Source organism: Pseudomonas sp. DrBHI1 (assembly GCF_002205115.1).
GTDB lineage: Bacteria > Pseudomonadota > Gammaproteobacteria > Pseudomonadales > Pseudomonadaceae > Aquipseudomonas > Aquipseudomonas mosselii.
The window spans coordinates 52,462-104,163 of sequence record NZ_NIBE01000054.1; the positions used below are offsets into that span (position 1 = coordinate 52,462).

General features: G+C 64.1%; 46 protein-coding genes, 2 tRNA genes and 1 pseudogene. 34 read left to right on the top strand and 15 right to left on the bottom strand.

All coding sequences use genetic code 11. The features are described 5' to 3' along the window. Positions 1–495: 495 nt before the first annotated feature. Positions 496–1,560: a tRNA epoxyqueuosine(34) reductase QueG gene (queG, locus tag CC207_RS10165; protein WP_062360844.1), complete on the bottom strand. Its 1,065-nt coding sequence runs from the start codon at positions 1,558–1,560 to the stop codon at positions 496–498. A 65-nt stretch (positions 1,561–1,625) separates the two neighbouring features. On the opposite strand from queG, the gene CC207_RS10170 reads away from it, so the two are divergent. From CC207_RS10170 to CC207_RS28275, 13 genes and pseudogenes are all read left to right on the top strand, one after another. Next, positions 1,626–2,477 (top strand): NAD(P)H-hydrate dehydratase, encoded by an 852-nt coding sequence (locus CC207_RS10170; RefSeq protein WP_088852044.1) that lies wholly within the window; start codon positions 1,626–1,628, stop codon positions 2,475–2,477. An 8-nt stretch (positions 2,478–2,485) separates the two neighbouring features. Continuing rightward, positions 2,486–2,938: a tRNA (adenosine(37)-N6)-threonylcarbamoyltransferase complex ATPase subunit type 1 TsaE gene (gene tsaE, locus CC207_RS10175; protein WP_371349750.1), complete on the top strand. Its 453-nt coding sequence runs from the start codon at positions 2,486–2,488 to the stop codon at positions 2,936–2,938. A gap of 12 nt (positions 2,939–2,950) precedes the next feature. Then, entirely contained in the window at positions 2,951–4,381 is a 1,431-nt protein-coding gene (locus CC207_RS10180) for an N-acetylmuramoyl-L-alanine amidase (RefSeq protein ID WP_028688264.1), read from the top strand. Then, positions 4,378–6,285, top strand: a complete 1,908-nt coding sequence (gene mutL / locus CC207_RS10185) for a DNA mismatch repair endonuclease MutL (protein ID WP_088852045.1) — start codon at positions 4,378–4,380, stop codon at positions 6,283–6,285. Before CC207_RS10180 ends, mutL begins: the two co-directional genes overlap by 4 nt. Before the next feature lies 1 nt (position 6,286). Continuing rightward, entirely contained in the window at positions 6,287–7,258 is a 972-nt protein-coding gene (miaA, locus tag CC207_RS10190) for a tRNA (adenosine(37)-N6)-dimethylallyltransferase MiaA (protein ID WP_088852046.1), read from the top strand. 94 nt (positions 7,259–7,352) lie between these two features. Next, complete coding sequence (gene hfq, locus CC207_RS10195) at positions 7,353–7,613, top strand: RNA chaperone Hfq (protein ID WP_028688261.1); 261 nt, start codon at positions 7,353–7,355, stop codon at positions 7,611–7,613. An 18-nt stretch (positions 7,614–7,631) separates the two neighbouring features. Continuing rightward, positions 7,632–8,933, top strand: a complete 1,302-nt coding sequence (gene hflX, locus CC207_RS10200; protein ID WP_028688260.1) for a ribosome rescue GTPase HflX — start codon at positions 7,632–7,634, stop codon at positions 8,931–8,933. 96 nt (positions 8,934–9,029) lie between these two features. Further along, positions 9,030–10,214, top strand: coding sequence for an FtsH protease activity modulator HflK (gene hflK, locus CC207_RS10205; RefSeq protein WP_028688259.1), 1,185 nt, complete (start codon positions 9,030–9,032; stop codon positions 10,212–10,214). Continuing rightward, entirely contained in the window at positions 10,214–11,083 is an 870-nt protein-coding gene (gene hflC / locus CC207_RS10210) for a protease modulator HflC (protein WP_028688258.1), read from the top strand. Before hflK ends, hflC begins: the two co-directional genes overlap by 1 nt. A gap of 292 nt (positions 11,084–11,375) precedes the next feature. Next, a complete protein-coding gene (locus tag CC207_RS10215; RefSeq protein ID WP_028688257.1) occupies positions 11,376–12,563 on the top strand; it encodes an ATP phosphoribosyltransferase regulatory subunit in 1,188 nt (395 codons plus the stop codon). A 55-nt stretch (positions 12,564–12,618) separates the two neighbouring features. After that, positions 12,619–13,911, top strand: a complete 1,293-nt coding sequence (locus CC207_RS10220; RefSeq protein ID WP_028688256.1) for an adenylosuccinate synthase — start codon at positions 12,619–12,621, stop codon at positions 13,909–13,911. A 1,022-nt stretch (positions 13,912–14,933) separates the two neighbouring features. Continuing rightward, positions 14,934–15,146 (top strand): annotated as a pseudogene (locus CC207_RS28270) (methyl-accepting chemotaxis protein); the annotation flags it as partial. A gap of 201 nt (positions 15,147–15,347) precedes the next feature. Then, entirely contained in the window at positions 15,348–16,052 is a 705-nt protein-coding gene (locus tag CC207_RS28275) for a methyl-accepting chemotaxis protein (RefSeq protein ID WP_371349751.1), read from the top strand. A gap of 124 nt (positions 16,053–16,176) precedes the next feature. Here CC207_RS28275 and CC207_RS10230 read toward each other — a convergent pair whose 3' ends face one another. The 4 genes from CC207_RS10230 to CC207_RS10245 all read right to left on the bottom strand — a co-directional run bounded on the left by CC207_RS10230 (position 16,177) and on the right by CC207_RS10245 (position 19,190). Further along, on the bottom strand, positions 16,177–17,742 hold the full coding sequence (locus tag CC207_RS10230) for an iron ABC transporter permease (protein WP_028688254.1): 1,566 nt from the start codon (positions 17,740–17,742) through the stop codon (positions 16,177–16,179). Next, complete coding sequence (locus CC207_RS10235) at positions 17,742–18,755, bottom strand: extracellular solute-binding protein (RefSeq protein ID WP_028688253.1); 1,014 nt, start codon at positions 18,753–18,755, stop codon at positions 17,742–17,744. Before CC207_RS10235 ends, CC207_RS10230 begins: the two co-directional genes overlap by 1 nt. Before the next feature lie 174 nt (positions 18,756–18,929). Then, a tRNA-Leu gene (locus CC207_RS10240) sits at positions 18,930–19,016 on the bottom strand. Between the two features lie 87 nt (positions 19,017–19,103). Further along, positions 19,104–19,190, bottom strand: a tRNA-Leu gene (locus tag CC207_RS10245). Positions 19,191–19,461: 271 nt separating this feature from the next. Between CC207_RS10245 and rnr the strand changes: the two genes are divergently transcribed. The 8 genes from rnr (at position 19,462) to CC207_RS10285 (ending at position 28,999) form a co-directional block, all read left to right on the top strand. Beyond that, a complete protein-coding gene (rnr, locus tag CC207_RS10250) occupies positions 19,462–22,035 on the top strand; it encodes a ribonuclease R (protein ID WP_088852047.1) in 2,574 nt (857 codons plus the stop codon). Next, positions 22,032–22,778 carry a 23S rRNA (guanosine(2251)-2'-O)-methyltransferase RlmB gene (rlmB, locus tag CC207_RS10255; RefSeq protein ID WP_088852048.1) on the top strand — a complete coding sequence of 249 codons (747 nt, stop codon included), beginning with the start codon at positions 22,032–22,034 and terminating at the stop codon, positions 22,776–22,778. The genes rnr and rlmB overlap by 4 nt, the downstream gene beginning before the upstream one ends. Positions 22,779–23,024: 246 nt before the next feature. Then, positions 23,025–23,450 carry a 30S ribosomal protein S6 gene (gene rpsF / locus CC207_RS10260; RefSeq protein ID WP_011535936.1) on the top strand — a complete coding sequence of 142 codons (426 nt, stop codon included), beginning with the start codon at positions 23,025–23,027 and terminating at the stop codon, positions 23,448–23,450. 28 nt (positions 23,451–23,478) lie between these two features. Next, positions 23,479–23,709 carry a 30S ribosomal protein S18 gene (rpsR, locus tag CC207_RS10265; RefSeq protein WP_003249563.1) on the top strand — a complete coding sequence of 77 codons (231 nt, stop codon included), beginning with the start codon at positions 23,479–23,481 and terminating at the stop codon, positions 23,707–23,709. Between the two features lie 34 nt (positions 23,710–23,743). After that, the gene (locus tag CC207_RS10270; RefSeq protein ID WP_028688250.1) at positions 23,744–24,610 is read left to right on the top strand and encodes a membrane protein; all 867 of its coding nucleotides are present in this window, start codon (positions 23,744–23,746) and stop codon (positions 24,608–24,610) included. Positions 24,611–24,630: 20 nt separating this feature from the next. Continuing rightward, positions 24,631–25,077 carry a 50S ribosomal protein L9 gene (gene rplI, locus CC207_RS10275; RefSeq protein ID WP_028688249.1) on the top strand — a complete coding sequence of 149 codons (447 nt, stop codon included), beginning with the start codon at positions 24,631–24,633 and terminating at the stop codon, positions 25,075–25,077. A 113-nt stretch (positions 25,078–25,190) separates the two neighbouring features. Then, positions 25,191–26,588 (top strand): replicative DNA helicase, encoded by a 1,398-nt coding sequence (dnaB, locus tag CC207_RS10280; RefSeq protein ID WP_023629368.1) that lies wholly within the window; start codon positions 25,191–25,193, stop codon positions 26,586–26,588. A 113-nt stretch (positions 26,589–26,701) separates the two neighbouring features. After that, positions 26,702–28,999: a YgiQ family radical SAM protein gene (locus tag CC207_RS10285; protein WP_069016482.1), complete on the top strand. Its 2,298-nt coding sequence runs from the start codon at positions 26,702–26,704 to the stop codon at positions 28,997–28,999. Positions 29,000–29,134: 135 nt separating this feature from the next. On the opposite strand, the gene CC207_RS10290 is transcribed toward CC207_RS10285, so the two are convergent. After that, entirely contained in the window at positions 29,135–29,722 is a 588-nt protein-coding gene (locus CC207_RS10290) for a TIGR00730 family Rossman fold protein (RefSeq protein ID WP_028688247.1), read from the bottom strand. A 346-nt stretch (positions 29,723–30,068) separates the two neighbouring features. On the opposite strand from CC207_RS10290, the gene azu reads away from it, so the two are divergent. Continuing rightward, positions 30,069–30,521, top strand: a complete 453-nt coding sequence (azu, locus tag CC207_RS10295) for an azurin (RefSeq protein WP_028688246.1) — start codon at positions 30,069–30,071, stop codon at positions 30,519–30,521. Positions 30,522–30,587: 66 nt separating this feature from the next. Here azu and nadE read toward each other — a convergent pair whose 3' ends face one another. Together nadE and pncB are read right to left on the bottom strand one after the other, a co-directional pair. Then, positions 30,588–31,415 (bottom strand): ammonia-dependent NAD(+) synthetase, encoded by an 828-nt coding sequence (nadE, locus tag CC207_RS10300; protein ID WP_028688245.1) that lies wholly within the window; start codon positions 31,413–31,415, stop codon positions 30,588–30,590. 3 nt (positions 31,416–31,418) lie between these two features. Further along, a complete protein-coding gene (pncB, locus tag CC207_RS10305) occupies positions 31,419–32,624 on the bottom strand; it encodes a nicotinate phosphoribosyltransferase (RefSeq protein WP_028688244.1) in 1,206 nt (401 codons plus the stop codon). 441 nt (positions 32,625–33,065) lie between these two features. Between pncB and CC207_RS10310 the strand changes: the two genes are divergently transcribed. The 6 genes from CC207_RS10310 to CC207_RS10335 all read left to right on the top strand — a co-directional run bounded on the left by CC207_RS10310 (position 33,066) and on the right by CC207_RS10335 (position 39,581). Beyond that, complete coding sequence (locus CC207_RS10310; protein ID WP_088852049.1) at positions 33,066–34,202, top strand: branched-chain amino acid ABC transporter substrate-binding protein; 1,137 nt, start codon at positions 33,066–33,068, stop codon at positions 34,200–34,202. Between the two features lie 156 nt (positions 34,203–34,358). Then, complete coding sequence (locus CC207_RS10315; protein WP_028688242.1) at positions 34,359–35,273, top strand: branched-chain amino acid ABC transporter permease; 915 nt, start codon at positions 34,359–34,361, stop codon at positions 35,271–35,273. A 2-nt stretch (positions 35,274–35,275) separates the two neighbouring features. Further along, positions 35,276–36,577, top strand: coding sequence for a high-affinity branched-chain amino acid ABC transporter permease LivM (gene livM, locus CC207_RS10320; protein WP_028688241.1), 1,302 nt, complete (start codon positions 35,276–35,278; stop codon positions 36,575–36,577). Next, positions 36,574–37,449 (top strand): ATP-binding cassette domain-containing protein, encoded by an 876-nt coding sequence (locus CC207_RS10325; RefSeq protein ID WP_050707124.1) that lies wholly within the window; start codon positions 36,574–36,576, stop codon positions 37,447–37,449. Before livM ends, CC207_RS10325 begins: the two co-directional genes overlap by 4 nt. Beyond that, entirely contained in the window at positions 37,446–38,162 is a 717-nt protein-coding gene (locus CC207_RS10330; protein ID WP_028688239.1) for an ABC transporter ATP-binding protein, read from the top strand. Before CC207_RS10325 ends, CC207_RS10330 begins: the two co-directional genes overlap by 4 nt. Before the next feature lie 651 nt (positions 38,163–38,813). Beyond that, complete coding sequence (locus tag CC207_RS10335; RefSeq protein ID WP_023629361.1) at positions 38,814–39,581, top strand: SDR family oxidoreductase; 768 nt, start codon at positions 38,814–38,816, stop codon at positions 39,579–39,581. A gap of 68 nt (positions 39,582–39,649) precedes the next feature. On the opposite strand, the gene CC207_RS10340 is transcribed toward CC207_RS10335, so the two are convergent. The 3 genes from CC207_RS10340 to CC207_RS10350 all read right to left on the bottom strand — a co-directional run bounded on the left by CC207_RS10340 (position 39,650) and on the right by CC207_RS10350 (position 41,970). After that, a complete protein-coding gene (locus tag CC207_RS10340; protein WP_028688238.1) occupies positions 39,650–40,738 on the bottom strand; it encodes an AGE family epimerase/isomerase in 1,089 nt (362 codons plus the stop codon). A gap of 66 nt (positions 40,739–40,804) precedes the next feature. After that, entirely contained in the window at positions 40,805–41,437 is a 633-nt protein-coding gene (locus CC207_RS10345) for a TetR family transcriptional regulator (protein ID WP_028688237.1), read from the bottom strand. A 122-nt stretch (positions 41,438–41,559) separates the two neighbouring features. Continuing rightward, positions 41,560–41,970 (bottom strand): phage infection protein, encoded by a 411-nt coding sequence (locus CC207_RS10350; RefSeq protein WP_088852050.1) that lies wholly within the window; start codon positions 41,968–41,970, stop codon positions 41,560–41,562. Between the two features lie 316 nt (positions 41,971–42,286). Here CC207_RS10350 and CC207_RS10355 point away from each other — a divergent pair, with 316 nt between their 5' ends. Further along, positions 42,287–44,353, top strand: a complete 2,067-nt coding sequence (locus CC207_RS10355; RefSeq protein WP_088852051.1) for an AsmA family protein — start codon at positions 42,287–42,289, stop codon at positions 44,351–44,353. Between the two features lie 120 nt (positions 44,354–44,473). Here the strand turns inward: CC207_RS10355 and CC207_RS10360 are convergent, their stop codons facing one another. Continuing rightward, positions 44,474–45,001: a ferritin-like domain-containing protein gene (locus CC207_RS10360; RefSeq protein ID WP_036985638.1), complete on the bottom strand. Its 528-nt coding sequence runs from the start codon at positions 44,999–45,001 to the stop codon at positions 44,474–44,476. A 36-nt stretch (positions 45,002–45,037) separates the two neighbouring features. Continuing rightward, a complete protein-coding gene (osmE, locus tag CC207_RS10365) occupies positions 45,038–45,379 on the bottom strand; it encodes an osmotically-inducible lipoprotein OsmE (RefSeq protein WP_028688233.1) in 342 nt (113 codons plus the stop codon). A 124-nt stretch (positions 45,380–45,503) separates the two neighbouring features. On the opposite strand from osmE, the gene CC207_RS10370 reads away from it, so the two are divergent. Next, positions 45,504–46,394 (top strand): triacylglycerol lipase, encoded by an 891-nt coding sequence (locus tag CC207_RS10370; RefSeq protein ID WP_088852052.1) that lies wholly within the window; start codon positions 45,504–45,506, stop codon positions 46,392–46,394. A gap of 114 nt (positions 46,395–46,508) precedes the next feature. Here the strand turns inward: CC207_RS10370 and CC207_RS10375 are convergent, their stop codons facing one another. Further along, positions 46,509–47,381, bottom strand: a complete 873-nt coding sequence (locus CC207_RS10375; protein WP_062360873.1) for a DMT family transporter — start codon at positions 47,379–47,381, stop codon at positions 46,509–46,511. A 188-nt stretch (positions 47,382–47,569) separates the two neighbouring features. On the opposite strand from CC207_RS10375, the gene CC207_RS10380 reads away from it, so the two are divergent. The 3 genes from CC207_RS10380 (at position 47,570) to CC207_RS10390 (ending at position 49,794) form a co-directional block, all read left to right on the top strand. Continuing rightward, positions 47,570–48,358, top strand: coding sequence for a helix-turn-helix transcriptional regulator (locus tag CC207_RS10380; RefSeq protein WP_028688230.1), 789 nt, complete (start codon positions 47,570–47,572; stop codon positions 48,356–48,358). Positions 48,359–48,422: 64 nt separating this feature from the next. Beyond that, positions 48,423–48,716 carry a PsiF family protein gene (locus tag CC207_RS10385; protein ID WP_062360875.1) on the top strand — a complete coding sequence of 98 codons (294 nt, stop codon included), beginning with the start codon at positions 48,423–48,425 and terminating at the stop codon, positions 48,714–48,716. A gap of 70 nt (positions 48,717–48,786) precedes the next feature. Further along, positions 48,787–49,794: an AI-2E family transporter gene (locus tag CC207_RS10390; protein ID WP_062360876.1), complete on the top strand. Its 1,008-nt coding sequence runs from the start codon at positions 48,787–48,789 to the stop codon at positions 49,792–49,794. A 36-nt stretch (positions 49,795–49,830) separates the two neighbouring features. On the opposite strand, the gene CC207_RS10395 is transcribed toward CC207_RS10390, so the two are convergent. Continuing rightward, complete coding sequence (locus tag CC207_RS10395; RefSeq protein WP_062360878.1) at positions 49,831–51,102, bottom strand: Hsp70 family protein; 1,272 nt, start codon at positions 51,100–51,102, stop codon at positions 49,831–49,833. 163 nt (positions 51,103–51,265) lie between these two features. Between CC207_RS10395 and CC207_RS27505 the strand changes: the two genes are divergently transcribed. Then, on the top strand, positions 51,266–51,702 hold a 437-nt coding region (locus CC207_RS27505), incomplete at its 3' end, for a DnaJ domain-containing protein (RefSeq protein ID WP_256582063.1).

The following is a 51,702-nucleotide window of genomic DNA, read 5'->3' on the forward strand; positions in this document are numbered from 1 at the left end:
CGCGTCACCATCGCGAATGAATGCGCATATAGCTTTCAAAACACATGCTCTAAAAGTCAAAGTCAAAGTCAAAGTCAAAGTCAAAGTCAAAGTCAAAGTCAAAGTCAAAGTCAAAGTCAAAGTCAAAGTCGGTCGGCGCTGGTTTTAATGGTTGTAAGTGCATTCGTTTGCGATGTCGACGCATAGTCACCTTTTCGCCCTTACGGCGAGTTCCTTTTTGAAGGATCAAAAAGGAACCAAAAAATCCTCGCTCCATTCATCCGGCCCTCCGCTTCGCTCCGGGTTCCCTCACTCCGGCCTTGCTCCCGGGAGGACCGCGCTGTACGCCCCATCCTGGGGCGCAGCGCTTGACGGGCATCCATGCCCGTCACCTCCCTCCGCAAGACCTCCGTTCGGCCTCCTGAAGTCGCGAAGTTACGGGCGGCGCCTGGACTGGCGCAGCTGTCGCTAGTGGGCTGCAGGGGTTAATCTTCTGATCGCCAAAGCCGGCAGGCGTCAAAGGGCGTCGTGGCGAGCCAGCGCCCACTCCACGTGCTCGCGTACCAGCTCCGAAGGATCATCCCGCCGCGCGTTGAGCGCCTCCAGCACGGGAATGGTCGATGGCGCATTCCCCAGTCCCACCGCTAGGTTACGCAAAAACCGCTCATACCCCGCCCGCCGCAAGGGCGAGCCCTCGGTGCAACCGAGAAAACGCTTTTCATCCCACAGGAACAGCTCGGCCAGCTCGATATTGTCCAGCCCCCGGCGGGGCATGAAGTCGTCTTCGGTAGTGGTCTTGGCGAAACGGTTCCAAGGGCAGACGATCTGGCAATCGTCGCAGCCGAACACCCGGTTACCGATCAATGGGCGCAGTTCCAGTGGAATGGCACCGCGCAATTCGATGGTCAGATAGGAGATGCAGCGTCGGGCATCAAGCTGGTAGGCCCCGACGAATGCCTGGGTCGGGCAGATGTCCAGGCACGCCTGGCAGCGCCCGCAATGATCGCTGCCCTGCACGCCGTCGATCGGCAGCGGGAGGTCGACGAACAGCTCGGCCAGGAAGAAATAGCTGCCAGCCTTGCGGTTCAGCAGCAGGGTGTTCTTGCCGATCCAGCCCAGGCCGGCTTCCTGCGCCAGGGCCTTTTCCAGTACCGGGGCGCTGTCGACGAAGGCACGGTAGCCAAAGGGACCGATGGCCGCCTGGATGCGGTCGGCGAAGTGCTGCACGCGCTTGCGCACCAGCTTGTGATAATCGCGGCCCAAGGCGTAGCGCGAGATATAGGCCTTTTCCGGCTCCGCCAGGCGCTTGGCCATCTGCGTGTCGCCGGGCAGGTAGTCCATGCGCAGCGAAATCACCCGTAGCGTGCCGGGGATCAGCTCGGCCGGGCGCGAGCGCTTGTGGCCATGGTCGCCCATGTACTCCATCTCGCCGTTGTAGCCAGCGGCCAGCCAGCGCTGCAGGTGCTGTTCGTGCTCGCCAAGATCGACGCCGGCGATGCCGACATGGGCAAAACCGAGTTCGCGGCCCCAATCCTTGATCGATTGGGCCAGTGTGGCGATGTCTGGAGTCGTGGCGGGCATGGATGGATAAGGCATTACAGGCACAGGTGCGTATAATTCTGCCAGACATCGGAGCCTTTGATCCCATGCCTCAGACCAAACACCCCCCATTGTTGCTGAGCAGCCTGACCTTGGCCGGGCTGCCACCCCGTGCCGCCGATGCCCACAAGGGCGATTTCGGCCATGTGCTGGTGATCGGCGGTGACCTGGGCACCGGCGGCGCGGTCTTGCTCAGCAGCGAGGCGGCGCTGCGTTGCGGCGCCGGCCTGGTCAGCGTGGCGACCCGTGCCGAGCACGTCGCCGCCGGGCTGGCACGCCTGCCGGAGGTGATGTGGCTGGGCGTGAGCTCGGCCAACCAGTTGCTCGGCCCGCTCGCACGGGCCACGGTGCTGGTGGTCGGCCCCGGGCTGGGCCAGGCGGCCTGGGGCCGCAGCCTGCTGTCGGCGGTGACCCATGCGCATCTGCCGCAGGTATGGGACGCCGATGCTCTCAACCTGCTGGCCGCTGCGCCACTGGCGTTGCCCAGCGGCAGCATCCTCACCCCGCACCCGGGCGAGGCTGCGCGGCTGCTGGGCATCTCCACCGAGGCGGTGCAGGCCGACCGGCCGGGCGCCGCGCGCAAGCTGGCGCGGCGTTACGCCAGCGTCTGCGTGCTCAAGGGCGCGGGCACGCTGGTGGCCGATCCGGCGGGGCAGTTGGCGCAGTGCGGGCGAGGGCATCCGGCCATGGCCGGTGCCGGGCTGGGCGACGTGCTTACCGGCGTGTTGGCGGCGTTGTTGGCCCAGGGGCTGGACGCCTGGCAGGCCGCGTGCCTGGGGGTATGGTTGCATGCCTGCGCGGGCGAGCGCCTGGGTGTCAAAGGTAGAGGGCTGGCGGCCAGCGATCTGGTCCCGGTCATTAGAGCGTTATTGGAGGAGCATTCAGCGTGTCAGGTTTAACCCTGTTTCTGGCCGACGAGCCAGCCACCGTCGCCTTTGGCGCCAAGCTGGCCGAAGTGACCAAAGGTCATGGTGTGATCTTTCTCGAAGGTGACCTGGGCGCCGGCAAGACCACGCTGTCCCGTGGCCTGATCCGTGGCCTGGGTCATGAAGGTCCGGTGAAAAGTCCGACATTCACCGTGGTCGAACCCTACGAAATCGGCGACATTCGCGCCTTCCATTTCGACCTCTATCGCCTGGTCGATCCGGAGGAACTGGAGTTCATGGGCATTCGCGACTATTTCGAGGGCGATGCGCTGTGCCTGTTCGAATGGCCCGACAAAGGCGCGGGCGTTTTGCCAAAGCCCGACCTGACCATTACCATAAGCCCGCAAGCGGGCGGACGTTCGCTGAACCTGTCGCCGCAGGGGGCACGCGGCGAAGCCTGGTGTGCCGTTCTGGCCAAAGAATTCAAACAGTAAGTGGGGAAAGGTATGCGCATACGCGCACTGGTCGCCGTCGTTGGGCTGCTGCTGACCGCGGTGACCGTTGACGCGCTGGCCGTCACTCAAGTCAAGAGCATGCGCCTGTGGCGCGCTCCGGACAACACGCGGCTGGTCTTCGACCTGTCCGGGCCTGTGCAGCACAGCGTCTTCACCCTGACCGCACCTGATCGCCTGGTGATCGACATCAACGGCGCCACCCTGGGTGCGCCGCTGAATGTCTCCACCTCGAATACGCCGATCACCAGCGTGCGCTCGGCCCAGCGCACGCCCACCGACCTGCGGGTGGTGGTCGACCTGAAAAAGGCCGTCTCCCCCAAGAGCTTCACCCTGGCGCCAAACGCCCAGTACGGCAACCGCCTGGTGGTCGACCTGTACGATCAGGAGGCCGATGCCATCGCCGCCAGCAACCCGACCCCGCCACCGACGCCGCAGCCCCCGGCCACGACGCCAGCGGTGCCGGTCACCCCGGCGCAACCGGCGATCAAGCTGCCGCCAGCTCCGAGCGGCAAGCGTGACATCGTGGTCGCCATCGACGCCGGTCACGGTGGCGAAGACCCTGGCGCGTCCGGCTCGCGCGGCCAACACGAGAAAGACATCGTGCTGGATATCGCCAAGGAGCTGCAGCGTCAGATCAACGCCGAGAAGGGCTACCGCGCCGAGCTGACCCGTACCGGCGACTACTTCATCCCGTTGCGCAAGCGCACCGAGATCGCCCGCAAGAAGGGCGCCGACCTGTTCGTTTCGATTCACGCCGACGCCGCGCCGTCGAAGGCCGCGTTTGGCGCCTCGGTGTTCGCCCTGTCCGACCGTGGCGCCACCTCCGAGACCGCCCGTTGGCTGGCCGACACGGAAAACCGTTCCGACCTGATCGGCGGTGCCGGCAACGTCAGCCTCGACGACAAGGACCGCATGCTGGCCGGCGTGCTGCTCGACCTGTCGATGACCGCCACCCTCAGCTCCAGCCTCAACGTTGGGCAGAAGGTGCTGGGCAACATGGGACGGGTCACGCCGCTGCACAAGCAGCGTGTGGAGCAGGCCGGGTTCATGGTGCTGAAATCGCCGGACATTCCGTCGATCCTGGTCGAGACCGGGTTCATCTCCAACGCCAACGAGGCCGCCAAGCTGGCGACCCGCAGCCACCAGCAGGCGCTGGCGCGCTCGATCCACACCGGCGTGCGCCAGTTCTTCCAGCAGAACCCGCCACCGGGCACCTACATCGCCTGGCTGCGTGACAGCGGCAAGATCGCCCAGGGGCCGCGTGAGCACACCGTGCGCCCCGGCGAGACACTGGCGATGATCGCGGTGCGCTACCAGGTCAGCGTTGCCAGCCTGCGCAGCAGCAACAGCCTGAAGACCGACGAGCTGAAGGTCGGCCAGCACCTGGACATCCCCACCACCGCCTTGGCGTCCCAGCAATGAGTGGCGGCTCGCGCATCCAGCTGCTCAGCCCGCGGCTGGCCAACCAGATCGCCGCCGGCGAGGTGGTCGAGCGCCCCGCGTCGGTGGCCAAGGAACTGCTGGAAAACAGCCTCGACTCCGGTGCCCGGCGCATCGAGGTCGAGGTCGAGCAGGGTGGCGTGAAGCTGCTGCGGGTGCGCGACAACGGCAGCGGCATCGCCCCGGATGACCTGCCGCTGGCCCTGGCGCGTCACGCCACCAGCAAGATCCGCGAACTGGAGGACCTCGAAGGCGTACTCAGCCTCGGCTTTCGCGGAGAAGCCCTGGCCTCGATCAGTTCGGTGGCACGCCTGACCCTGACCTCGCGCACCGTCGACGCCAGCGAAGCCTGGCAGGTGGAAACCGAAGGGCGCGAGATGACGCCTCGGGTGCAGCCCGCCGCGCATCCGGTCGGCACCTCGGTCGAAGTGCGCGACCTATTCTTCAATACCCCGGCCCGGCGCAAGTTCCTCAAGGCCGAGAAGACCGAGTTCGATCACCTGCAGGAAGTGATCCGGCGCCTGGCACTGGCGCGCTTCGACGTCGGCTTCCACCTGCGCCATAACGGCAAGACCATCTTCAGCCTGCACGAAGCCGCCGACGAGATGGCCCGGGCGCGGCGCGTGGGCGCCATCTGCGGCCCGGGCTTCCTCGAGCAGGCGCTGCCGATCGATGTCGAGCGCAATGGCCTGCGCCTGTGGGGCTGGGTCGGCTTGCCGACCTTCTCGCGCAGCCAGGCCGACCTGCAGTACTTCTTCGTCAATGGCCGCGCCGTGCGCGACAAGCTGGTCGCCCACGCGGTGCGCCAGGCCTATCGCGACGTGCTGTTCAATGGCCGCCACCCGACCTTCGTGCTGTTCCTCGAGTGCGACCCGACCGGAGTGGACGTCAACGTGCACCCGACCAAGCACGAAGTGCGCTTCCGCGAAGGGCGCATGGTCCACGACTTCCTTTATGGCACCTTGCACCGCGCCCTGGCCGACGTGCGCCCGGAAGACCAGCTCGCCGCGCCTGCCGCGACCAGCGAGATGCTTCGCCCGAGTGGTCTGCAGGCCGGCGAGTTCGGCCCGCAGGGCGAGATGCGCCTGGCCTCGCCGGTGCTCGAGCAGCCCCAGGGCGAGGCGCGCCCTGCCTTCTCCTCCGGCGGTTCTGGCGCTGGCTATCAGTATCAGTATCAGTACACCCCGCGCCCCGCGCAGCCGGTCAACGTCGGCGAGGCCCAGGCGGTCTACCGTGAGTTCTACGCGCCGCTGGACAACACCGCCGCCACGTCGAGCGCGCTGCCGGAAAGCCAGGGCGACATTCCGCCGTTGGGCTACGCCCTGGCACAGCTCAAGGGTATCTATATCCTCGCCGAAAACGCTGTCGGCCTGGTGCTGGTGGACATGCACGCCGCCCATGAGCGGATCATGTACGAGCGTCTGAAGGTGGCCATGGCCAGCGAAGGCCTGAGCGGCCAACCGCTGCTGGTGCCCGAGTCGCTGGCGCTGAGCCAGCGCGAGGCCGATTGTGCCGAGGAACACGCTCAGTGGTTCCAGCGTCTGGGCTTCGAGCTGCAGCGCCTGGGCCCGGAAACCCTGGCGATCCGCCAGATCCCGGCGTTGCTCAAGCAGGCCGAGGCCAACCGTCTGGTGCAGGATGTGCTTGCCGACCTTATGGAGTACGGCACCAGCGACCGGATCCAGGCGCACCTGAACGAACTGCTCGGAACCATGGCCTGCCACGGCGCGGTGCGCGCCAACCGACGCCTGGCCATCCCGGAGATGAACGCGCTGCTGCGCGACATGGAAAACACTGAGCGCAGCGGCCAGTGCAACCATGGCCGGCCGACCTGGACCCAGATGGGCCTGGACGACCTGGACAAGCTGTTCCTGCGGGGCCGATGAGATGAGTGCGAAACCCCCGGCGATCTTCCTCATGGGACCGACTGCAGCCGGCAAGACCGATCTTGCCATCGAGCTGACCAAGGTGCTGCCCTGCGAGCTGATCAGCGTCGATTCGGCGCTGGTCTATCGCGGCATGGACATCGGCACCGCGAAGCCCTCCAAGGAGGTGCTGGCCGCCCACCCGCACCGCTTGATCGACATCCTCGATCCCGCCGAAAGCTACTCGGCCAAGCGGTTCTGCACCGATGCCCTCGAGTCCATGGCCGAGATCACCGCGCGCGGCAAGATCCCGCTGCTGGTCGGCGGCACCATGCTCTATTACAAGGCACTGATCGAGGGCCTGGCCGACATGCCGGAGGCTGACCCGGCGGTGCGCGCCGAACTCGAGGCCCAGGCCGCCACGCTGGGCCTGGGCGAGCTGCACCGGCAACTGGCCGAGGTGGATCCCGAATCGGCGGGGCGCATCCATCCGAATGACCCGCAGCGGTTGATCCGTGCGCTCGAAGTGTATCGGGTCAGCGGTCAGACCATGACCGCCCACCGCCAGCGTCAATTCGCGGAAAGTAGCGCTGCAGACGCAGGCGCGGGCGGGCATTTGCCCTATACTGTCGCGAGTTTGGCGATTGCTCCTACAGATCGTCACATTTTGCATCAGCGAATTGCGTTACGATTTTCACAGATGCTGGAACAGGGCTTCGTCGACGAGGTCCGAACGCTGCGAGCCAGAAGTGACTTGCACGCGGAACTGCCGTCTATACGGGCAGTGGGCTATCGACAGGTCTGGGATCATCTCGACGGCAAGCTGACTGAGAATGAGATGCGTGAACGCGGTATCATCGCCACACGCCAGCTGGCCAAGCGGCAGTTCACCTGGTTGCGCGGTTGGGAAGGCGTGCACTGGCTGGATAGCCTGGCCTGCGACAATCTGTCCCGCACCTTGAAATACCTGGGGACCGTCTCCATATTGAGCTGAGTCCCTGCCAAATGCCGTCTATCCTTGCGGACGGGCGTCATAATTTATCGATTTTCTTGATTTTCTACTATTGATCCTTACAGGAGTGCGGCATATGTCAAAAGGGCATTCGCTACAAGACCCTTACTTGAACACCTTGAGAAAAGAAAAAGTCCCGGTTTCGATCTATCTGGTCAACGGGATCAAGCTGCAGGGCCAGATCGAATCCTTCGACCAGTTTGTTGTGCTGCTGAAGAACACTGTCAGCCAGATGGTCTACAAGCACGCCATTTCGACTGTCGTACCTGCCCGTCCGGTTCGCCTGCCAAGCCCGTCCGATGCCGATCACGGCGACAGCGAGCAAGGCAACGCTTGAAAAAAGTAGGAGCCTGCATTGTTCTTTGAGCGCCACGGTGGTGGTGAGCGAGCGCTGCTCGTTCACTTGGAAGGTCAGAACCCTGAGGCGCGCGAAGACCCGCAGGAGTTTCAGGAGCTGGCGCTGTCGGCCGGCGCCGATATCGTCTCGCTGGTAACAGTGGCGCGGCATCAGCCCACCGCCAAGTTTCTGATCGGCAGCGGCAAGGTCGACGAATTGCGCGACCTGGTCCAATCAGCCGAAGCCGACCTGGTGATTTTCAATCACACCCTTACGCCCAGCCAGGAACGCAACCTCGAGCGCGTCTTCGAGTGTCGCGTGCTGGACCGCACCGGGCTGATTCTCGACATCTTCGCCCAGCGGGCGCGCACTCATGAAGGCAAGCTGCAGGTCGAACTGGCCCAGCTTGAGCACATGAGCACGCGGCTGGTGCGCGGCTGGACCCACCTTGAGCGGCAGAAAGGCGGTATCGGCCTGCGCGGCCCGGGCGAGACCCAGCTGGAAACCGACCGCCGCCTGCTGCGGGTGCGCCTGCGTCAGATCAAGGCACGCCTGGAGAAGGTGCGCAGTCAGCGCGAGCAGGCCCGTCGCGGGCGCAAGCGCGCGGACATCCCGTCGGTGTCGCTGGTGGGCTACACCAACGCCGGCAAGTCGACCTTGTTCAACGCCCTGACGCAATCCGAGGTGTATGCCGCGGACCAGTTGTTCGCCACCCTCGACCCGACCTTGCGCCGGCTCGAACTGGCCGACCTGGGGCCGATCGTGCTGGCCGACACCGTGGGCTTTATCCGCCACCTGCCGCACAAGCTGGTCGAGGCATTTCGGGCTACGCTCGAAGAGTCGAGCAACTCCGACCTGCTGCTGCACGTGATCGACGCCCATGAGCCCGAGCGCATGGAGCAGATCGAACAGGTGCTGGCGGTGCTGGGCGAGATCGGGGCCGAGAGCTTGCCGATCCTCGAGGTCTATAACAAACTCGACCTGCTTGAAGATGTCGAGCCGCAGATCCAACGCGATGCCGATGGCAAGCCGCAGCGGGTCTGGGTATCGGCACGTGATGGACGCGGCCTGGAGCTGGTTGGCCAGGCGATTGCCGAGCTGCTGGGGGACGATCTGTACGTCGGAACCCTGTGCCTGGAGCAACGGTTTGCCCGCCTGCGCGCGCAATTCTTTGCCCTGGGTGCCGTGCAGAGTGAAGAGCATGATGAAGAAGGGCGCAGCCTGCTGAGCGTGCGACTGCCCAGGGTCGAGTTGAATCGCCTGGTCAGCCGCGAAGGCATGGAGCCGCAAGTGTTTGTCGAGCAACACACTTTGCAATAAATGCCCGTCGAGGTCGGCGGGCAGCGGTGACAGGCATTCTGTAGCATTGGACGGCGCGCCGTGGGCGCGTCTTTGCTTTATCAGATGGAGAGCGCTATGGCTTGGAACGAGCCGGGTGGCAACTCGAACAATCAGGATCCCTGGGGCGGTCGCCGTAACGGCGGTGGCGGTGGTGGCGACAAGAAAGGTCCACCGGATCTCGACGAGGCCTTCCGCAAGCTGCAGGACAGCCTGAACGGCATGTTCGGCAGTGGCAAGAAACGCGGTGGCAGTGGCGACCGCAATATCGGCAAGGGTGGCGGCTATGGGCTGCTGGGCATTGGCCTGGCGGTGCTGGCTGCCATCTGGCTGTACAACGCCGTGTACGTGGTGGACGAGCAGGAGCAGGCCGTGGTGCTGCGCTTCGGCAAGTACTACGAGACCGTCGGTCCCGGCCTGAACATCTACTTCCCGCCGATCGACCGCAAGTACATGGAAAACGTGACTCGCGAGCGGGCCTACACCAAGCAGGGCCAGATGCTCACCGAAGACGAGAACATCGTCGAGGTGCCGCTGACCGTGCAGTACCGCATCAGCAACCTGCAGGACTTCGTGCTCAACGTCGACCAGCCGGAAGTCAGCCTGCAGCATGCCACCGACAGCGCCCTGCGCCACGTGGTGGGTTCCACCTCGATGGACCAGGTGCTGACCGAAGGCCGCGAGCAGATGGCCGTGGATATCCGCGAGCGTCTGCAGCGTTTCCTCGACACCTACCGCACCGGTATCACCGTCACCCAGGTCAACGTGCAGAGCGCGGCAGCCCCGCGTGAAGTGCAGGAAGCCTTCGACGACGTGATCCGCGCCCGGGAAGACGAGCAGCGTGCGCGCAACCAGGCCGAGTCCTACGCCAATGGCGTGGTGCCCGAGGCACGTGGCCAGGCGCAGCGTATCATCGAGGACGCCAATGGCTACCGCGATGAAGTCATTGCCCGCGCCAAGGGTGAGGCCGACCGCTTCAGCAAGATGGTCGTCGAGTACCGCAAGGCGCCGGAGGTCACTCGCCAGCGTCTGTACATCGATACCATGCAGGAGGTGTACAGCAACTCCAGCAAGGTCATGGTGGCCACCAAGGACGGGCAGAGCAACCTGCTCTACCTGCCACTGGACAAGATGGTCGAAGGCAGCCGCAACAGCGCGTCGGCGCCGGTCAGCAGCGTTTCGCCGTCGGTCAACGACGCCGCCGCGCGCGCCGCGCAGGACCTGCAACAACAACCGCCGCTGCGTTCCAGGGAGAGCCGCTGATGAGCAATAAATCGCTGTTCGCCCTGATTGGTGCCGTGGTCGTGGCGATCGCCGCCTGGAACTGCTTCTACATCGTCTCGCAGACCGAGCGCGCGGTATTGCTGCAGTTCGGTCGCGTGGTCAAGGCTGATGTCCAGCCCGGCCTGCACGTGAAGGTGCCGTACGTGAACCAGGTGCGCAAGTTCGACGCCCGCCTGATGACCCTCGACGCCCCGACCCAGCGTTTCCTGACGCTGGAGAAGAAAGCGGTGATGGTCGATGCCTACGCCAAGTGGCGGGTCAAGGATGCCGAGCGCTTCTACACCGCGACCTCGGGCATGAAGCAGATCGCCGACGAGCGCCTGTCGCGGCGTCTGGAAAGCGGCCTGCGTGACCAGTTCGGTAAACGCACCCTGCACGAAGTGGTGTCCGGTGAGCGTGATGCGCTGATGGCCGACATCACCGCCTCGCTGAACCGCATGGCCAGCAAGGAACTGGGTATCGAAGTGGTCGACGTTCGCGTCAAGGCCATCGACCTGCCGAAGGAAGTCAACCGCAGCGTGTTCGACCGCATGAGCACCGAGCGTGAGCGTGAGGCCCGCGAGCACCGCGCCAAGGGTAACGAGCTGGCCGAAGGTATTCGTGCCGACGCCGACCGTCAGCGCCGCGTGCTGCTGGCCGAGGCGTATCGTGAAGCTGAAGAGACCCGTGGTGATGGTGACGCCCAGGCGGCGGCCATCTATGCCAAGGCCTACACCCAGGACGCCGATTTCTACGCGTTCTACCGTAGCCTGCAGGCCTACCGCGAGAGCTTCTCCAGCAAGAGCGACGTAATGGTCCTGGATCCGAAGAACGAGTTCTTCCGCTACCTGGACAAGAGCAAGCCCTGAGGTTGCTCTCATGACGGGGCACCCCGTCTGGCAGCTAAAATGCCAGGCGGGGTGCATCCTGAATGAAAAGGGGTGTATGATGCGGCAGCCGGGAAATTCCCGGCTTTTTTGCGTCTGCAAGGTTGATCGGCCCATGGCTTGTTGACGGTTTGGTCAGGACGCAAGGCAATTCGAGGGTATTGGGTACGGTGGTTGCGCTGGGATCAGTGCTGCCCGCTATTGTGCGCCAATGCCTGCTTCACTCACGGCTCGCCTGCGGGCAGGCCGCCCGGACCAGAGGGGAAATGGCGTAATGGCAACGGTAGACCGCTGGCTGCTGCCAGATGGCATCGAGGAAGTACTGCCACCTGAGGCGGCGCGCATCGAGATCGCGCGGCGTCAGGTGTTGGACCTGTTCCAGAGTTGGGGTTACGAACTGGTCGTCACGCCGCATATCGAGTACCTGGAGTCGCTGCTCACCGGCGCCGGCCAGGACCTGGACCAGCGCACCTTCAAGGTCGTCGACCCGCAGTCCGGCCGCCTGATGGGCTTCCGTGCCGATTTCACCCCGCAGGTGGCGCGCATCGACGCCCACACCCTGCGCCGTGAGGGCCCGAGCCGCCTGTGCTACGCCGGCAGCGTGCTGCACGCGCAACCGCGTGCCCTGTCCACCTCGCGCAGCCCGATCCAGCTGGGCGCCGAGCTGTACGGCGATGCCAGCCCTACCAGCGATGTCGAGGTCATCAGCCTGATGCTCGCCACGCTGCAGCTGACCGATGTGCCGGATGTGCACATGGACCTTGGCCATGTCGGTATCTACCGCGGCCTGGCCCGTGCCGCCAACCTGTCCGGTGATGTGGAGCAGCAGCTGTTCGACGCCCTGCAGCGCAAGGCGGTCGACGAAGTGCAGGCGCTCACCGCCGACCTGCCGAAGGACCTGGGCAACATGCTGCGTGCCCTGGTCGAGCTGTGCGGCGGCCGTGAAGTGCTGGCCGAAGCCCGCGTGCGCCTGGGCCGTGCCCCGGCCAGCGTGCTGGCGGCGCTGGACGACCTGCTGGCGATCGCTGATCGCCTGGCGGCACGTTACCCGGATTTGCCGCTGTACTTCGACCTTGGCGAGCTGCGCGGCTACAACTATCACACCGGCGTGGTGTTCGCGGTGTTCGTGCCGGGCGAAGGTCAGTCGATCGCTCAGGGCGGTCGCTACGACGACATCGGCGCCGATTTCGGCCGGGCGCGCCCGGCCACCGGATTCTCCACGGATTTGAAGACCCTGGTCACACTGGGGCGAGCGGAGGTCGTATTGCCTGCTGGTGGCATCTGGATGCCCGACAGCAGCGATGCGGCCCTCTGGCAGCAAGTCTGCCAGTTGCGCAACGAAGGCCAGCGTGTGGTCCAGGCCCTGCCTGGCCAGCCGTTGAGTGCTGCCTTCGAAGCGGATTGTGATCGGCAATTGATTCAGCAAGACGGGCGCTGGCAGGTTCTGCCGCTGACCCATTGAGATTCTTCGCCGGCAGTGGGCCGGCAACCAAGTTGCGTGAATGAGGACAAGTGTTATGGGTAAGAATGTCGTCGTCCTGGGCACCCAGTGGGGTGATGAGGGCAAAGGCAAGATCGTCGATCTGCTGACCGAACATGCTGCCGCCGTAGTGCGCTACCAAGGTGGCCACAACGCGGGCCACACCCTGGTGATCAACGGTGAGAAGACCGTTCTGCACCTGATTCCCTCGGGCATCCTGCGTGAAGGCGTGCAGTGCCTGATCGGCAACGGCGTGGTCGTTGCTCCCGACGCCCTGATGCGTGAAATCACCAAGCTGGAAGAGAAGGGCGTGCCAGTGCGCGAGCGCCTGCGCATCAGCCCGGCCGCCCCGCTGATCCTGTCCTACCACGTGGCCCTCGACCAGGCCCGTGAGAAGGCCCGTGGCGAAGCCAAGATCGGCACCACCGGTCGCGGCATTGGCCCAGCCTACGAAGACAAGGTGGCCCGTCGCGGCCTGCGCGTGGGCGACCTGTTCCACCGCGAGCGTTTCGCCGCCAAGCTCGGTGAGCTGCTGGACTACCACAACTTCCAGCTGGTGAACTACTACAAAGAACCGGCCATCGACTTCCAGCAGACCCTGGACGAGTGCATGGCCTACGCCGAGCAGCTCAAGCCGATGATGCTCGACGTCACCGCCGAACTGCACAACCTGCGCCGCGCCGGCAAGGACATCATGTTCGAAGGCGCCCAGGGCTCGCTGCTGGACATCGACCACGGTACCTACCCGTACGTCACCAGCTCCAACACCACTGCCGGCGGCATCTCCACCGGTTCCGGCGTTGGCCCGATGTACCTGGACTACATCCTGGGCATCACCAAGGCCTACACCACTCGCGTCGGTTCCGGTCCGTTCCCGACCGAACTGTTCGATGAGACCGGTGCCACCCTGGCCAAGCGTGGCCACGAGTTCGGCTCGACCACCGGCCGTGCCCGTCGTTGCGGCTGGTTCGATGCCGTCATCCTGCGTCGTGCCATCGACGTCAACAGCATCTCGGGCATCTGCCTGACCAAGCTGGACGTGCTGGACGGCCTGGAAACCATCAACATCTGCGTTGGCTACAAGAACGAGAACGGTGCCGTTATCGACGCGCCGTCCGATGCCGACAGTTACATCGGCCTGGAGCCGGTGTACGAAGAGATGCCGGGCTGGAGCGAGTCGACCTTGGGCGTGAAAACCCTGGAAGAGCTGCCGCAAGCCGCGCGCAACTACATCAAGCGCATCGAGGAACTGGTCGGCGCGCCGATCGACATCATCTCGACTGGCCCGGACCGCAACGAGACCATCGTGCTGCGTCATCCGTTCGCCTGATCGGCCACTTCGGTAGCTGCTTGAATGCCGCGCTCTCGCAAGGGAGCGCGGCGTTTTCATTTGCGAGCAAGGGTGGCTTTGCACAAATGCCTTACCCCCTTCTACTCATTGGCGTTTATACCTGCTGCCTCAGGCACAACCCTTGCTGTAAGAAGTTTCTGTAGATGCCATCAAAGTAATGGCGCCAGAAACACGAGGGTTACAACGTGTCTGCCATCCTTTCACTGTTACGAAGCCGCCTCTTGCGGCCTGTGTTTGTTGCGCTTGGTATCGCTCTTCTGGTGCAGGTGCTGGTCGCCGTTGCACTGACACGGAGCACGGTCACCGCCCTGGAGGCCGATTTGGGCGCGCGCCTGGGTAACGACAGCCAGAAGCTGGCCGCCGAACTGGAGCAGGCCGGACAGGATGTCCGCGCCGGGCTCGACAGCCTGTCGGCCAGTACCCGCCAGCGCCTCAGCGCCGGCCTCTCCGAGCGTCTGCAGGGCGAACAGCAGCAGCTGCGCGCCACCCTGGAGAAGAATCTCAAGGACTCGGCCAATGACATGGCCGAGCTGCTGGCCTCGGTCGCGCCGCGGGCGATCTGGGACAACGACGTGCCGACGCTGTCGGACTTCGCCCGTCGTGCCCAGCGCAACCCCAATGTGCTGTTCGTGATCTATGACGACGCCCAGGGCCAGCACCTGACCCGCTACCTCAACCGACAGAACCCGATCAACCAGGCGTTGATGGACAAGGGGCAGGGTGAGCGTGCGCTGGACAAGGTACTGGACGCCGCGCGCAAGGATCCGTCGGTGTACTACGTCGAGGCCTCGATCAACCCCAACGGTGCCGAGATCGGCAAGGTGCTGATGGGGGTCTCCACCGTGGGCGTCGACCAGGAGCTCAAGGCCCTCGACCAGCGCTTCGCCGCCCTGATCGCCAGCGGCGAACAACTGGTCGGCGACAGCCTGGTGGCCGCCGCTGCCGACAGCGGCAAGGCCCTGCGCGCGCGGTTGGAAACGGCGCAGAACAGCGCCACGGCGATGCAGGCCAACACCGCGCAGACCGTGCGCGACGCGGCCGCCGAGCTGCGCTGGCGCATCGGCCTGGGCCTGGTGCTGGTGGGCCTGGGCGTGCTGTTGGTGGTGGCCGTGGTGCTCGGGCGTCGGGTGCTTAGCAAGCTCGGCCTGCTGATCGCCGCGCTGAACGACCTGGCCGCGGGCGAGGGGGACCTGACCAAGCGGGTCAAGCTCGATAGTCGTGACGAGATCGGCGACATGGCCTCGGCGGTCAACCGCTTCGTCGACAAGCTCCAGCCCATCGTCCGCGAAGCGGGCGAGGTGGCGCAGCGCACCGGTGTCGAGATCGACAGCATGGCCCAGCGCAACGCGGGGGCCGATGCCGCCGCCGCGCTACAGCGTGATGAGGTGGCGGCCAGCCTGCGCGACCTGTCGAGCATGGCCGACGAGGCCCAGGCAGAGAGCCATGCGATGCAGGCGGCGTTGCAGCAGGTGGTGGACATTCGTCAGGCCACCGACGAGAACAGCCGCGCCTCCACCCAGCTGGCACGGTTGATCGAGAACCTGGCCGGCGAGGTGCAGACCGGCTCCCAGGTGATCGAGCGGCTTGCCAAGCAGAGCGAGCAGATCGAGGTGGTGCTGACGGTGATTCATGGCATCGCCGAGCAGACCAACTTGCTGGCGCTGAACGCCGCCATCGAGGCGGCGCGGGCCGGGGAAACCGGGCGCGGCTTCGCCGTGGTGGCCGACGAGGTGCGGGCGCTGGCGAGCAAGACGCAGAGCTCGACCGGTGATATCCAGTCGCATATTGCCGCCCTGCAGCAGGGGGCCAAGGAGGCGGTGGCGACCATCAGCCAGGCCGGACGCCAGGCCAGCGAGGGTCTGCTGGTGTTGCGTGATAACGAGCGTCGCCAGCAGTCGGTGCAGGCGGCGGTGGAGCAGGTGCATGCGGCGATCGGCCTGGCCACCCGCGCGGCGGAGCAGCAGGCCAATGGCGCCCAGGCCGTGCGCGGTCGGGTGGAGAACATTCATGCCCAGGCCGAGCGCTCGGCCGAGGTGGTGATGCAGACCACGGCCAGCAGCAAGGTACTGGATGACCTGGCGGCGCAGTTGCGCGCCAGCCTGGGGCAGTTCCGGGCCTGACTCGGGCGAGGGCTGAGCCCTCGCATCGCGACACAAGGCCGCTCCCACAGGTTCGGCGCTCGGTGCAGTGCCTGTGGGAGCGGCCTTGTGTCGCGATTGGGCCGCAAAGCGGCCCCAGTGGGTGTCACGCCTTGTTCAGATACATCCGCGTCGTCAGCAGGTACACCGGCAATCCCGACACCACGATCAGCAACGCCGCATAAGGCGCCGCCGCCGCGAACTCGACGTTGGCGGTGTGCGCCCACACCTCGGTGGCCAGGGTGGTCATGCCGGTCGGGCTGAGCAGCAGGGTTGCGGTCAGCTCCTTCATCGCATCCAGGAACACCAGGGCGAACGCCGCCGCCATCGCCGGGAAGATGATCGGCAGGGTGACCCGGCAGAACGCCGCGAAACTGCTCGCACCCAGGGTGCGTGCGGCCTCTTCGAGCGTCGGTGAGGCCTTGTTCAGCGCCGTGCGCACCGGCGACTGCGCCAGTGGCAGGAACAGCAGGGCATAGGCCAGGATCAGCAGCGCCGTTGTCTGGTACAGCACCGGCACATAGTGCAGGGCGAAGAACACCAGGGTCAGGGCAATCACCAGCCCGGGCAGGGCGTGCAGCAGGTATGGCAGGCGCTCGGCCCAGATCGCCAGGCGCCCTTTGTAGCGCACCACCAGGAAACTGATCGGCAGGGCCAGCAGCACGCAGAAGCCGGCGCCGCCCAGGGAGACCGACAGCGAAGTGGCCAGGGCCTTGCCGATGGCCGCAACCGGGAACGCCGCGGACGAACCGACGCTCAGCCAGTAGCCAAGCATGGCCAGCGGAATGCCGCTGCCCAATACCGCCAGGGCCAGGCAGAACAGCTGCCCCAGCGGCATCCAGGCACGCAGGCGCAGCGGTTGCGCGCGGCGCGCCACGCCCTGGCCGATGCGCACATGGCGGGCCTTGCCGCGCACCCGCAGCTCCAGCCAGAGCATCGCCAGGCACAGCACCAGCAGCACCGCCGAGAGCATGGCCGCGTTGGCGTTGCTGAACTCCAGCTCGAACTGCTGGTAGATCGCCGTGGTGAAGGTCTGCAGGCCGAGGATCGACAGGGCGCCGAACTCCACCAGCATATGCAAGGCGATCAGCAGCGCGCCACCGAGCATCGAGGGCCACAGCAGCGGCAGGGTGATCCTGTGGAACACGCCCCAGCGCCCGCAGCCCAGGGTGCGCGCCGACTCCTCCAGCGAGGTGTCGAGGTTGCGCAGGGTGGCGGCCACCGGCAGGAACACCAACGGGTATTTCGACAGTGCCATCACCAGAATGGCCCCGCCCAGGCCCTCGAAGTCAGAACTCAGTGACACCCAGGTGAAGCTGCTGACGAACGACGGCACGGCGAACGGCAGGCACAGCACCACGCCCCACAGGCGCCGCCCCGGCAGGTCGCTACGCTCCAGCAGCCAGGCCAGGGCCACGCCAACCAGCAGGCAAAGCACGGTGACGCCGACCATCAGCAGCAAAGTGTTGCGCAGCAGGCCCCAGACAAACGGGCGCCAGAGCAGGCGCAGGGCTTCGTGCCAGCCGGCTTCCCAGGCCTTGAGTCCGACGTACAGCAACGGCAGCAGGCTCATCGCCACCAGGAACAACACGGGCAACACCACCCAGACGGAGGGTCGCTTGCGCTTCGGTACGAAGCGCGACAAGGCGGGCGAGGGCAGGGCGGCGGTCATCAGAGCAGGCCAACCTCACGTTCGAGTTCGATGGCTTCCTCGGCATTGCCAAGGTCCGCCGGCGAGATCTTCGGCGGGCGCAGATCCTCGAACGGTTTCAGGCCACGGTCCGAGACCATGCCCTTGTGCAGCGGGTACTCGGCGGTGGTCTGGGTGATCACCCGCTGGCCTTCTTCGCTGGCCATCCAGTTGAGCAGGGCCTGGGCTTCCTTGGGGTGCTTGCTGGCCTTGACTACCGCGGCGCCGGAAATGGTGACCAGGTTGCCGGCATCGCCATCGGCCAGGTAGTACAGCTTGGAATCCAGCTTGCCGCGCTCGCGCTCAAGCGCATACCAGTAGTAGTTGTTCACCAGAACCGCGGCGACTTCGCCTTTTTCCACGGCCTTGAGGGCCACCATGTTGTTGGTGTAGGTCTTGCCGAAGGCTTTCAGGCCGGTCAGCCATTCTTCGGTGGCCTCGCGGCCATGCATCTTCAGGATGGCCACGGCCTGTTCCTGGAAGGCGCCGCTGGTGGGGACGTAGCCGACGCGCCCTTCCCACTCGGGGTTGGCAAAGTCCATGACCGTGGTCGGCAGGTCTTTCTCATCGATCTTCTTCGGGTTGAACACCACGATGCGGGTGCGGGCGGTGATGCCCATCCAGGTGCCGTTGGCGCCTACGTATTCCCTGGGCATCATGTTCGCGGTGGCGTCGTCGATCTTCGCCAGCAGGCCCAGCTCGCCCAAGTTGTTCAGGGGCGGGGATTCCTCGGTGTAGATGATGTCGGCCGGCGAGCGTGCGCCTTCCTCGATGATCTGGCTGGCCAGCTGGTTGCTGCTGCCCTTGCGGATATTGATATGGATGCCGGTCTTGGCCTCGTAGGCCTTGGCGATGGCGTCGCCGATTTCCTTGTGCTGGCCGTTGTACATCGTCAACGTGACCGGTTCGTCTGCCAGGGCGGCCGGAGCGCCGATCACCAGGCTCAGAACTGCGGCGGCCAGGGTGCGCATCAGCGGTTGCGGGCGGATCGTCATGCGGGTACTTCCTCGCTTACGGCTACATATTTGGAAACAATGGTAAACGAAATTGTTTCTCAAATGGGCGCATGACGGGAAATTCATGGGTCGACCATGGGATAGGGCTTGCCCCCCCGCGATACAAAATCGCAGGCAAGAAAAAACCCACTAGCAAGCTAGTGGGTTTTTGTATGGTGCCCAGGAGAAGACTCGAACTTCCACGACCGTTAAGTCACTGATACCTGAAACCAGCGCGTCTACCAATTCCGCCACCTGGGCAAAGCTTTGCATCATCTGGTGAAGGCGACTATCGTTCGCTTTCACACAGTAGTAACAGATCCTTGGTCATCTGTTACTTGAAAAATTTGGTGCCCAGGAGAAGACTCGAACTTCCACGGCCGTTAAGCCACTGATACCTGAAACCAGCGCGTCTACCAATTCCGCCACCTGGGCACACATTCGAGATTACAAGATGCTTTACAGCGTCGTTCATCTCTACTACAACTTCGGGGTTGTCCGTCGTTGTGGTGCGCACTATACGGACGCCCTTGATGCCTGTAAACCCCCCGAACGAAAAAAAATTCAAAAAATTCAACTTGTTGATTCCGCAGGCCTATTGCCGCATGACGGACACGCTGCCGGGGCTGTCCAAGGCTGACATTTCCGGTTTCAATACGCCTATGCCAGAATTCCATTCTATATACCCCAAGGTGAACCCTTTCTGATGGCCGATTGGCAATCCCTCGATCCCGAGGCCGCTCGCGAAGCGGAAAAATACGACAACCCCATCCCCAGCCGTGAGCTGATCCTGCAGCGCCTCGCCGACCGTGGCGAACCGGCTGCCCGTGAACAGCTGGCCGAAGAGTTCGGTCTTTATAAAGAAGACCAGATCGAAGCCCTGCGCCGCCGCCTGCGTGCCATGGAGCGCGATGGTCAGCTTATCTATACCCGGCGCGGCACCTATGCCCCGGTGGACAAGCTCGACCTGATCTGCGGCCGCGTATCCGGCCACCGTGATGGTTTCGGCTTCCTGATCCCCGATGACGGCAGCGAGGACCTGTTCCTCAGCCCGGCGCAGATGCGCCTGGTGTTCGACGGCGACCGCGGCCTGGCCCGGGTGTCCGGCGTCGACCGCCGTGGCCGGCGCGAAGGCGTGCTGGTCGAAGTCATCTCCCGCGCCCATGAAAGCGTGGTCGGCCGCTACTTCGAAGAAGGCGGCATCGGCTACGTGACCCCGGACAACCCGAAGATCCAGCAGGAAGTGCTGGTCACCGCCGGGCGCAACGGCGGCGCCAAGATCGGTCAGTTCGTGTCGATCAAGATCACCCACTGGCCAACCCCACGCTTTCAGCCCCAGGGCGACGTGGTCGAGGTGATCGGCAACTACATGGCGCCGGGCATGGAGATCGACATTGCCCTGCGCAGCTATGACATTCCGCATGTCTGGCCGAAGGACGTGATCAAGGAAGCGCGCAAGTTCCGCTCCGAAGTCGAGGAGAAGGACAAGGAGAAGCGCGTCGACCTGCGCCACCTGCCGTTCGTCACCATCGACGGCGAGGATGCCCGCGACTTCGACGACGCCGTCTATTGCGAACCGCTGGGCAAGCTGCGCCTGTTCTCCGGCGGCTGGCGCCTGTACGTGGCGATCGCCGACGTCTCCAGCTATGTGCGCCTGGGCTCGGCCCTGGACGTCGAGGCCCAGCAGCGCGGCAACTCGGTGTACTTCCCCGAGCGCGTGGTGCCGATGCTCCCCGAGGAGCTGTCCAACGGCCTGTGCTCGCTGAACCCGCACGTCGATCGCCTGGCCATGGTCTGCGAAATGACCATGAACAAGGCCGGCCAGATGGTCGACTACCAGTTCTACGAAGGGGTTATCCACTCCCACGCGCGCCTGACCTACAACAAGGTCAGCAGCATGCTCGAGCATGCCCGCACCCGCGAGGGCAAGGCGCTGCGCGAGGAGTACAAGGAAGTCCTGCCGGACCTGAAGAACCTGTACAACCTGTACAAGGTGCTGGTCGATGCCCGTCACACCCGTGGCGCGATCGACTTCGAAACCCAGGAAACCCGGATCATCTTCGGCGAAGACCGCAAGATCGACGAAATTCGTCCGACCGTGCGCAACGATGCCCACAAGCTGATCGAGGAATGCATGTTGGCGGCCAACGTCGCCACCGCCGAATTCCTGCAGAAGCACAACGTGCCTGCGCTGTACCGCGTGCACGACGGTCCGCCGCCGGAGCGCCTGGAAAAACTGCGCGCCTTCCTCGGCGAACTGGGCCTGACCCTGCACAAGGGCAAGGATCCATCGCCCAAGGACTACCAGCAACTGCTGGCGAGCATCGCCGGGCGTCCGGACTTCCACCTGATCCAGACCGTCATGCTGCGCTCGCTGAGCCAGGCGGTGTACAGCGTCGAGAACAACGGCCACTTCGGCCTGAACTACGAGGCCTACACCCACTTCACCTCGCCGATCCGCCGCTACCCGGACCTGCTGGTGCACCGCGCCATCCGCAGTGTGATCCGCTCCAAGGTCGACACCCCGCACGTCAAGCGTGCCGGCGCCATGAGCATCCCCAAGGCGCGCATCTACCCGTACGACGAGAATACCCTCGAGCAGATGGGCGAGCAGTGCTCGATGACCGAGCGCCGTGCCGACGAGGCCACCCGCGATGTGGTCAACTGGCTCAAGTGCGAGTACATGCGTGATCGCGTGGGCGAGACCTTCCCCGGCGTGATCACGGCGGTGACCGGTTTCGGCCTGTTCATCGAGTTGACCGACATCTACGTCGAAGGCCTGGTGCATGTCAGCGCCCTGCCGGGTGATTACTACCACTTCGATCCGGTACACCACCGTCTGTCGGGCGAGCGCAGTGGTCGCAGCTTCCGCCTGGGCGATACGGTCGAGGTCAAGGTCATGCGCGTCGATCTCGAGCAGCGCAAGATCGATTTCGAAATGTCTGAGGCCACCGTCAACGCGCCGGTCGGCCGCAAGTCCGCCGCGCCTGCCGGCAAGGCCGCGCCGGAGCCGGCAGCGGCGCCCGAGGCGAAGATCTCACCCAAGCCGCGCAGCCGCAAGAGCGAAACCGCCGAGGCGTACTTCCCGAAAGACGCGGTGCAGCGCAACGCCGAGGTGCGCAAGAGTCGCGAGATGAAGAAGGCGCTGATGAGCGACGCCAAGCACAGCGCTCACGCCGGTGGCAAGGCGGAGAAGGGCGCCAAGTCGTCGGGCAAGACCAAGCATCGCAAGGGGCCGTCGAAGTCCGGCGCGCCACGTAAGGGCAAGAGCAAGTCATGAGTCAGCTGGAAAAGATCTACGGTGTGCATGCTGTGCAGGCGCTGCTGCAGCACCACCCCAAGCGCGTCAAGCAGATCTGGCTTTCCGAGGGGCGCAGCGAGCCGCGCATCCAGGTCTTGCTGGCCCTGGCCGCGGAAAACCGCGTCCAGGTCGGCCAGGCCGAGCGTCGTGAGCTCGACGCCTGGGTCGAGGGCGTGCACCAAGGCGTGGTCGCTGAGGTGAGCCCGAGCCAGGTCTGGGGCGAACTGATGCTCGAGGAACTGCTCGAGCGCACCGAGACGCCGCCGCTGATCCTGGTCCTGGACGGTGTCACCGACCCGCACAACCTCGGCGCCTGCCTGCGCACCGCCGATGCCGCCGGCGCCACGGCGGTGGTGGTGCCCAAGGACAAGTCGGCGACCCTGACGCCGGTGGTGCGCAAGGTGGCCTGCGGCGCCGCGGAAGTGATTCCGCTGGTGGCCGTGACCAACCTGGCCCGTACCCTGGAAAAACTCCAGCAGCGCGGTCTGTGGGTGGTCGGCACTGCCGGCGAGGCCGAGCAGGAGATTTACCAGCAGGACCTGACCGGCCCGCTGGTGATGATCATGGGTGCCGAAGGCAGGGGCATGCGCCGTCTGACCCGCGAGCACTGCGATTTCCTGGTCAAGCTGCCGATGGCGGGCAGCGTCAGCAGCCTGAACGTCTCGGTGGCGACCGGGGTGTGCCTGTTCGAGGCCGTGAGGCAGCGTCAGGTCAAGCGCTGATTCCTCCCCTGGGGTGGGCTTCCACGAGCCCGCCCTCGCGGGAATCGCTTCGGCGGGCGAATATGTTTCCGGCTGTTCAAATATTCGCCAGCCTCCTTGCTTGTCCCTCCAGCCTTCTCTACAATTGCGCCCCTTGCCGAGCTGGCAGGCGCGCATGCGCCTTCTCGCCAGGGCAAGACATACAAGTGTCATTCACTCCTTGTCTGACCAGGTAGCTGGCAGACTACTAACCCGTAAGGAGCATTCATGCGTCATTACGAAATCATCTTCCTGGTTCACCCGGACCAGAGCGAGCAAGTCGGCGGCATGGTTGAGCGTTACACCAAGCTGATCGAAGAAGACGGCGGCAAGATCCACCGTCTGGAAGACTGGGGCCGTCGTCAACTGGCCTACGCAATCAACAATGTTCACAAGGCTCACTACGTGATGCTGAACGTTGAGTGCACCGGCAAGGCCCTGGCCGAGCTGGAAGACAACTTCCGCTACAACGATGCCGTGATCCGTAACCTGGTCATCCGTCGTGACGAAGCCGTTACCGGCCCGTCCGAGATGCTCAAGGCCGAAGAGAACCGCAGCGAGCGCCGTGAGCGTCGCGAACGTCCTGAGCATGCTGATGGCGCCGAAGGCGACGACAGCAATGACAGCGACAACAGCGATAACGCTGACGAGTAATCCACGGACCTTTTGAGGAGCCAATCACATGGCACGTTTCTTCCGTCGTCGTAAATTCTGCCGCTTCACTGCTGAAGACGTGAAAGAGATCGACTTCAAAGATCTCAACACCCTGAAAGCTTACGTATCCGAAACCGGCAAGATCGTTCCAAGCCGCATCACCGGTACCAAAGCTCGTTATCAGCGTCAGCTGGCTACCGCTATCAAGCGCGCCCGCTTCCTGGCCCTGCTGCCCTACACCGACAGCCACGGCCGCTGAGACCGGGTCGTCGACTAAGTAGCAAGGGATAGGCATGCGAGCGTTGGCAAGTTTCATCATGCGCGGTCGTGTGCAGGCCACCCTCGTGGTGGTCATCAGCGCGGTACTGCCGCTGCTGTTCTGGTTGAGTGCCGCCGCCGGGAGCCTGGTGTTCCTGCGGCGCGGTTTCAAGGACGCGTCATCGATCATCGCCTGGGGCCTTTTGCCAGCGATGGTCCTGGCGTACTTCGGCGAACTGAGCACCTTGCTGGTGCTGTTGGGAACGCTGGGTCTGGCCGCCTTGTTGCGGGCCGGACATTCCTGGACCCGGGTGCTGCTGTCCAGTGTCGCATTAGGCTTGTTGTACAGCCTGATCCTGGACGCGGTGATGCGCGAGACCTTCGAGGTGCTGGCCAAGGCGCTTGAAAAAGCCCTGCCGCAGATCGAGGGTCAACCGGTACTACCTGGTGAGCTGATCGGCCCTTTGCTGGTCGCTTCCAGTGCGGTAATGCTGCAGCTGTTCAGCCTGCTGGCTCTGATGCTGGCGCGCTATTGGCAGGCGGCGTTGTACAACCCCGGCGGTTTCGGTCGCGAGTTTCGCGAGCTGAGGCTGCCACTGGTGCCAATGCTGGTGCTGGTGTCGTTGATGGTGCTCGGTCCGTTTCTCGGCTCGCCGTTCATCGTCCTCGCCACCGCCTCCAGCCTGGTGCTGCTGCTCGCTGGCATCGCCCTGATTCACGGGCTGGTGGCGCAAGGGCGACTGGCCGGGTTCTGGCTGGTGGGGATGTACGTGACGCTGCCGCTGCTCATGCAGCTGATGTATCCGTTGCTCGTGGTTTTGGCCATTGTCGACAGCCTGATTGATTTTCGCGGTCGCAAGTCCCCTTCACAGGGTGACGACTCCGCGAACGGTGAAGGTTAAAAGTTAAGAGGTTTTACCAAATGGAACTGATCCTGCTGGAAAAAGTCGCCAACCTGGGCAACCTGGGCGACATCGTTAAAGTCAAGTCCGGCTACGGCCGTAACTTCCTGCTGCCGTTCGGCAAGGCCACCGTCGCCAACGCCGCCAACAAGGCCGCGTTCGAAGAGCGCCGCGCCGAGCTGGAAAAAGCCGCCGCAGAGAAGAAAGCTTCGGCTGAAAGCCGCGCTGCCCAACTGGCCGAGCTGGAAGTGACCATCACTGCCACCGCTGGCGACGAAGGCAAGCTGTTCGGTTCGATCGGCACCCACGACATCGCTGACGCCCTGACCGCCTCCGGCGTTGAAGTGGCCAAGGCTGAAGTTCGTCTGCCGAACGGCACCATCCGTCAGGTTGGCGAATACGACGTAGCCGTGCACCTGCACAGCGACGTTGAAGCCACTGTACGTGTGGTCGTCGTAGCTGCCTAAGCTGCGCTGACTGGCTGGCTCCTTGTGGGTCAGACGGTTAACATCGGGCACGGTCCTGTGTTTAACAGGCCGTGCCCTTTGTCTTTTTCATCCCCCAGAATTCTTTCGTGGCCATGAACGAGATCACCACCCCCGAACAGCTCGACCTGCAAACCGCCGCCCTGAAGGTGCCGCCGCATTCCATCGAGGCCGAACAGGCCGTGCTCGGTGGCCTGATGCTGGACAACAACGCCTGGGAGCGGGTACTGGACCAGGTGTCGGACGGCGATTTCTACCGGCATGACCACCGCCTGATTTTCCGCGCCATCCACAAGCTGGTGGACGCGAACCAGCCGTTCGACGTGGTGACCCTGCATGAGCAGCTGGACAAGGAAGGCGTGTCCACCCAGGTCGGTGGCCTGGCGTATCTGGCCGAGCTGGCCAAGAACACCCCGTCGGTGGCTAACATCAAGGCCTACGCCGCGATCATCCGCGAGCGTGCCACGCTGCGTCAGTTGATCAGCATCAGCACCGACATCGCCGACAACGCCTTCAACCCCCAGGGGCGCAACGCCGAGGAGATCCTCGACGACGCCGAACGGCAGATCTTCCAGATCGCCGAGGCGCGGCCGAAGACCGGTGGCCCGGTGGGGGTCAACGAGCTGTTGACCATGGCCATCGACCGCATCGACACGCTGTTCAACTCCGACAGCGACATCACTGGCGTGTCCACCGGCTTCACCGACCTGGATGAGAAGACCAGCGGCCTGCAGGCAGCCGACCTGATCATCGTTGCCGGCCGTCCGTCGATGGGCAAGACCACCTTCGCCATGAACCTGGTGGAAAACGCCGTGTTGCGCAGCGACAAGGTGGTGCTGGTGTTCTCCCTCGAGATGCCCGGTGAGTCGTTGATCATGCGTATGCTCTCCTCGCTCGGGCGGATCGACCAGACCAAGGTGCGTTCCGGTCAGCTGGACGACGATGACTGGCCGCGGCTGACCTCGGCGGTGAACCTGCTCAACGACCGCAAGCTGTTCATCGACGATACCGCCGGTATCAGCCCCTCGGAGATGCGGGCACGTACCCGCCGACTGGCGCGCGAGCATGGCGAGATCGCCATGATCATGGTCGACTACCTGCAGCTGATGCAGATTCCGGGTTCGGCCGGTGACAACCGGACCAACGAGATTTCCGAGATCTCCCGCTCGCTCAAGGCGCTGGCCAAGGAATTCAACTGCCCGGTGATCGCCCTGTCGCAGCTCAACCGCTCCCTGGAGCAGCGGCCCAACAAGCGTCCGGTCAACTCCGACCTTCGTGAATCGGGTGCGATCGAGCAGGACGCCGACGTGATCATGTTCGTCTACCGTGACGAGGTGTATCACCCCGAGACCGAGCACAAGGGCGTGGCCGAGATCATCATCGGCAAGCAGCGTAACGGCCCCATCGGCTTCGTGCGCCTGGCGTTCATCGGCAAGTACACCCGCTTCGAGAACCTCGCGCCGGGCATGTACAACTTCGACGACGACGAATAAGCCGCTGGCCTGTTCGCCCGTCCATGAATCCGACCATCACCGTCGGATTTGGTCAAAATTTGTGCTATATTCCGCGCCCGCGATTTTCCTGCACATTAGAACCGGTCACTGACATGCAAGCAGCCAAACCACTCTACGACTATCCCAAGTACTGGGCCGAATGCTTCGGGCCAGCGCCTTTCCTGCCGATGAGCAGGGAGGAGATGGATCAGCTCGGCTGGGATTCCTGCGACATCATCATCGTGACCGGCGACGCCTACGTCGACCATGCGTCGTTCGGCATGGCCATCATCGGCCGTCTGCTGGAAGCCCAGGGTTTCCGCGTGGGCATCATCGCCCAGCCGAACTGGCAGTCGAAGGACGACTTCATGAAGCTCGGCGAGCCGAACCTGTTCTTCGGCGTCGCGGCGGGCAACATGGACTCGATGATCAACCGCTACACCGCGGACAAGAAGATTCGTTCCGATGACGCCTACACCCCCGGCGGCATGGCCGGCAAGCGTCCGGACCGCGCCAGCCTGGTGTACAGCCAGCGCTGCAAGGAAGCCTACAAGCACGTGCCGATCGTGCTCGGCGGCATCGAGGCCTCGCTGCGCCGCATCGCCCACTACGACTACTGGCAGGACAAGGTCCGCCACTCGATCCTGGTCGATGCCAGCGCCGACATCCTGCTTTACGGCAACGCCGAGCGGGCGATCGTCGAGGTCGCCCAGCGCCTGTCCCAGGGTGAAAGCATCGAGCACATCACCGATGTGCGCGGCACCGCGTTCATTCGCCGTGACACCCCGCAGGGCTGGTTCGAGATCGACTCCACGCGCATCGACCGTCCGGGCCGGGTCGACAAGATCATCAACCCGTACGTGAACACCCAGGACACCCAGGCCTGTGCCATCGAGCAGGCCAAGGGCGAGCAGGAAGACCCGAACGAAGCCAAGGTCGTGCAGATCCTCGACAGCCCGAGCGTCACCCGCGAGAAGTCGGTGATCCGCCTGCCGTCGTTCGAGAAGGTACGCAACGACCCGGTGCTCTACGCCCACGCCAACCGCGTGCTGCACCTGGAGACCAACCCGGGCAATGCCCGCGCCTTGGTGCAGAAGCATGGCGACGTGGATGTGTGGTTCAACCCGCCACCCATTCCCATGACCACCGAGGAAATGGACTATGTGTTCGGCATGCCCTACGCACGCGTCCCGCACCCGGCCTATGGCAAGGAGCGCATCCCGGCCTACGAGATGATCCGCTTCTCGGTGAACATCATGCGTGGCTGCTTCGGTGGCTGCACCTTCTGCTCGATCACCGAGCACGAAGGCCGGATCATCCAGAACCGCTCCCACGAGTCGATCCTGCACGAGATCGAGGAGATGCGCGACAAGGTGCCGGGCTTCACCGGCGTGGTCTCCGACCTTGGCGGCCCGACCGCCAACATGTACCGCATCGCCTGCAAGAGCCACGACATCGAGAGGCACTGCCGCAAGCCGTCGTGCGTGTTCCCGGGCATCTGCGAGAACCTCAACACCGACCACAGCTCGCTGATCGAGTTGTACCGCAAGGCCCGCGCCTTGCCGGGGGTGAAGAAGATCCTGATCGCCTCGGGCCTGCGCTACGACCTGGCGGTCGAGTCGCCGGAATACGTGCGCGAGCTGGTCACCCACCACGTCGGCGGCTACCTGAAGATCGCCCCGGAGCACACCGAGCGTGGTCCGCTGGACAAGATGATGAAGCCGGGCATCGGCACCTACGACCGCTTCAAGCGTATGTTCGAGAAGTTCTCGAAGGAAGCGGGCAAGGAGCAGTACCTGATCCCGTACTTCATCGCCGCGCACCCGGGCACCACCGACGAAGACATGATGAACCTGGCCCTTTGGCTCAAGGGCAACGGTTTCCGCGCCGACCAGGTGCAGGCGTTCTACCCCTCGCCGATGGCCTCGGCCACGGCCATGTACCACTCGGGCAAGAACCCGCTGCGCAAGGTCACCTACAAGAGCGAAGGGGTGGAGATAGTCAAGAGCGAGGAGCAGCGCAGGTTGCACAAGGCGTTCCTGCGCTACCACGATCCGAAGGGCTGGCCGATGCTGCGTGAAGCGTTGCAGCGCATGGGCCGCGCCGACCTGATCGGCCCGGGCAAGCACCAATTGATCCCGCTGCACCAGCCGCAGACCGACAGCTACCAAAGCGCCCGACGCAAGAACTCGACGCCGGCCGGCAGCCACAAGGTGGGCAAGGACCAGAAGATCCTCACCCAGCACACCGGCCTGCCACCGCGCGCCAGCGACGGCAGCAAGCCGTGGGACAAGCGCGAGAAGGCCAAGGCCGAGGCGTTCGCCCGCAACCAGCAGGCGGCCAAGGAACGCAAGGAAGCGGCCAAGGGCGGCAAGGGCAAGAAGCCGCGCCAGCCGGTCATTCCGCGCTGATCTACCGGCCATGGGGCTGCGTCGCAGCCCTTTCGCGACACAAGGCCGCTCCCACAGAAATACAGCGTACGCTGATCGAAGTGCGTGGGCCTTGTATCGCGAAAGGACCGCAACGCGGTCCCAGGCTCTCAGCTTTCAATCCGGCTGCTTGTCGACCCACTTCGGCAACACCGGCGATTCGAACCGATCCATCCCGTCCAGCAGCTCATCCGGCTGCTGCCCCAGCAACAGCATCGCCCGATGCTGCGGCCGCACGAAGCCCTCTTCGACGATATGGTCGAGGAACCCGCCCAGCTTTTCATAGAACCCGTTCACATCCAGCAGCCCCAGCGGCTTGGCGTGATAGCCCAACTGCCCCCAGGTCCACACCTCGAACAGCTCCTCCAGCGTGCCCAGGCCGCCCGGCAGGGCGATGAACGCATCGCTGAGCTCGGCCATGCGCGCCTTGCGCGCGTGCATGCCGTCCACCACTTCCAGGCGGGACAGGCCCTTGTGGCCGATCTCGGCGTTCATCAGGCTTTGCGGAATGATACCGATGACTTCGCCACCGGCGGCCAGCGCGGCATCGGCGACGGTGCCCATCAGGCCGACCGCGCCACCGCCGTAGACCAAGGTCAGGCCACGGCGTGCGATGGCCTGGCCCAGGGCCACGGCGGCTTCGCGGTAGGCGGGGTTGGCACCGATGCTGGCGCCACAGAAGATACAAACGGAACGTACAGGCATTGCTTATCTCCCTTTACATGCGCGCACAGGGTAAGGCGCATGCCTGTCGCTTCCAAGGGGGATCATTCGGGGCGGGCGAACTCGCAGATGGCGCCACTGGCGCCGTGAGCGTAAGCGGCGAGCAGGCTGTTCATGAAGCTGGAAAGGGACATTTCATTCAACTCCTAAATGAGAGGTTGTCCCATCGTCTATCAAGAGGGCATGATGTGCACTTTGATTGGTTGTATACAATCCATTGAACAAATCTACTGTCTGGCCACTTGACACCCCTTGACCCACATCAGGTACGGGCGTCCGATTTTCAGGCAGTCTCGCAATTGATAAAACCCTGCCAAGGAGATTCATGATGTTTGCGAAAGCTGTAGCGGTATCCCTGCTGACCCTCGCCAGCGCCTCTGTCTTCGCTGCTGACAAGTGCTCGGTGACTGTCGACTCGACTGACCAGATGTCCTTCAATACCAAGGAAATCACCGTCGACAAGAGCTGCAAGGAGTTCACCGTAAAACTGACCCACTCCGGCAGCCTGCCGAAGAACGTCATGGGCCATAACCTGGTCATCAGCAAGACCGCCGACATGCAGGCCATCGCCACCGAAGGCATGTCCCAGGGCCTGGACAAGGATTACATCAAGGCCGATAACGCCGCGATCATCGCCCACACCAAGATGATCGGCGCGCCTGAGAAAGAAACCGAAGTGAAGTTCGATGCCACCAAGCTGGAAGCCGGTGGCGACTACAGCTTCTTCTGCACCTTCCCGGGCCACATCGCGATGATGAAGGGCAAGGTCATCGTCAAGTAATCAACGTCTGACGCAGTACCCTGTGGGAGCGGGTCAAGCCCGCTCCCACGTTCAACCTCATGCTATTCAGGGCGCGAACGGCAGCTCGCGCTTGTGCTGGGTCTTGCGGTAGGTGGCGACGATGATGTCGAACGCTGCCTGATCGACCGGCTGCCCATGCAGGAAGGCATCAATCTGCTGGTAGGTCACGCCGTGTGACGCCTCGTCCGGCTTGCCTGGCTCGAGGTCTTCCAGGTCCGCGGTCGGCACCTTCTCCACCAGCGACTCTGGCGCGCCGAAGCTGCGCGCAATGGCTCGTACCTGGTTCTTCACCAGCCCGCTCAGCGGCGCCAGGTCGCACGCCCCGTCACCGAACTTGGTAAAGAACCCCATCACCGCCTCGGCGGCGTGGTCGGTGCCGATCACCAGGCCCGCGCGGGCACCGGCGACGGTGTACTGGGCGACCATGCGCGTGCGCGCCTTGACGTTGCCGACGACGAAGTCCACCAGGGTCGGCGAGCCATTTTTCAGTTCCTGAACTTCCGCCGCCAGGGCCTTCACCGCCGGGGCGATGTCGATGGTGTGCACCTCGTCGGCCTTGATCACCTCCAGGCAGGCCTGGGCGTCGTGCTCGTCGTGCTGCACCTGGTACGGCAGGCGCACGGCGATGAAGGTGTAGGCCTGGTCGCCGGTCTCGCTGCGCAGCTCGTTGATGGCACGCTGGGCGAGCAGGGCGGCGGTCAGCGAGTCGACGCCGCCGCTGATGCCCAGGACCAGGGTCTTGAGCCGGGCATTGGCCAGGCAGTCCTTGATGAAGGCCACGCGCCGGGCGACTTCCCGCTCGAGCGCGGCGGCGTCTGCGAACGGCGGCTGCACCTTGAGCGCCCGGGCAATCTCTTGCTGAACGGCTTGCATGGGTTACTCCTTGCTGGGGACTTTGAATACGTGACGCAGGTAAGTGACGAAGTTCTCGTCGCGGCACTGGGTCTTGGCGGCTTCGTCGGAGATCTTCGCCACCGGCGAGCCGTTGCAGTCGGTCATTTTAAGCACGATGTTCATCGGCGCCACACCGGGGATGTCGCAGGTCAGGTTGGTACCGATACCGAAGCTGACATTGATGCGCCCACGCAGGGCCCGGAAGATCTCCAGCGAGCGGGTCAGGTTCAGGCCGTCGGAGAACACCAGGGTCTTGGTCATCGGGTCGATCCCCAGCTTCTGGTAGTGGGCGATGGCTTTCTCGGCCCAGGCCACCGGCTCGCCCGAGTCGTGGCGCAGGCCGTCGAACAGCTTGGCGAAGTACAGGTCGAAGTCCTGGAGGAACGCGTCCATGGTGATGCAGTCGGTCAGGGCGATGCCGAGCAATCCACGGTATTCGCGGACCCAGCAGTCCAGCGCGGCGATCTGGCTGTCGATCAACCGCGGGCCGAGCTGCTGGTGGGCCATGATCCACTCGTGGGCCATGGTGCCCAGGGGCTTGATATCCAGTTTCCATGCCAGGTCGACGTTGCTGGTGCCGACGAAACGGCCTGGGAACTCATCGCGCAGCACCCGCACTACTTCTTCCTGTACGCGGCTGGAAAAACGCCGGCGGGTGCCGAAGTCGGCCACCTGCAGATGGGCCAGTTCGTCATCGCTGGCGTGGGCGCGCAGCCAGTCGAACTTGCGATGCAGCTGGTCGCGGGCTTCGGCCAGGCGCATGCGCGGATGCAGGTGGCGGTTGCGCACCTCGCTGATGATCGCCAGCAACGGCACCTCGAACAGGATCACATGCAGCCAGGGGCCGCGCAGGCGCAGGAACAGCTGATCGTTTTCGATACCGATGCGCACATAACGCAGGTTGAAGCGGAACAGGCGCAGGAAGCGCAGGAAGTCCGGCTTGAGGAAGCTGATGCGCTCGAGGAACGCCAGTTGGTCGTCATCCAGGGTCAACTCGCTGAGCCGTTCGAGCTGGTTGCGGATCTCGCCCAGGTAGGGCCGCAAGTCCTCGCCATTGCGGCAGCGGAACTCCCATTCGACGTCGGCGTCCGGGTAGTTGTGCAGGACGGCCTGCATCATCGTCAGTTTGTAGAAGTCGGTGTCGAGCAGGTTGTGCACGATGCGCTCGGCGAATGCGCTCTCGCTCATCAGGGGGAAGCTCCAAGGCGGGCAATGGCGACCATTGTGCCAGATCGCGGGGCAAGCCCGCTCCCACGCCGCTCGCGATCCTGGCCTTTGCAGGTAATTTTCCGTGCGCCAGCTAGCCTTCAAACGGTGCTGCCTGTAGCAGTCACGCACCAGCGGTGTGCAGTTCGGTGACGTCCGCTGTTACAGGTCGGTTGCACGTTAACACTCGCAAGGGTTGCAATGATGGCGCTCGGAGGTTGCTCCTTGTCTAGGTGTGTCGGTAGCGCTTGCTCCGCAGTAGACGGTTGCACGCTCAATAAAGAAAAGGCCGCCGGTCGCCTCTGTTCACTCCCTGTCGTGTGTTTTCCCGGAAGACAAAACCACTGGCACGGCCCTTGCTCGGAGCACAGGGCTGAGAAGTTGTAGTGCCAACCAAAAAAAATACTCTAGGAGCACCACCTCATGTCGCAGACGTTTTACAAGAAAGGTTTCCTGGCACTGGCCGTAGCCACGGCACTGGGTGTTTCTTCGTATGTTCAGGCCGACATCAAGATCGGCGTCGCGGGTCCCATGACCGGGGCCAACGCAGCGTTTGGCGAGCAGTACATGAAAGGTGCGCAGGCAGCGGCCGATGTGATCAACAAGGCCGGTGGCGTGAACGGCGAGAAGATCGTCCTGGTCAAGGGCGATGACGCCTGCGAGCCGAAGCAGGCCGTGGCCGTGGCGAACCGTCTGGTCGACCAGGACAAGGTGGCTGGTGTAGTGGGGCACTTCTGTTCTTCCAACACCATTCCGGCTTCCGAGGTATATGCAGACGCAGGCGTGATCGCCATCACCCCCGGTTCCACAAACCCGCAAGTAACCGAGCGTGGCCTTGATGCGATGTTCCGCATGTGCGGCCGTGACGACCAGCAGGGCATCGTCGCCGGCAACTACATCGTCGATGTGCTCAAGGGCAAGAAGGTCGTCGTGCTGCACGACAAGGACACCTATGGCCAGGGCCTGGCCGACGCCACCAAGGCGCAGCTGATCAAGCGCGGCGTCACGCCGGTGCTGTACGAAGGCCTGACCCGTGGCGAGAAGGACTTCAGCGCCGTGGTCACCAAGATCCGCGCCGCCGGTGCCGATGTCGTCTACTTCGGCGGCCTGCACCCCGAGGCCGGTCCGCTGGTGCGTCAGCTGCGCGAGCAGGGCCTGAAGGATGTGGCGTTCATGTCCGACGACGGCATCGTCACCGACGAACTGGTGGCCACCGCCGGCGGCGCCCAGTATACCAACGGCGTGTACATGACTTTCGGCGCCGACCCGCGCCTGCTGCCCGACAGCAAGGCGGTGGTGGAGGAGTTCCGCAAGAACGGCACCGAGCCTGAAGGCTACACCCTGTACGCCTACGCTTCGGTCCAGGCCCTGGCCGCCGCCTTCAACGGCGCCAAGTCGAACAAGGGCGAGGATGCCGCCAAGTGGCTGAAGGCCAACCCGGTCAAGACCGTCATGGGCGAGAAGAAGTGGGACAAGAAGGGCGACCTGACCGTCTCCGACTACGTGGTCTACCAGTGGGATGCCAACGGCAAGTACCACCAGCTGGAAAAACAACAATAACAACGGCATCCGGCCCGGGCGCGCCATGCTCCGGGCCGTGGCCCCGCGGTACCTGTCATTGTCAGTAGATCTGCACAGTTCTGCGCTGCGAGGGCCGTTGCATCCGGACCCTGCGTGGTCGGCGCTCGTGCGATCTCAATCAGGTGAGATTGCGTTATGGATGGTATTTTCCTGCAGCAACTGGTCAACGGCCTGACCCTCGGGTCGGTCTACGGCCTGATCGCCATCGGCTACACAATGGTCTATGGCATCATTGGCATGATCAACTTCGCGCACGGCGAGGTGTACATGATCTCCGCGTACCTCGCGGCGATCAGCCTGGCATTGCTGGCCTACTTTGGTATCGAGTCGTTTCCGCTGCTGATGCTGGGCACCCTGTTGTTCACCATCGTCGTCACCGGCGTCTATGGCTTCACCATCGAACGCATCGCCTACAAGCCTCTGCGCAACTCCACCCGCCTGGCTCCGCTGATCAGCGCCATCGGCATCTCGCTGATCCTGCAGAACTACGCGCAGATCAGCCAGGGCGCCCGCCAGCAAGGCGTGCCGACCCTGCTCGAAGGCGCCATGCGCATCGAAGTGGGCACCGGCTTCGTGCAACTGACCTACACCAAGATCTTCATCCTGGTGGCCGCCTTCGTTGGCATGGCGCTGCTCACCTACGTCATCAAGTACACCAAGCTCGGGCGCATGTGCCGAGCGACGCAGCAGGATCGCAAGATGGCTTCGATCCTGGGCATCAACACCGACCGGGTGATCTCCTACGTGTTCGTCATCGGCGCGGTGATGGCCGCGCTGGCCGGCGTGCTGATCACCATGAACTACGGCACCTTCGACTTCTACGCCGGCTTCATCATCGGCATCAAGGCCTTCACCGCCGCTGTGCTCGGCGGTATCGGCTCGCTGCCGGGGGCGATGCTCGGCGGCATTATCCTGGGGATCTCAGAATCGTTGTTCTCCGGCCTGATCAACTCCGACTACAAGGACGTGTTCAGCTTCTCGCTGCTGGTGATGATCCTCATCTTCCGTCCCCAAGGCCTGCTGGGTCGCCCGCTCGTGGCTAAGGTGTGAATATGTCCGCTGCCAATTCTGCCTCTGTTGCCCAAACCAAAGGTTTCGACCTCAAACGCAGCCTGCTGGAGACGATCGTCGCCGGTCTGCTGGCCCTCATCGTCTTCGGTCCGGTCGTCGGCGTGGTACTTGACGGCTACAGCTTCAACGCCGAACCGGCCCGCGTGGCCTGGCTGGTCGGCGGTGTGATGGCCGGGCGTTTCATCCTCAGCTTATTCCTGCAGACACCGACCGGCCAGCGCATGCTCCAGGGCTTCGATAGCGGTGGTTCGGGCGTGCATGTACTGGCGCCGGACTACAAGTCGCGGCTGCGCTACATCATCCCGGCGCTGATCGTCATCGCCATCGTGTTCCCGGTGTTCGCCAACAAGTACTTGCTGACCGTGGTCATCCTCGGCCTGATATACGTGCTGCTGGGCCTGGGCCTTAACATCGTGGTGGGCCTGGCGGGCCTGCTCGACCTGGGCTACGTGGCGTTCTACGCCATCGGCGCCTATGGCCTGGCCCTCGGCTACCAGTACCTGGGCCTGGGCTTCTGGAGCGTGCTGCCGCTGGCGGCGATCGCCGCGGCGCTGGCGGGGTGCATCCTCGGGTTCCCGGTGTTGCGCATGCACGGCGATTACCTGGCCATTGTCACCCTGGGCTTCGGCGAGATCATTCGCCTGGTGCTGAACAACTGGCTGTCGTTCACCGGCGGCCCGAATGGCATGCCGGCGCCGTCGCCGACCTTCCTGGGGCTGGAGTTCGGCCGCCGGGCCAAGGATGGCGGAGTGCCGATCCATGAGTTCTTTGGCTTCGATTACAACCCCAACCTGAAGTTCGTGTTCATCTACGCCGTGCTGTTCCTGGTGGTGCTGGCGGTGCTGTACATCAAGCACCGGCTGACTCGCATGCCGGTGGGCCGCGCCTGGGAAGCCCTGCGCGAGGACGAGATCGCCTGCCGTTCCATGGGCCTGAATCACGTGCTGGTCAAGCTCTCGGCGTTCACCCTGGGCGCCTCCACCGCTGGTTTGGCCGGGGTGTTCTTCGCCACCTACCAGGGCTTCGTCAACCCATCGTCGTTCACCTTCTTCGAGTCGGCACTGATCCTCGCCATCGTCGTGCTCGGCGGCATGGGCTCGACCGTGGGCGTGGTGATCGCCGCGTTCGTGCTGACCGTGGCCCCGGAGCTGCTGCGCAGTTTCTCCGAGTACCGGGTGCTGCTGTTCGGCGTGCTGATGGTGCTGATGATGATCTGGCGACCGCGGGGGCTGATCCGCATCAGCCGTACCGGTGTGGTCCCGCGTAAAGGAGTGGCGCCATGAGCGACGAAATCATTCTGTCGGTCGACAACCTGATGATGCAGTTCGGCGGGATCAAGGCGCTCAGCGATGTCAGCCTGAAGGTCAAGCGCAACCAGATCTTCGCCCTGATCGGCCCCAACGGCGCCGGCAAGACCACCGTGTTCAACTGCCTCACCGGCTTCTACAAGGCCAGCGGCGGACGTATCGAGCTGAACGTGCGCGGCAGCCACACCAACGTCATCCAACTGCTCGGCGAGCGCTTCCAGGCGGCGGACTTCGTCTCGCCGGCGCGCTTCGCCAACCGCCTGTACTACAAGATGTTCGGCGGTACCCACCTGGTCAACCGCGCAGGTCTTGCACGGACCTTCCAGAACATTCGCCTGTTCAAGGAAATGTCGGTGGTGGAAAACCTGCTGGTGGCCCAGCACATGTGGGTCAACCGCAACCTGCTGGCCGGCGTGCTCAATACCCCGGGTTACCGCAAGGCCGAGAGCGACGCGCTGGACCATGCGTTCTACTGGCTGGAGGTGGTCGACCTGGTCGATTGCGCCAACCGCCTGGCTGGCGAGCTGTCATACGGCCAGCAGCGCCGCCTGGAAATCGCCCGGGCCATGTGCACGCGGCCGAAGATCATCTGCTTGGACGAGCCGGCCGCCGGCCTCAACCCGCAGGAGACCGAGGCCCTGAGCCGCATGATCCGCGTGCTGCGCGATGAGCACGACATCACCGTGGTGCTGATCGAGCACGACATGGGCATGGTCATGAGCATCTCCGATCATATCGTCGTGCTCGACCACGGCAACGTGATCGCCGAAGGCACGCCGCAGGACATCCGCCACAACCCGACGGTGATCGCCGCCTACCTGGGTGCAGATGAAGAGGAGCTGATATGAGTGCGCCCATTCTTGAGCTTAAGGACCTGGATGTGTTCTACGGGCCGATCCAGGCCCTGAAGAAAGTCTCCATGCATATCAACGAGGGCGAGACGGTGAGCCTGATCGGCGCCAATGGCGCGGGCAAGTCGACACTGCTGATGTCGATCTTCGGCCAGCCGCGGGCGGCCTCCGGGCAGATCGTCTATCGCGGCACCGACATCACCCGCAAGTCGTCGCACTACATTGCCTCCAACGGTATCGCCCAGTCTCCGGAGGGGCGGCGGGTGTTCCCCGACATGACCGTTGAGGAGAACCTCATGATGGGCACCATTCCGATTGGCGACAAACATGCCGGTGAGGACATGCAGCGCATGTTCGAGCTGTTCCCACGGCTCAAGGAGCGGCGCAACCAGCGTGCCATGACCATGTCCGGCGGCGAGCAGCAGATGCTCGCCATCGCCCGGGCGCTGATGAGCCGGCCCAAGCTGCTGCTGCTCGATGAGCCCTCGCTGGGGCTGGCACCGATCGTGGTCAAGCAGATCTTCTCCACCCTGCGCGAGCTGGCGCAGACCGGCATGACCATCTTCCTTGTGGAGCAGAACGCCAACCATGCGCTGAAGCTGTCGGACCGGGCCTATGTGATGGTCAACGGGCAGATCCGCATGACCGGGACCGGGCAGGAGCTGTTGGTCAACGAGGAGGTGCGTAACGCCTATCTGGGCGGGCACTGAGTTACATTCCACAGATCGCGGGGCAAACCCGCTCCCACAAGCGCCTCATTTGGGCCTGTGGGAGCGGGCTTGCCCCGCGATGCGTTTTATGCCAGACGGCAGATGTGGACAACTTGTCGCATATCTTTCTTGAAACACGCCACAACCCCACTGCAAACCCTTGTTTCCACAAGTGGAAAACTTTCCACGGATTATGTGGAACCGCCTGTGGAAAACATGGTGGCACCTCGCTCCAGCCCAGATAAATCAGCGCGTTCGAGCATTTGGTCGTTTTTTGACCAATAACGGTTTGTGCATGATTTTGCATGTGTTTTGCGCAGCCCATGGATTTACCCACAGCGGGGAAATTTTTGTGGATAACTCTGTGGGAAAACCTTGGACAGACCGCCAGAGACGGCATGGTTGAAAGCCTTGCGCCATCATCCACGGATGTCCACAGCGCGCAGAGGTTCCCTTGACCCGACGAGTTGCCCCCAATCCATGGGGAAAGCCTTGTGGATAAGGTGCGCATAGCCCGGTGCAGCCCTTCTACCACGGGCCTCAGCGAGGTTAGTACATTTTTTGACCAGCGGTGATGACGGTTGTGGTTGAGCCCTGCGCCGGGCATGCTGCGAGGCCTGTCGACGACAATCCAACGCTAAGGAGAAGAGCATGACATCCACCGTATTCATCACTGGCGCGACGTCCGGTTTTGGCGAGGCCACCGCCCGCCGTTTCGCCGACGCCGGCTGGAAGCTGGTACTCACCGGTCGGCGCAAGGAGCGCCTGGATGCGTTGTGCCAGGAACTGTCGGCCAAGACCGAGGTGCACGGCCTGGTGGTCGATGTGCGTGACCGTCAGGCGATGGAAGCCGCCATCGCCAGCCTGCCGCCGAGCTTCGACAAGCTGCAGGGCCTGGTCAACAACGCCGGCCTGGCGCTGGGCGTGGACGCCGCGCAGAACTGCAGCCTGGACGACTGGGAAACCATGGTCGACACCAACATCAAGGGGCTGATGTACACCACTCGCCTGCTGTTGCCTCGATTGATTGCCCATGGGCGTGGCGCGTCGATCCTCAACGTCGGTTCGGTGGCGGGCAACTACCCGTACCCGGGCGCGAATGTGTATGGCGGCACCAAGGCCTTCGTCGGCCAGTTTTCCCTGAGCCTGCGCTGCGACCTGCGAGGAACGGGCGTGCGGGTGAGCAATATCGAGCCGGGGCTGTGCGAGAGCGAGTTCTCGCTGGTGCGCTTCGGCGGTGACCAAGCCAAGTATGACGCCACCTATGCCGGCGCCGAGCCAATCCAGCCGCAGGACATCGCCGAGACCATCTTCTGGATTCTCAACCAGCCGGCACATATCAACATCAACAGCCTTGAGCTGATGCCAGTGAGCCAGGACTGGGCAGGGTTCTCGATCGACCGGTCGGCCAAGGGCTGATACGCCAATGATCGCGGGGCAAGCCCGCTCCCACGATGGCGTGGGAGCGGGCTTGCCCCGCGATTGTGTCAGATCAGGCGCTGCAAGCCTTCCAGGCAGGTCGCCAGGTGATACGGCGTAGTCGATGGCATGTCGTGGCGGCTGACCGCGCCATTACCATCACGGCACTCATGCCAGCCACCGTCATGCAGGAATCGCGACTCCAGCGCCTGTAGCTGCGCCAGCAACCTCGCCTCGCTTCCTGGCCGCAAGGCCAGCGCCCGCAGGTACTCGGCCTGGGCCCAGATCCGTTGGGTCGCATCGATGACCTTGCCGTCCACATCGAGCATCGCCAGCACCGCCGTATCTTTCACACCGTACTGCTCGGCGTAGTCGAAGGCGCGGGTGATGGAAGCGTGCAGCGCTGTCCCGCGCAGCAGCGGCGAGGTGTCCAGCAAGTAGAACCATTCGAACTGGTGCCCCGGCTCGAACCAGTTATCCACAGACCCGCGTGGTTTTTCCAGCATCAGGCCGTGGCGCTGTTCGATGAATTGCACCTGCAGCGCGTCGCACAACTGCAGCAGCGACTGGCGAACCTCGTCGTCCTCGCGCACGGCCAGTACCTGAAGGAAAGCCTCGGCCAGGTGCATCTGCGGGTTCTGCAGCGAGCCGCTGCCCAGGTCCGACCAGTCCTCAGCGAGGCTGGCCTCGTACAGGCCATCGTCACGGGCGAACTGCTCGGCAACGACTTCGAGGGCACCGTTGAGCGTGGCTTCCACCAGGCCTTCTCCGACCTTGCCCCAGTAATGGGCACAGGCGAACACGATGAAGGCGTGGGTGTAGAGGTCCTTGCGTCGGTCCAACGGCTTGCCCTGCGCGTCGATGCTGTAGAACCAGCCGCCGTGCTCGGCGTCGTGGAAGTGCTTCTGCAGCGAACGGAACAGCGCGGCGGCGCGTTCGGCGGCGCCCGGTTGACCGATGCGGCTGCTGAACAGGTACAGCTGGCGGGCGCAGGCCATGGCCCGGTAGCGTTGCACCGGCAGTGGCCGGTGCTGGGTGTCCAGGGCTTCGTACGGCAGGGCCATGTCGGCGTTCCAGCCAGGGCCCTGCCACAGCGGCACGATGCGCTCGGCGAAGTGCTGTTGGAAACGGGTCAATGCGGGGCGGGGGTCGGACATGGTCGCGCTCGTGACGGTCGGGCAGGGCGCCATGGTAGCAGATGTAACAAGTGCTTCGTGGGCGCGTCAGCCGGGATTGCCCAGCCCCTGCCAGTGCCGCGCGCCCACGAAGATGAAGCGCAGTTGCTGGGTGATCTTCTCCTGGGGCGTCAGCGCCTGTGGATGACCCGACTCAGGGCTGTCGATCAGTTCCGGCAGGGTGGCGAACACGGTCTTGACCACCAGGTCGGCCATCACCGCCAAGGCGGCGCCGTCCAGATGCTGCCAACGCGGCATGCGTGCCAGGTCTGTGGCCAGGTCGTTGCTGATGTCCTGGCGCAGGCGGGCGATGGCCTGGCGCACTGGCTGCGAGCCGCCGTATTGCTCGCGGGCGAGGAACAGGAACTGCGCCCGGTGGGCGACGACCACGTCGAGGAAGATGCGCACCGAGGCGTCGGTGATGCCGCCCAGCTCGAATTCGTTGTGGCGTACCAGGCGGATGGTCTGGCGGAAAGTGGTGTCCACCTCGGCAACCAGGGCCAGGCCCAGCGCATCCATGTCGGGGAAGTGGCGGTAGAAGCCGGTGGGCACGATGCCCGCGGCCTTGGCCACCTCGCGCAGGCTGATGCTGCCGAAGCCACGGCCGCTCTCCATGAGCAGGCAGGCGGCATCCAGCAGGGCCTGGCGGGTCTGTAGCTTCTGTTCGGCGCGAGGCAGCATGGGGCAGGATTCTATGACGGTACGGCTGGGCATTCTGGATAAAAAAACAAAGCCCGGTCAATGGACCGGGCTTGGAGGGTAGCAGGCGCAGTGGGGCGGGTTGTTGTTCTCGGCCATGGCGATCAGCTCACACGGCTGAGTTCGACCAGACGATCCGAGCCACCTTCGGCGATACGGTTGTTGCGTTCGTTGAGGCGATCGGCGCCACCCTCGGCGACACGGTCATTGCGTTGGATCAGACGATCCGAGCCACCCTCGGCAACCCGGTCATTGCGTTGAATCAAGCGATCGGAGCCACCTTCGGCGACGCGGTTGTTACGTTCGAGCAGACGCTCGGAGCCGCCTTCGGCCACACGGCCTGCGCGCTCCTGCAGGCGCTCGGCGCCACCTTCTGCCAAGGTGTTCAGCGGTTGGCTGACGGTGGCGGCGCTGGAGCGCGATTCGGCGCTCAGGTGCTGGTCTTCGGCTGGCAGGGCGAAGGCGTTGGCGGCAAGTACGGACAGGGTCAGGCTCAGCAGCAGATGGCGTTTCATGGTTCGGTGCTCCTCGGGGGGCTGGAAAGTGGGTACGAAGCCAATGCTACGCCTGGTAACTCCAGAGAAAAGTTCATCAGGATAATGGTAACAATCGACAGGATTGATACTGTGCGTGGAGGGCTCTGGATCAGTGTTTTCAGGTGTTTATCAAACACTGAGGCACGCTTGATCCCCGGTAACACTGCCGCTGTCCGTGGACGAAAAGCTGAGAAAGGCGTCAGGAAAATCCTGGTTATCATGGCGCACGGATTAAACCCGGCGGTTTTTCATCAGTCCGACATAATGAGTGCCATGCAGTCAGGAGAACCATGCAATGACGCGCCCTGCCAGAATCCTCATCTGGACCTTCGCCACCCTTGCCACCCTGCTGGCGATCCTGGTGGTGGTGATCGCCACCTTTGACTGGAACCGCGTCAAGCCGCTGCTCAACGAGAAAGTCTCCGAAGCGCTGCAGCGGCCCTTCGCGATCAACGGCAACCTCGCCGTGCACTGGCGCACCGAACCCGAGGAAGGCGGCTGGCGGGCCTTCGTGCCCTGGCCGCACTTCAGCGCCGAGGACCTCACCCTGGGCAACCCCGACTGGCTCAAGGCGCCGCGCATGGTCGCCCTCGAGCGTGTGGACTTTCGCCTGGCGCCCTTGCCGCTGATCGTCCAGCGCATCAGTATCCCGCGCATCGACCTGGTCAAGCCCAGCGCCAGCCTTACCCGGCTGGCCGATGGCCGGGCCAACTGGGTGTTCGATTTCGGGCCCAAGGATGAGAACGAGGCACCGTCAAAGTGGGAGCTGGACATCGGCGCCATCGGCTTCGACCAGGGCAACGTCAGCTTTGACGACCAGACGCTGAAGACCAGCATGAAGGTGCAGGTCGATCCGCTGGGCAAGCCGATCCCGTTCAGCGACATCGTCGGCAAGGCCCGCGCCGAGAAGGCCGGCAATGCCCAGGACTATGCCTTCGGCTTCAAGGCCCAGGGCCGCTACAAGGGCCTGGCGGTGGCCGGCACCGGCAAGATCGGCGGCCTGCTGGCGCTGCAGGACGCCAGCCAGCCGTTTCCGCTGCAGGCCGATGTGCGTATCGGCGATACCCAGGTCGCGCTGGCCGGGACCCTGACCGATCCACGCAACCTCGGCGCCCTCGACCTGCGCCTGAAGCTTTCCGGCAACAGCCTGGGCAACCTCTACCCGCTGACCGGCGTGACCTTGCCCGATACGCCGCCGTACGCCACCGATGGTCATCTGACCGCCAACTTGCACGCCGCCGGCGGCGCGCAGTTCCGTTACGAGGGCTTCAACGGCAAGATCGGCGACAGCGACATTCACGGCGACCTGGTCTTTGTCGCCAGCCAGTCCCGGCCGAAGCTCTCCGGCAACCTGGTCTCCAACCAACTGCTGTTCAAGGACCTGGCGCCACTGATCGGCGCCGATTCCAACAGCGAGCAGAAGGCCCGCGGCGGTGCCAGCAAGCAGCCGGCCGGCAAGGTGCTGCCGGTCGAAGAATTCCGCACCGAGCGCTGGCGGGCCATGGACGCCGATGTGACCTTCGCCGGCAAGCGCATCGTGCACAGCGAGACGCTGCCGTTCAACGACCTGTCCGCCCATGTGATCCTCGAGGACGGCCTGCTGCGTCTGGAGCCGCTGCGCTTCGGCGTGGCCGGCGGCAACCTCGATTCCAACATCCACCTGGACGGGCGCAGCGCGCCGTTGCAGGGTCGTGCACGGCTGACCGCGCGTGGCTTCAAGCTCAAGCAGCTGTTCCCCAGCTTCGCGCCGATGCAGACCAGCTTCGGCGAACTCAACGGCGATGCCGACATCAGTGGCCGGGGCAACTCGGTGGCCGCGCTGCTGGGCACTTCCAACGGGGATCTACGCCTGCTGATCAACGATGGCGCAATCAGCCGCAGCCTGATGGAGATCGCTGGGCTGAACGTGGGCAACTACGTGATCGGCAAGTTGTTTGGCGACGAAGATGTGAAGATCAATTGTGCCGCAGCGGATGTCGGGATCAAGGATGGCCTGGCCACCAGCCGCTTGTTCGTTTTCGATACCGAGAACGCGATCATCTACATCAACGGTACGGCCAACTTCGCCAGCGAGCAGTTGGACCTGAAGATCACCCCGGAGTCCAAGGGCCTGCGTCTGTTCTCGCTGCGTTCGCCATTGTATGTGCGCGGACCGTTCGCCAAGCCGAGTGCCGGCGTGCAGGCGGTGCCGCTGGCGCTGCGTGGCGCGGGAATGGTGGCGCTTGGCGTGGTGGCCGGCCCGGCGGCGGGGCTGCTGGCGCTGATCGCGCCGAGCAGCGGGGATGAACCCAACCAGTGCACGCCGTTGTTGCAGCAGATGCGCGCTGGCAAGGCGCCGGCGGCGGTGAAGGGCAAGAAATAGGGCCGCTTTGCGGCCCTTTCGCGACGCAAGGCCGCTCCCACAGGCAAAGCGTCGATCTTGAGTCATATGCTTGACCTGTGGGAGCGGCTTTGCGAAAGGGGCGCACAGCGCCCCCAGGTATCACAGCCCCTGCAACAGGTCCGACATATCGTCCGCGTGCTCTTCCTCCTGGGCCAGGATGTCCTCGAAGATGCGCCGGGTGGTCGGGTCCTTGTCGCCGATGTACTGGATGATCTCGCGGTAGCTGTCGATGGCGATGCGCTCGGCCACCAGGTCCTCCAGCACCATCTCCTTCAACGAATTGCCTGCCACATACTGCGCGTGGGAGTTCTTGGTCAGGTTGTCCGGATTGAAGTCCGGCTCGCCGCCCAGCTGCACGATGCGTTCGGCCAGCTTGTCGGCGTGCTCGGCTTCCTGGTTGGCATGCTCGAGGAACTCCGCGGCGGCAACGCTGGCCTTGATGCCGCTGGCCATGAAGTAGTGACGCTTGTAGCGCAGGACGCAGACCAGCTCGGTGGCCAGCGACTCGTTGAGCAGGCGCAGGATCTTTTCACGATCGGCGTGGTAACCCTCGGTCACCGCGCCTTGCTCGACATGCTGGCGGGCACGTTCGCGCAGGGTCTTCACATCGGTCAGTTCAACGCTCATGTTCATCTCCGAAAGCATCAGGGTAGTCATGGTGTGTCATGCGCCGTGTACGGCGTCGCTGTCTTGTTGGCGTTGCTTGCAGGTCTTGAAGCCCTTGGCGTCGACATGGCCGGTGGCGTCGAAACGCACGTAGTAGGGCTGCTGGTGGCCATCACGGTTGAGGATGTAGTCATTGCAGGTGCCGCCGTGGGGCAGGTCGATGACGTTGGACGGGCTGCCGCCGATGGCAATGACCTTCTGCATGGTCATGCCGTGCTCAACCTGCTTGACCAGCGGTTCGTCGCGATAGGTGACATAGTCCACCGGGTTTTCCGGGCGGCTGCCGCAGGCGGCTAGGGTGGCGCTTGCCAGAAGGATGGCCAGGGTTCGCTTGTACATGGTCCCGCTCCTTGCTCAGGGTCTGTTCTGCTTGGAACCGCGCGGCGCGCCGGGAGTTCGATTGCACTTGTCGCCGGTCGCGCTGTAGGGTGGACCGGTCTGTTCACGGATGAGGGCAAGGGGGATGAGTCAGGAGCTGGCCACGCGTTATCCACTGGTGCTGGTGCCGGGCATGCTCGGGTTCGTGCGGGCGCTGGTGTATCCCTACTGGTTCGGCATCGTGCCGGCATTGCGCCGGGGCGGCGCGCAGGTATTCCCGGTGCAGGTGTCGCCGCTGCATTCCAGCGAAGTGCGGGGTGAGCAGCTGCTCGGCATCATCGAGGACATCTGTCAGCGCACGGGGGCCGACAAGGTCAACCTGATCGGTCACAGCCAGGGCGCCCTCAGTGCCCGCTATGCGGCGGCGAAGCGGCCTGACCGGGTGGCTTCGGTGACGTCGGTGGCCGGCCCCAATCATGGCTCGGAGCTGGCCGACCATCTCGAACGCACGGCACCTGGTGACTCTGTGCGGGGGCGCTTCCTCAAGGCTGTGCTGCATGGCTTCGCTGTGGTGTTGGGTTGGCTGGAGACCGGCTGGCGCCGCGATCCGCTGCCGATCGACGTGCACGCCTCCCATCAGTCGCTGACCAGTGCCGGGGTGGCGCTGTTCAACCAGGCTTATCCACAGGGGCTGCCCGAGGTCTGGGGCGGCGAAGGGCCGGCTGAGGTGAACGGTGTTCGCTACTACTCCTGGTCCGGCACCCTGCAGCCAGGGCGCACCGACCAAGGCTTGAACCGGTTTGACGGCAGCAACCGATTTTGCCGGCTGTTCGCCCGCAGTTTCGTCCGAGAGAAGGGGCAGTGCGATGGCATGGTCGGGCGCTTCAGCTCGCACTTGGGTCTGGTGATCGGGGACGACTACCCGCTCGATCACCTGGATATCGTCAATCAGTCGCTGGGCGCGGTGGGCAAGGGTGCCGAGCCGGTGAGGCTGTTCACCGAGCATGCCGCACGGCTCAAGGCTGCGGGGCTGTGAGAAGCCTGGGGCTGCTTCGCAGCCCTATCGCGACACAAGGCCGCTCCAGGGGATTGCGTTCGTCTGTGGGAGCGGCCTTGCGTCGCGAAAGGAGCGCGCAGCGCTCCCCGCGTACTAACGCCGTACCGGAGTGGTCCAACGCTCGGCCAGCAGCACGCCAACCAGCGTTAGCACACCGCCAACCAGGTGATAACTGGCCAACTGCTCATCTAGCACTACCGCCGCGATCACCGCCGTGACCACCGGCAGCAGGTTGAAGAACAGCGTGGTCCGGCTTGGCCCCAGACGGTGCACCGCCTGCATCCACACCCGTGGCGCGACCATCGAGGCCAGCAGGCCGGCATACAGCACCAGGCCAATGTTGTGGCCGTTCAACCCGGTCTTGGGTGACAGCAGGAACAGCGGCAGCAACACCAGGATCGCCACCAGCACCTGCAGGTACAGCAACTGCAGCGGCGGCAGGCGCAGCTGCCATTTTTTCAACAGGAAGCTGTACAGCGCATAGGCGAAAGTGGCCACCAGCATCATCAGGTCGCCGGCGTTCAACCCCTGGTGCAGCAGCACGCCGGGTTGCCCGGCCGAGACCACCTCCAGTACGCCGAAGAACGACACCAGCGCGCCCAGCAGCGCGCCATAGGTCAGGCGCTGACCGAGCCAGGCAATGGACAGGGCCAGCGACATCAGCGGCATCAACGAGAGGATGATGCCCATGTTGGTGGCGCTGGTGATGGCGGCGGCGAAGTAGGCCAGGCTCTGGTAGATGGCCATGCCCAGCACGCCCAGCACGAAGATCTTGCCCAGGTGCGGGCGGATGGCCGTGCGGTTGCGCCAGAGCTGTGGCAGCAGGAAAGGGGTGAACAGCAGGCCGGCCAGCAGCCAGCGGTAGAAGCCGATCTCGGCGGGGAAGATGGCCCCGGCGGACATCTTGGTGACCACGGTGTTGCCGGCCCAGATGAGGATGGCGATGACGGGGAAGAGGTAGTTCATGATGATTCTCGAGTTGCGGTTGACCCGTGGGAGCGGGCTTGCCCCGCGATTGCGCCAGGCCAGGAAATGATGTTGGCCGGGCGGGTGCAATCGCGGGGCAAGCCCGCTCCCACGTGGCGGCCATTATCGCTTGTCTGTCCAAATGCCTATACTTCCATCCAGACAACCCGTCCCGCGAAGCAGACAGCATGACCCGCAAGTTCCTCGACATCCCCCGGTTCGACCGGCTCCCCGCACCGGTCTACTTCCGCTACGACGAATTCGGCGCCGACACCCACAGCCCGCCGCACCGTCACCCCTGGGGCCAGCTCAACTATGCCTCCCATGGCCTGATGCACCTGGACGTCGAGGGCCAGCGCTTCATCTCGCCCCCGCACTACGCTGTCTGGGTGCCGCCGGAGACGGAGCATGGCTGCTACAACCCCCAGGCCATCATCTACCGTTCGGTCTATCTGGAGCGCAGCTTGTGCGCTGAACTGCCGGCGCAGCCCTGCAGCCTGGTGATCAGCGACATCCTCAAGGCGATCCTTGGCGACTTCGCCCGCCGCGACCTGCACATCGCCCAGGACGAGCGCGACCAGCGCCTGGTCCAGGTACTGATCGACCAACTGCGCCTGGCGCCGACGCAGACCTGTTATTTGCCGTTCGCCCGCAGCGACAGCCTGCGCCAGGTGCTCAAGGCGTTGCACGCGGGGCCTGGCGACAACCGGCCGCTCGCCCATTGGGCCGGGCAGGTGCATGTCAGCGAGCGTACCCTGGCCCGGCAGTTTCTGCGGGAGCTGGGGATGAGCTTCGGCGAATGGCGCTTGCGACTGCGCTTTCTGCGGGCTATCGAGGCGCTCGAGGCGGGCACGCCGATCCAGGCCATCGCCTTCGACCTCGGCTATAGCAGCGCTTCGGCCTTCATCGCCATGTTCCAGCGCCAGGCCAATTGCACCCCGGAGCAGTACCGGCGGCGGGCACGGACAGAGATGTAAGAATTCTTGTCTACACTCAGCTGCGACGAGCGCGCATCCGGCGCGCAGGCAAGGAGACCACTCCATGAAGCTGCTGCACGTACCCCTGCTGGTGTTGGGCCTGTTGATCGCGGGCCAAGGGTTCGCCGCCACCGCGCAACAGGAAAAGATGAAGACCTGCAACGCCGACGCCACCGCCAAGGCGCTCAAGGGCGATGAACGCAAGGCGTTCATGAGTACCTGCCTGAAAAAGGCCGAGCCGGCCAAAGCCGCCACCCAGCAGGAGAAGATGAAGACCTGCAACGCCGACGCCACCACCAAGGCGCTCAAGGGCGATGAACGCAAGACCTTCATGAGTGACTGCCTGAAGAAGAAATGACCTGCGCCTATGCCTCTGCCGTGAAGGCTGGCAGACTGCGGGACTTTCCGCTGTCTGCCGTTGAGGCTGTATGACTTTCACTCCCCGCCAGGTCACCCTGGCCAGCTGGATCATCGTCATGGCGGGCCTGTTGCTGGCGCTGCCGCTGAAGCTGCTGCCGAGCCTGCTGGCCGGCCTGCTGGTCTACGAGCTGGTCAACATGCTCACCCCGCGCCTGCAACCGCTGATCGCCGGGCAGCGCGCACGCTGGTTGGCGGTGGCGCTGCTCGGCACCCTGGTGGTGAGCACGCTGACGTTGCTGATCGCCGGCGCCTTCAGTTTCCTGCTGCACGAGGCCGAGAACCCCGGCGCCTCGCTGGACAAGTTCATGGGCCTGGTCGAGCGCGCGCGGGGCCAGCTGCCGCCGTTCATCGAAGCCTACCTGCCGGCCAGCGCCGCCGAGTTCAAGGTGGCCATCGGCGACTGGATCAAGAGCCACCTCAGCGACCTGCAACTGGTGGGCAAGGGCATGGCGCACATGTTCGTGACCCTGCTGATCGGCATGATCCTCGGCGCCATCGTCGCCCTGCAGCGCATCCCCGACATCTCCCGGCGCAAGCCCCTGGCGGCGGCGCTGTTCGAGCGCCTGAGCCTGCTGGTGCAGGCGTTTCGCAACATCGTCTTCGCGCAGATCAAGATCTCGCTGCTCAACACCTTCTTTACCGGCATCTTCCTGGCCGTGGTGCTACCACTGTTCGGCGTGCACCTGCCGTTGACCAAGACGCTGATCGTGCTGACCTTCCTGCTCGGGCTGCTGCCGGTGATCGGCAACCTGATGTCCAACACCCTGATCACCATCGTCGGCTTGTCGCTGTCGATCTGGGTGGCGATGGCGGCGCTGGGGTATCTGATTGTTATCCACAAGGTCGAGTACTTCCTCAACGCGCGGATCGTTGGCGGGCAGATCAGTGCCAAGGCCTGGGAGCTGTTGCTGGCGATGCTGGTGTTCGAGGCGGCATTCGGCTTGCCGGGGGTGGTGGCGGGGCCGATCTATTACGCTTACCTGAAGAGTGAGTTGAAGCGGGCGGAGTTGGTCTGAAGGATTGCCGGGGCCGCCACGCGGCCCCGGGATGGCTCAGGCGGCGCCGTAACGCTTGCGTGCCTCGATCGCCAGCCCACTGCCAATGCTGCCGAAGATATTGCCTTCCACATGCCGCGCATTGGGCAGCATCGCCGCCACGCTGTTGCGCAGCGCCGGAATCCCGCTGGAACCACCGGTGAAGAACACCGTGTCCACCTGCCCTTCGCTCACGCCGGCCTTGGCCAGCAGCTCGGTCACGCTGCCGCGCACCCGCTCCAGCAACCCGCCGATGGCGTCTTCGAACAGCGCCCGGGTCAGCTCGGCCGACAGTTCAGGCTCGATCCGGCCGAAGTCGATGCGACGGCTGTCGCGCTCGGTCAGTTCGATCTTGCTGGCTTCCACTTCCATCGCCAGCCAGTGCCCGGCGCGCTGCTCGATCAGGTTGAACAGGCGGTCGATGCCTAGCGTGTCCTCGATGTCATAGCGCATGCTGCCCAGGGCCAGTTGCGACTTCTGCGAGTACAGGGCGTTGATGGTGTGCCAGGTGGCCAGGTTGAGGTGGTAGCTGGTGGGCATCAGCGCGCCGCTCTTCATCCGGCTGCCGTAGCCGAACAGCGGCATCACGCCCTGTAGGCTCAGCTGCTTGTCGAAGTCGGTACCGCCGATGTGCACGCCGCCGGTGGCGAGAATATCGCTCTGGCGCTCGGCCACCAGGTGACGCTCGGGCGACAGGCGGATCAGGGTAAAGTCCGAGGTACCACCGCCGATATCGACAATCAGGACCAGCTCTTCACGGCTAATGCCCGACTCGTAGTCGAACGCCGCGGCGATCGGTTCGTACTGGAACGACACGTCCTTGAAGCCGATCTTGCGCGCAACCTCCGCCAGGGTGTCCTCGGCCTCCTGGTCGGCGGCCGGGTCTTCGTCGACGAAGAACACCGGGCGGCCCAGCACCACTTGGTCGAATTCGCGGCCGGCATCGGCTTCGGCACGCTTTTTCAGTTCGCCGATGAACATGCCCAGCAGGTCCTTGAACGGCAGGGCGCTGCCCAGCACGCTGGTGTCGTGCTTGATCAGCTTGGAGCCCAGCAGGCTCTTGAGCGAGCGCATCAGGCGGCCTTCGTAGCCCTCCAGGTACTCGTGCAGGGCCAGGCGGCCGTACACCGGGCGACGCTCCTCGATGTTGAAGAAGACCACCGACGGCAGGGTGATCTTGCCGTCTTCCAGGGCGATCAGCGATTCGACGCCCGGGCGGTGCCAGCCGACCGTGGAGTTGGAGGTGCCGAAGTCGATGCCGAGGGCACGGGCCGGGGATACGTCAGACATGAAGGAGAGCTTCCGGAGGCAAAACGGCCGCGCAGTTTATGCCAGTCTGCGACTAAATCAAGACCGGTCGTCTGCGATAGCGCAACCCCGAATGAACCTTGAAAGGCTATGCTTGACCCCAATCTTCAATAGCAATACGTACATTCACATCGGTGATCCATAGATGGACTTCAAAGACTATTACAAGATACTCGGCGTCGAGGCGAGCGCGGACGAGAAGGCGATCAAGGCCGCGTACCGCAAGCTCGCGCGCAAGTATCACCCCGACGTCAGCAAGGAGCGTGACGCCGAGGACAAGTTCAAGGAGGCCAACGAGGCCTACGAAGTGCTTGGCGACAAGGACAAGCGTGCCGAGTACGACGAAATCCGCAAGTACGGCGGCCAGCATGGCCGGCCGTTCCAGGCGCCGCCTGGCTGGGAGTCCCGCGGCGGTGGTGGCGGTGGCTTCGAGGGTGGCGATTTTTCCGATTTCTTCAGCTCGATCTTCGGCGCCCGGGGCGGCAACCCCTTTGGTGGCGGCGGTGGCCGGCAGCAACGCAGTGCCGGCAGGCGAGGGCAGGACGTGGAACTGGAACTGGCGGTCTTCCTCGAAGAGACCCT

Excerpts from the sequence above, each read along its gene's own strand:
- queG (WP_062360844.1), bottom strand. The coding sequence starts at position 1,560 with ATGCCCGCCACGACTCCAGACATCGCCACACTGGCCCAATCGATCAAG.
- CC207_RS10170 (WP_088852044.1), top strand. The coding sequence starts at position 1,626 with ATGCCTCAGACCAAACACCCCCCATTGTTGCTGAGCAGCCTGACCTTG.
- CC207_RS10180 (WP_028688264.1), top strand. The coding sequence starts at position 2,951 with ATGCGCATACGCGCACTGGTCGCCGTCGTTGGGCTGCTGCTGACCGCG.
- mutL (WP_088852045.1), top strand. The coding sequence starts at position 4,378 with ATGAGTGGCGGCTCGCGCATCCAGCTGCTCAGCCCGCGGCTGGCCAAC.
- miaA (WP_088852046.1), top strand. The coding sequence starts at position 6,287 with ATGAGTGCGAAACCCCCGGCGATCTTCCTCATGGGACCGACTGCAGCC.
- hfq (WP_028688261.1), top strand. The coding sequence starts at position 7,353 with ATGTCAAAAGGGCATTCGCTACAAGACCCTTACTTGAACACCTTGAGA.
- hflK (WP_028688259.1), top strand. The coding sequence starts at position 9,030 with ATGGCTTGGAACGAGCCGGGTGGCAACTCGAACAATCAGGATCCCTGG.
- hflC (WP_028688258.1), top strand. The coding sequence starts at position 10,214 with ATGAGCAATAAATCGCTGTTCGCCCTGATTGGTGCCGTGGTCGTGGCG.
- CC207_RS10215 (WP_028688257.1), top strand. The coding sequence starts at position 11,376 with ATGGCAACGGTAGACCGCTGGCTGCTGCCAGATGGCATCGAGGAAGTA.
- CC207_RS10220 (WP_028688256.1), top strand. The coding sequence starts at position 12,619 with ATGGGTAAGAATGTCGTCGTCCTGGGCACCCAGTGGGGTGATGAGGGC.
- CC207_RS28275 (WP_371349751.1), top strand. The coding sequence starts at position 15,348 with ATGGCCGACGAGGCCCAGGCAGAGAGCCATGCGATGCAGGCGGCGTTG.
- CC207_RS10230 (WP_028688254.1), bottom strand. The coding sequence starts at position 17,742 with ATGACCGCCGCCCTGCCCTCGCCCGCCTTGTCGCGCTTCGTACCGAAG.
- CC207_RS10235 (WP_028688253.1), bottom strand. The coding sequence starts at position 18,755 with ATGACGATCCGCCCGCAACCGCTGATGCGCACCCTGGCCGCCGCAGTT.
- rnr (WP_088852047.1), top strand. The coding sequence starts at position 19,462 with ATGGCCGATTGGCAATCCCTCGATCCCGAGGCCGCTCGCGAAGCGGAA.
- rlmB (WP_088852048.1), top strand. The coding sequence starts at position 22,032 with ATGAGTCAGCTGGAAAAGATCTACGGTGTGCATGCTGTGCAGGCGCTG.
- rpsF (WP_011535936.1), top strand. The coding sequence starts at position 23,025 with ATGCGTCATTACGAAATCATCTTCCTGGTTCACCCGGACCAGAGCGAG.
- rpsR (WP_003249563.1), top strand. The coding sequence starts at position 23,479 with ATGGCACGTTTCTTCCGTCGTCGTAAATTCTGCCGCTTCACTGCTGAA.
- CC207_RS10270 (WP_028688250.1), top strand. The coding sequence starts at position 23,744 with ATGCGAGCGTTGGCAAGTTTCATCATGCGCGGTCGTGTGCAGGCCACC.
- rplI (WP_028688249.1), top strand. The coding sequence starts at position 24,631 with ATGGAACTGATCCTGCTGGAAAAAGTCGCCAACCTGGGCAACCTGGGC.
- dnaB (WP_023629368.1), top strand. The coding sequence starts at position 25,191 with ATGAACGAGATCACCACCCCCGAACAGCTCGACCTGCAAACCGCCGCC.
- CC207_RS10285 (WP_069016482.1), top strand. The coding sequence starts at position 26,702 with ATGCAAGCAGCCAAACCACTCTACGACTATCCCAAGTACTGGGCCGAA.
- CC207_RS10290 (WP_028688247.1), bottom strand. The coding sequence starts at position 29,722 with ATGCCTGTACGTTCCGTTTGTATCTTCTGTGGCGCCAGCATCGGTGCC.
- azu (WP_028688246.1), top strand. The coding sequence starts at position 30,069 with ATGTTTGCGAAAGCTGTAGCGGTATCCCTGCTGACCCTCGCCAGCGCC.
- nadE (WP_028688245.1), bottom strand. The coding sequence starts at position 31,415 with ATGCAAGCCGTTCAGCAAGAGATTGCCCGGGCGCTCAAGGTGCAGCCG.
- pncB (WP_028688244.1), bottom strand. The coding sequence starts at position 32,624 with ATGAGCGAGAGCGCATTCGCCGAGCGCATCGTGCACAACCTGCTCGAC.
- CC207_RS10310 (WP_088852049.1), top strand. The coding sequence starts at position 33,066 with ATGTCGCAGACGTTTTACAAGAAAGGTTTCCTGGCACTGGCCGTAGCC.
- CC207_RS10315 (WP_028688242.1), top strand. The coding sequence starts at position 34,359 with ATGGATGGTATTTTCCTGCAGCAACTGGTCAACGGCCTGACCCTCGGG.
- livM (WP_028688241.1), top strand. The coding sequence starts at position 35,276 with ATGTCCGCTGCCAATTCTGCCTCTGTTGCCCAAACCAAAGGTTTCGAC.
- CC207_RS10325 (WP_050707124.1), top strand. The coding sequence starts at position 36,574 with ATGAGCGACGAAATCATTCTGTCGGTCGACAACCTGATGATGCAGTTC.
- CC207_RS10330 (WP_028688239.1), top strand. The coding sequence starts at position 37,446 with ATGAGTGCGCCCATTCTTGAGCTTAAGGACCTGGATGTGTTCTACGGG.
- CC207_RS10335 (WP_023629361.1), top strand. The coding sequence starts at position 38,814 with ATGACATCCACCGTATTCATCACTGGCGCGACGTCCGGTTTTGGCGAG.
- CC207_RS10340 (WP_028688238.1), bottom strand. The coding sequence starts at position 40,738 with ATGTCCGACCCCCGCCCCGCATTGACCCGTTTCCAACAGCACTTCGCC.
- CC207_RS10345 (WP_028688237.1), bottom strand. The coding sequence starts at position 41,437 with ATGCTGCCTCGCGCCGAACAGAAGCTACAGACCCGCCAGGCCCTGCTG.
- CC207_RS10350 (WP_088852050.1), bottom strand. The coding sequence starts at position 41,970 with ATGAAACGCCATCTGCTGCTGAGCCTGACCCTGTCCGTACTTGCCGCC.
- CC207_RS10355 (WP_088852051.1), top strand. The coding sequence starts at position 42,287 with ATGACGCGCCCTGCCAGAATCCTCATCTGGACCTTCGCCACCCTTGCC.
- CC207_RS10360 (WP_036985638.1), bottom strand. The coding sequence starts at position 45,001 with ATGAGCGTTGAACTGACCGATGTGAAGACCCTGCGCGAACGTGCCCGC.
- osmE (WP_028688233.1), bottom strand. The coding sequence starts at position 45,379 with ATGTACAAGCGAACCCTGGCCATCCTTCTGGCAAGCGCCACCCTAGCC.
- CC207_RS10370 (WP_088852052.1), top strand. The coding sequence starts at position 45,504 with ATGAGTCAGGAGCTGGCCACGCGTTATCCACTGGTGCTGGTGCCGGGC.
- CC207_RS10375 (WP_062360873.1), bottom strand. The coding sequence starts at position 47,381 with ATGAACTACCTCTTCCCCGTCATCGCCATCCTCATCTGGGCCGGCAAC.
- CC207_RS10380 (WP_028688230.1), top strand. The coding sequence starts at position 47,570 with ATGACCCGCAAGTTCCTCGACATCCCCCGGTTCGACCGGCTCCCCGCA.
- CC207_RS10385 (WP_062360875.1), top strand. The coding sequence starts at position 48,423 with ATGAAGCTGCTGCACGTACCCCTGCTGGTGTTGGGCCTGTTGATCGCG.
- CC207_RS10390 (WP_062360876.1), top strand. The coding sequence starts at position 48,787 with ATGACTTTCACTCCCCGCCAGGTCACCCTGGCCAGCTGGATCATCGTC.
- CC207_RS10395 (WP_062360878.1), bottom strand. The coding sequence starts at position 51,102 with ATGTCTGACGTATCCCCGGCCCGTGCCCTCGGCATCGACTTCGGCACC.